Here is a 53759-nt window from a genome sequence, read left to right on the forward strand (position 1 = left end):
GGGTAGGGGGTGGGTGGGGACTCGACCGGGTTTCTCGTTGCGCGCGTCATGCAACGCGCCTGACCTTGTTGGCGTCCTCAGCGGACGCTGGCGACCGCGTCGGAACGGCCGTCGTTGATCGTCACCCAAACGCCGGAATTCTCCGTCGATTGACGCTTGAGATAGGTGTAGTCGGTGTCCGTCCAGGACAGCACCTTGGTTTCCAGATTGTCGAGAATGAACTCGCCGAGGCTGGTGCGCACGGTCAGCACCGCATGGCCGTCGCCATTCGGCTGGCGCGCAACCGTCATCAACAGGTCGCCGGCCGGCACGCCCACATCCATCAGTTCGCGGCGCTTTTCCAGCGCGTAGTCCTCGCAATCGCCATAGCCATTGTCCGGGTAGGCCCAGTATTCCTCGACACCGTAGTTTTCCATGTCGGTGCGCGGCTTGACGCGGGTATTGACCGAATTGTTGATGCTGACGATCGTCGCCCAGAGCTTGCGGGTCAGGTCGACCGGCTCTCCCTTGGGGGTCTTCTCGTTGCATTCGCCAGGAATGCGCTGGCAGAATTCATAGTGGCCAACAGGCTGCGTGGTGCGTCCGCCGGTATGCATATAGGCCGGTCCCGCGGCATATGCTGATCCCCAGGCGGAAAGCTGTATTGCCATTGCCATCAGCAACAGCTTGCCCCTCGCTTCTTTCATTATTCAGTCTCCCCGTTCGAAGGAGACATTGCCACATGTGGATTTATTCGACGCAAAAGTGCGGAGTAGATATTAAGTAAAACGCCAGTAGAATAAACATAAAATTTGAATCATTCGAGTATTGAATTGTTTGGATTGCTAGGTTGGTTTTCGGCGAGACTCGGCCTCGCGCGGACGATCTCGCCATGGCGACCTGCCTTCCGAGGACATATCGATCGCGGCACCCCGGAAATCAAAAAGCCGGCCGCGAGGGCCGGCATGACGGGCGTACTTTGCTGCCCTGATCAGGCGCGCGGCGTGTTGAATTCGGAATCGAGCGTTTCGGGGCGCTGGATGACGGCGAATTCGATGGCCACGCCATCTTCGAAATGCCGGACGATCTGGCCGCGCATCGTGCCGAGCATGACCTGGACGCCGATCGCCGGTTTGACGTCGATCTCGATCGCGGCGCCGGACAGTGACAGATCGATGATCCGGCACTGATACTGACGGCCGTCGGTGAGCTGCAGCACGCTGGTCGGGTTGCGTGGCGAGACGCGCTCGTGGCGGCGGTCTTCCGGCAGGTCGAGCTCGTGCTTGTTGGCGAGCCATGTCAACTGCGCCGCGAGCTTGTCCTTCTTGCGGTCGGACGCGATCACCGTCATTGCGAAGCCGTCCGGCAACGTGCGCGTCAAGACACCTTCGATGCGGCCGATATGGTCGATATAGGCGATGACTTTCTCGCCGGGCATGCCAATGCGGTCGGTGCGAAGCGCAACGTTGCCGGGCGACATGTCCACGACCTGGCACGGGTGCTCGGTGCGGTCCTCCAGCATGAATCGTCCGTATATCTTGACCCGGACGCGCTGAAAGTTACGCCTTTCGGCTTGGGACGGCGTGTAGTCGACCGCCGCTGACCTCATGACTGCCTACACCCCGTTTGGCATCCCGCGCGTCAATGCGAGGGACTTCGTCAGAGAAATACAACAAAGCGGGTTAACAAAGGGGAAAAACGAGCCCGCGGGACCGTGTGATCATCAACTATCTTCGCGCCCGCCGTCAAAGACGACGAGATGCCGGATGCGGCGAGCGTGGCCGAGCGCAGAGATCGTGTCGGGCGCCCCGATCTCGTCGGGAACGAGCGATGGGACGGCGATCGCCGGACGGTTGTTCAGCAGCTCTTTCTCCGGGTCGATGACGCGTATGGAATCGATCAAGGCGTCGGTGATCGGATCCGCGCCCAGCCAGAACGGCTTCTCAGCGGCGCTGATCACGCCGAGGCAGCGCGGATTTTCAATGCCACCATCGAGCGGCAAGGCGAGCAATTCGAACTTGTTGGAGCGGCCATTGCGGCTGAAGCCCTCGAAGTTGATCAGCACGACCGATTTCTGGTCGAAAACTCCGTGGATCAGCCGCGAAACCAGCCGTTGATCCTTCTCGCGCCACAGCGAGGGGAAAGAGAACCCCTTGAGTTCGCGGCCGTAGCAGGCGCAGAGCCTGGTCCCGGCCAGACGGAATACCGGCTGTCCGCGCGTGTCCCTTTCCAGGATGAACGTATCGGCCAGCAGCGACTTGATATCGGCCGGCTCGACTTCCGATCGCTTCGGAGCGGGGCGTCCGTCACGCAGGCGGTTCCAATAGTGGAACAGCGTGATCGATCCGTTTTGGTTCATACTAAAAAGCTCCGCGCATTCTGTCGTCTGATGTCCCATCGGTGAACAGAAGGGCGCCCTCCGATGACCTACATGCGTTGGGGAGCAGGAAGCGTGCCAGCGTCGTTAACACTTGTTCACGGGTCGGGGCCGTTAAGGTTAACAACTGGTTTACGTTGCGCCCTGGCAAGCCGTGTGGCACACCAAAACCACTCCAGAAGCGGTCGTTTCGCGACGATCGGCAGCACTTCAGTCAAGAGTTTTAGGGGAGCAGGGGGCTCGACCGGCCGTCCAGGGGAAACCCTGGGCGGCTTCTTTTTTGATTCGCGCCCCTGATTCGGACCGGAACGATTCGCCGTTTGCGGTTCCATCGGCGGTGATCTAGATGCTGGCCAGACCGAACCGGCCCGGACGCAACCGGCCCTGACCGAACCAGCCCGACCGAACCAGCATCGAGTGCGATTGCAGATGAGCGAACCGCAATATCCGTCCGAGCCCGAAACGGCCGAGCCCATGCCGCCACCGGCGCGTGAGCCGGTGTTCAACCTGCCGCCGATCGTGCTGGCGGTGATGGGCATCTGCGCGATCGTCTATCTGCTGCAGCAATATGCGCTGAACGACGTCCAGCAGATGACGCTGCTGTACGACGGAGCTTTTATTCCGGTCCTCTATACCGGCCAATACGGCTTCGACTGGTTCCTTTTTACCCGGCCTTTCACTTACGCCTTCATGCATGGCGGCTTTGCCCATATCGCTATCAACATGGTCTGGCTCGCCGCTTTTGGCTCGCCGCTGGCCAACCGTTTCGGCACGCTCCGGTTCGCGCTGTTCTTTGCCGTCACCGGACTGGCTTCGGTGGCGCTGTTCTGGGCGATGCATCCCTATGGAGAAGCGCCGCTGGTCGGCGCATCGGGCGCCATATCGGGCATGATGGGGGCCGCGGCGCGTTTTGGTTTCCACACCGACCGCTCGGCCGGCAAGGCGGCTTTCGCCGGCCCGGTGCTGCCGGTCGCGATCGTGCTGCGCGCGCGCGGTGTCGTCATCTTCCTCGCCATGTGGATGATCATCAATCTCGCCACCGGCCTTCTCGGATTCGCGCCGGGCATCGACGGCCAGATCGCCTGGGAGGCCCATATCGGCGGCTTTCTCGCGGGTTTCTTCGGCCTGCGCTGGTTCGACAGGGGATGGCAAGCACCAGAATGGGACACCTCCGACCGGACTTGAAATGCAACCGATCACGGCGCACCATGTTCACTCTTATGTGAAAACCGGTCAGCGCAGGAACCGGTTGGCAAAGTAGAGGAGGACGCCATGACGGTTAAGGCCATTCTCGAGCAAAAAGGCCATGACGTATTGACGCTCGGGCCGAACGAAAAACTGAGCGAAGCCATCCGAATCCTCGCCGAGCACAGGATCGGCGCGCTGGTCATCACCAATGGCGATCACAAGATCGTCGGCATCCTGTCGGAGCGCGACATCGTGCGTGTGGTTGCCAGGGAAGGCGGCGCCGCGCTCGATATCCCCGTGCGTTCGGCCATGACGCCGAAGGTGAAGATCTGCAATGAAAACCACACCGTCAACGAGGTGATGGAGATCATGACCAGGGGCCGCTTCCGCCATCTGCCGGTGGAAAAGGACGGCCTGCTGGACGGCATCGTCTCCATCGGCGACGTGGTCAAGCGCCGCATCGAGGACGTCGAGCGCGAGGCGGAGGAAATCCGGGCCTACATCGCCACCGCCTGAGCGGTGATAGGAACCGCCGGCCGAATGCCGGCCGGCGGCGCCAAGACTACCTGTTGTCGAGTTCGGAGCGGACGAATGCGAGCCCGTGCCTTGTGATGCGGTAAGGCCCGCCGCCCGCCGACCGTCGAGACGTCCAGAAAACGCCAGGCCGCGGCTTTGCGCTTGTCTCTTTTGGCGGTTTGCACTAGCGAATGACTTTCACGCCAGACGTGAAAGTCACGCCCAAACGTGAAACTCCCGTCAGAGTCACCGTAATTCGCAGGCCGCCATGTCTCTCATCGATACCCGCACGCCCGACGCCAAACGCCTGATATCAGGCGCCACCGGCGACTGGGAAATCATCATCGGGCTTGAAGTGCATGCGCAAGTGATATCGGAAGCAAAACTGTTCTCCGGCGCTTCGACCGCCTTCGGGGCTGCTCCCAACGCCAATGTCAGCCTGGTCGACGCGGCAATGCCCGGCATGCTGCCTGTCATCAACGAGGAATGCGTCAAGCAGGCGATCCGCACTGGCCTGGGGCTGAAGGCGGCGATCAACCACAAGTCGGTCTTCGACCGGAAGAACTATTTCTATCCGGACCTGCCGCAGGGCTACCAGATCTCGCAATTCAAACAGCCGATCGTCGGCGAGGGCACGGTCATCGTCTCGGTCGGTCCCGACCGCCAGGGCGAGTTCGAGGACATCGAGGTCGGCATCGAGCGCCTGCACCTGGAGCAGGATGCCGGCAAGTCGATCCACGACCAGCATCCGACCATGTCCTACGTCGACCTCAACCGCTCCGGCGTGGCGCTGATGGAGATCGTGTCGAAACCCGACCTGCGCTCCGGCGACGAGGCCAAGGCCTATGTGACCAAGCTGCGGACCATCATGCGCTATCTCGGCACTTGCGACGGCAACATGGACGAAGGTTCCCTGCGCGCCGACGTCAATGTCTCGGTGCGCCGGCCAGGTGGCGAATTCGGCACCCGCTGCGAAATCAAGAACATGAATTCGATCCGCTTTATCGGCCAGGCCATCGACTACGAGGCGCGCCGGCAGATCGCCATCCTCGAGGACGGCGGCAAGATCGACCAGGAAACGCGGCTGTTCGACGCAGTCAAGGGCGAGACGCGCTCGATGCGCTCGAAGGAAGAGGCGCACGACTATCGCTATTTCCCCGATCCCGACCTTCTGCCGCTGGAATTCGACCAGGCCTATGTCGATGCCTTGGCCAAGGAATTGCCGGAACTGCCCGATGACAAGAAAGTGCGGCTGATCTCCTCGCTCGGTCTCTCGACCTACGACGCCGCGATCCTGGTTTCGGAAAAGCCGATCGCCGATTATTTCGAGAAGGTAGCGGCCGGGCGTGACGGCAAGCTCGCCGCCAACTGGGTCATCAACGATCTGCTGGGCGCTCTCAACAAAGCCGGCAAGGACATTGAATCTGCTCCTGTTTCGCCCGACCAGCTCGGTGCGGTCATCGACCTGATCAAGGAAGGCACCATCTCCGGCAAGATCGCCAAGGACCTGTTCGAGATCGTCTGGAACGAGGGCGGCGACCCGCGCCAACTGGTCGAGAGCCGTGGCATGAAGCAGGTCACCGACACCGGAGCCATCGAGAAGGCGGTCGACGAGGTGATCGCGGCCAATCCCGACAAGGTCGAACAGGCACGCGCCAAGCCGACCATGGCCGGCTGGTTCGTCGGCCAGGTGATGAAGGCGACCGGCGGCAAGGCCAATCCGCAGGTCGTCAACGACCTCGTCAAGGCCAAGCTGGGCATCGAGTAAGCATGTTCGTCCGCACCGCCGGAGACCGCGACCTCGCAGCCGTACGGGCGTTGCTGGTCGAGACCTGGCATGCCACCTATGACGCGATTTACGGTGCCGAGCGGGTCACCGAGATCACCAATGAATGGCACTCGATCGCTTCGTTGAAGGCCAGGTTGGCAAAGCCGAACAGCGAGTTCCTCGTTGCCGATGATGGCAAGCGCATTGGCGGCATGGCGTTTGCCGAAGCCGTCGGAGACGGCGGCGTGGTCATGCTCAGGCAGCTCTATGTGCTTCCCTTGCTGCAGGATCGAGGTATCGGCGGCATGCTCCTCGACGAAATCATCGAGAGTTTTCCGGAAGCCCACCGCATTCGGCTCGAAGTGGAAGAGAAGAACGGCCGAGCCGTTGCCTTCTATCAGGCCAATGGCTTCGTCCAGGCCGGCCGCACCGAGAATTGCGGCTCCGCCGGCTCGGCCATCCCGGCGCTGATCTATGAACGGGTACTTGCCGCCTGAGCACCATGGCGGCGTGATCACCTTCGCGCGAGCGCGAGACCCGGGCTCTGTTTTCGTTTGACGGCCCTGATGTGCGGCACCAAAGCTGCAAATGCCGACCCGCGCGAAGCCGGAATAATCCGGCATGCGCAGGACGGCTTTTGGGGGGAACCATGCCAAGTCTGCCGGAACTGATGCCGACCGAGGTGTCGGACGAAACTTTTGGTGGCGTCACCTATCACATAGCGGGCGAACTGGTGCCTGTGCTTTCCGTCGACGTGACGCGGATGCCCGTCTATTTCGAGCACCACATCCTGTTGTGGAAGAATTCCACGATCTCCATCGGCCTGAAATCGCTGAAGGGTGCGCTGAAGCGCATGATGGCCGGCATGCAGATTTTCGTCACCGAGGCGTCAGGGGCGGGCGTCATCGCCTTCAGCCGCGACGGGCCGGGTCACATCGTGCCGATTCACCTGCGGCAAGGCGAGGAGATCCAGGTCCGCGAGCACCAGTTTCTCGCCGCCACTGGCAATGTCGACTACACATTCGAGCGTGTACGCGGCCTGGCGACGATGCTGTTCGGCCAGAGCGGCTTCTTCATCGACCGGTTTCGCGGCGATACCGGTGACGGCATCGTCTGGCTGCACGGCTATGGCAACGTTTTTGAAAAGACGCTCGCTCCGGGCGAAACCATAGACGTCGAGCCCGGCGGCTGGCTGTTCAAGGATGCCTCGGTCAGGATGGAAACCAAGATCGACCGGCTGTCGAGCGGCTTCTTCGGTGCCAACATGAATTTCATCGTCAACCGCTTCACCGGCCCGGGCAGGGTCGGTATCCAGTCGATGTACCTGCATATGCCAACCGAGGAGTAGGTCGGGGAGCCGCAGGCGGGACGGATGGAGGCCGGAGCAATTCCAGGAAAAGTCCGTAGCGCTTTCCCCAGGGAATTGCGTGAAAACAAAGAGTTGGAGCGGTTCGGCGATTCTATCAAACGCTGAACCGCTCCAGGATCAGCGCGAACGCAGCGGCGGCGACGGCTCGCGCATCAGCAGTTCGAGGTCCCGCTGTGCGCCTGACGCCGGCGGCGTCGCGCCTGCAAACGGCGATCGAGAGTGCAAACGCCGATCAGGCTGTGGGAACTTCCACATTGTCGATCAGCCTGGTTTTTCCCAGCCAGGCGGCGGCGAGAACGCGGCCGGCGCGGTCGTGCCGCCATGGCGTAAGTGTCAGGCTTTCGCGGGCCTCGACATAGTCGACCTTCTGGAAGCCGGCGGCGATCAGGGCGCGGCTTGCTTCGGCGATCGTTTCCTCTCGACCTGCGCCCGCTGCCAGCGCCGCTGCCGCCTTGCGCAGGACAAGGTTGAGCCGGCGGGCGATCTGGAGTTCGGCTTCATCGAGATAGGCGTTGCGCGACGACATGGCGAGGCCATGCGCGTCACGTATGGTCGGCGCGCCGATGATTTCGACGGGCAGGTCGAGGTCGTGGCAAAGCTGCCTGACGACGCAAAGCTGCTGGTAATCCTTTTCGCCAAAGATGGCGAAGTCGGGTGCAGCCTGCAGGAGAAGTTTGGCCACCACGGTGGCGACGCCGTCGAAAAAGGTGGGGCGAAAGTCCGTCTCGAGCCCGGCTGACGGGCCGCCGACCGAGATTTTCGTGGCAAAACCGGCGGGATACATCTCGCTGACGTCAGGCGTGAAGGCAAGATCGGCCTTGGCCGTCGCCAGCAAGTCGAGGTCGCGCGCCAACTGGCGCGGGTACTTGTCGAGATCCTCGCTCGGCGCGAACTGCGTCGGATTGACAAAGATCGACACCACGCAACGATCCGCTCTTTCGAGGGCGATCTTGACCAGCGAAAGATGCCCGTCATGCAATGCGCCCATGGTCGGCACCAAGGCGACGCGCAGCCCATCGCGCCGCCAGTCGCGGATCCGCGCGCGAAGCGCGGCAACGCTGTCGACGACGTCGGCCCGGCTCATGCTTCATCCCCGTCATTTGTTTTCGAGAAGACATGGGTAGGACCGGGGAAATCGCGGTCCCGCACCTCCGATGCGTAGCGCTCGGCGGCATTCGCGATCACACTGCGCAGGTTGGCATATTGCTTGACGAATTTAGGCACACGATCGACCGTCAACCCGACCATGTCGTCGGTCACCAGGATCTGGCCGTCGCAATCGCCGCTGGCGCCGATGCCGATGGTTGGAATGGCGATGCGGCGGGTGATGTCCGCGGCGACCGTCTCTATCGTTCCTTCGATGACCAGGGAAAACGCACCGGCCTTCTCAACCGCGAGCGCGTCGGCGATCAGCGTGGCCACATTCTCGTCCGTGCGGCCCTTGATCTTGTAGCCGCCATCCTTTTCCACCGATTGCGGCTGCAGGCCGATATGGCCCATGACCGGGATCTCGGCGGCCACGATCGCCGCGATCTGAGCGGCCATGTCGACGCCTCCCTCGAGTTTCACCGCCTGGCAGCCGGTCTCGCCAACGATGCGCCGCGCCGATGCCACGGCCTGCGCGGCTGAATCCTCATAGGTGCCGGCCGGCATGTCGACGACGACGCAGGCTTTGGCCGAGCCCCGCATCACGGCTTGGCCGTGCGCGATCATCATGTCCAGCGAGGCGCCCAGCGTCGTCTCATGGCCATGCAGGACCATGGCCACGCTGTCTCCGACCAGGAGCAGGTCGACATGGGGATCGAGCAGGCGGGCGATCGGGTAGGTGTAGGCGGTGAGGCACACGATCGGCATGCCGCCCTTGCGGCGGCGAATCAGGTCGGCGCCGATGCGAATGTCGGTGGTCGGCAATTGCGCGGCCAATCGTCGCCTCCTTCAGCCCCCGGCCGGACGGGATTTCCGGACGGGCGCGCAGAGCTTTAGAAAGAGCGGCAACGCTTGGCAAGCGCGCATCCGGTCACCCCCGGGGATCACAGGCTTGTGTCGGGTCCCTGGCGCGCCATTTGCGCGCTCCCCATGGCAAAACTCTTGCCTTCCCGAAAGCCTGACGCCATAAGCAGGAAACGGGCGCCGCCAGCGCGAGGGTTCTGAGATGAAGACTTTCCTGACGCAGTTTTTCACCTGGTGGAACAGCCAGACGCTGGGAACGCGCCTGCACACCTGGCGGTACGGCAAGAAGGTCGGCCAGGACGAGGTTGGCAATGTCTATTACGAAGGCGGCATCGATTCGGAAGGCCGCACGCGCCGCTGGGTCATCTACCGCAACTATTCGGAAGCTTCGGCCATTCCGCCGGGCTGGCACGGCTGGATTCACCACCGTGTCGACATTGCGCCGCCCAGTGACGACTACAAGCCGCGCGACTGGCAGAAGCCGCATCAACCCAATCTGACCGGCACGCCCGCGGCCTACCGCCCGAAGGGCTCGGTGCTCACCAATCAGCATCGCCCGCAGGTCACCGGCGACTACGACGCCTGGACGCCGGGGTCGTAACGGCGCGGGTTGTAACGGTAAGGTGCAGGCCGGTCCTTTATCGCCACAATTGGTGTTTAGCTGCTTGCTGATCAGAAAACGGCGACTAGCCTTGGCGATCGACGGAATCACCTGGGCGCGAACCACCGGTACCCCTGCATGAGCTTTTTCAACCCGATATCGACGGGCGGCCTGACGCTAGCCGCCAGCCTCGCCGTCAGCACTATCGCCTTTGCGGCTTCACCCGCACCTGCACCCCCGGCCCCGGCGCCGGCTGCGCCCGCGGGATCGGATCGGATCACCAATCCGGTCGCCGAGTTCGCCGGCATCGACAAGATCACCGGCCGCATCATCACCTTCGATGTCTATATCGACGAGACGGTGCAGTTCGGCGCCCTGCAGGTGACGCCACGCGTCTGCTATTCCCGGCCGCAGAACGAAGAGCCGAAGACCGACTCCTTCGTCGAGGTCGACGAGATCACGCTCGACCGCAAGATCCGCCGCATCTTCACTGGCTGGATGTTTGCCGAAAGCCCGGGGCTCAATGCTGTCGAACATGCCGTCTATGACGTCTGGCTGAAGGCGTGCAAGCAGAAGTCGGATGTGCCGGCGCCCGATGCCGGCAAGAGCGGTGCGACCAAGGCCGACGGGGCGAAAGCCGACGCGTCGAAGCCAGCCGCGGCCACGGTCGGTCCGGACGCGGCACAGCCCGACGACGCCGCGGAACCCGATACGACGGACACCAACAACTGATCTCTTGGAACCGCCATGGCTGGCGCGCGTTGGACAATCACCACGCGCGTGGAGGACACGCCAATGTCGGACAGCAAGCGGATCATGGCCAACAAGGCCGAGTTGCTGGAACTCGAAAAAGGTTTCTGGACCGGTGACGCCGCCTACTATGCTGCCAATGTCGATACCGAATGCCTGGTGGCGTTTCCGCAGATGGCACAGGCGATGGACAATGCCGATCTGGCCAAGACCGCAACCAAACCCAACCGCTGGCGCGACCTCGACATCGAGCTCAAGGGAATAATCGAACCCGGTAGCGATATCGTCATGCTGACTTACGAAGCGCGCGCGACGAGGGAGAATGGCGAGCCCTATGCGGCGCTGGTCAGCACCGGCTACGTCCATCGCGCCAACGGCTGGAAGATGATGTTCCATGCGCAGACGCCGCTCGAGGCTTCGCCCAAATAGGCCTTGATCCCTACGGAAAAAAGACCGCTTCACCTTTCAGCGCGTCGGCCAGCATCTTTTCGTATTTGCCGCGCGGCACGTCTACCGCGCCGAAGCGTTTCAGGTGCTCGGTGGTGAACTGCGTATCGAGGAGCGCGAAACCGCGTGCCTTCAGGCGCTCGACCAGATGCACGAGGCAGGTCTTCGACGCGTCCGTTTCTTTGGAAAACATGCTTTCCCCGAAAAACACCCGCCCGAGCGAGACCCCATAGAGCCCGCCGACCAGACGCCCCTCGCGCCATGCCTCGACCGAATGGCAGTGTCCCATCCGGTGCAGTTGCACATAGGCTTCGCGGATCGGCGCGTTGATCCATGTCGAGCGGCGCTCCTCGCGCTTTTCGGCGCAGCCGTCGATCGTCGCCTCGAAATCGAAGTCGAAACGGATATCGAACGGGTGCCTGCGGATCGTCTTCTTCAGGCTTTTGGGCGTGTGAAAGCCGTCGAGCGGAATGATGCCCCGCGTCTCCGGCCGCACCCAGAAGACCTCCGGGTCACCAGCACTCTCGGCCATCGGAAAGACGCCCGAGGCGTATGCCTTGAGCAGAAGATCGGTGGGAATGCGATAGCCTGGCGCGTAGGGACGGGTCATCGCGTCATTATAGCGGCAAGTTGGGGCTATTCGCCCTTGGCCAGATATTTTTCCAGCCAATGGATGTCGTAGTCGCCATTGGCGATGTCGGCATTGCCGACGAGATCGCGAAACAGCGGCAATGTCGTCTTGATGCCGTCGACGACGAATTCGTCAAGCGCCCGGCGCAGCCGCATCATGCATTCGACGCGATTGCGCCCATGCACGATCAGCTTGCCGATCAGGCTGTCATAGTAGGGCGGGATCTTGTAGCCGGAGTAGACACCGGAATCGACACGGATGCCGAGGCCGCCGGGCGTGTGGAAATGGGTGATGGTGCCGGGCGAGGGGGTGAAGGTGCGCGGATCCTCGGCATTGATGCGGCATTCGATGGCGTGGCCGTTGAACTTGATGTCTTCCTGCCTGACCGAAAGGCCGCCGCCGGAAGCGACGCGGATCTGCTCGTGGACCAGATCGATGCCGGTGATCGCTTCCGTCACTGGATGCTCGACCTGGAGACGCGTGTTCATCTCGATGAAATAGAACTCGCCGTTCTCGTACAGGAACTCGATGGTGCCGGCGCCCGAATAGCCGAGATCGGCAATCGCCTTGGCGCAGATGCCGCCAATGCGCGACCGTTCCTCGGCGTTGAGCGCCGGCGAATTGGCCTCTTCCCAGACTTTCTGGTGGCGCCGCTGCAGCGAGCAGTCGCGCTCGCCGAAATGCACGCCGTGGCCAAAGCCGTCGCCGAACACCTGCACCTCGATGTGGCGCGGTTTCTCCAGGTATTTCTCGATGTAGACCGCGTCGTCGCCGAAGGCCGCGCCCGCTTCCGAGCGCGCCGTCTGCAAGGCGATCTCGAGGTCGGCCTCGGTATGCGCCACCTTCATGCCGCGTCCGCCGCCGCCGGCCGAAGCCTTGATGATGACGGGATAGCCGATCTCGGACGCAATGCGCCTGGCTTCCTTCTCCTCGGTCACCGCGCCGTCGGAACCCGGCACCACCGGAATGCCGAGGCGTTTTGCCGTGCGCTTGGCCTCGATCTTGTCGCCCATGACGCGGATGTGGTCGCCGGACGGGCCGATGAAGGTGATGTTGTGTGCCGCCAGAATGTCGGCGAACTTGGCGTTCTCCGACAGGAAGCCGTAGCCCGGATGCACGGCGTCGGCGCCAGTGATCTCGCAGGCCGCGACGATCTGGTGAATGTTGAGATAGCTGTCGCGCGACGGCGGCGGACCGATGCACACGCTCTCGTCGGCGAGCCTGACATGCATGGCGTCAGCGTCGGCGGTCGAATGCACCACCACGGTCTGGATGCCGAGTTCCTTGCAGGCACGCAGCACCCGAAGCGCGATTTCGCCGCGATTGGCGATGAGGATCTTCTGGAACATCCGGTCGGCTCTACTCGATCACGACGAGCGGCATGCCGTATTCGACCGGCGTGGCGTCCTCGAACAGGATCGCCGTCACGGTGCCGGCGCGTGGCGAGGGGATCTGGTTCATTGTCTTCATCGCCTCGATGATCAGCAGCGTCTGGCCTTCCTTGACCTTCTGGCCGATCTCGATGAACGGCTTGGCGTCAGGCGACGGCGCGAGGTAGGCGGTGCCGACCATGGGCGAAGGGACGGCGTTCTTGGACACGTCGACCGCCGCCGGGGCAGCCGCGGCGACAGATTGGGCGGCCGCTGCCGGCGCATAGGTCGGTTGCGGTGCGGCGATCGCATGGACGGTGGGCGCCTGCCGCGACACCCGCACTTTCAGGTCGCCGAGTTCAACCTCGATCTCGGTCAGGTTGGTGTCGTTCAGTATGCCCGCGAGATCGCGGATCAGTTGCTGGTCAACACCGGTCTTCTTTATCGACATTTTCGAGCCTTCTGTTTGTTGGCCGGTCATAGGCGTGCGGCCAGCGCTTGCAGCGCCAGCGTGTAGCCGAGCGGCCCAAAGCCACAGATCATGCCGACAGCGACCGGCGAGACCATGGAGACGTGGCGGAACGGTTCCCGCGCGTGGATGTTGGAAAGGTGAACTTCGGCGACCGGCAGCGGCGCGATCGAGCGGATGGCGTCGTGGATGGCGATCGAGGTATGGCTATAGGCGCCTGGGTTGATGACGATGCCGGCGGCTTTGTCGCCGGCTTCCTGGATCCAGTCGACAAGATCGCCTTCATGGTTCGACTGGCGAAAATCGATCTCGATCCCAAGCGATTTGCCTGCCTGCTTGCAGTCGTCCGCGATGGCTGCGAGCGTCTTGCCGCCATAGATGCCCGGTTCGCGCTTGCCGAGCGCGTTGAGATTGGGACCGTTCAGGACGAAAATCGTTTTCAAAAAAGCCGACCTTTTCCGGCGCCAGCGTCAAGCCGGCGCGCTGGGCCTCTATACCGGGCATAGTCGTCCGCGGAAAGAGCGCAAGTGCGTTCTTTCACTGTCCACAACAGGCCGAAATGCGCCCTTGAAGAAAACCGCTTGCCGGTCAAAGCGCGGCTTTCGCCGCCTCGATCTTTTCGGCAAGCAGTTCCTGCCCGAGCGCCCCGAACACGACCTCGTTGCCGACGACGTAGGAAGGGGTTCCGGTGATCTGCAGCTTGTTGGCAAGATCGTAAGTCTTGGAGAAGGCCTGGGGGATCGACGCGTCCTTCATCTTCTCGCGCAGCGTCGCCTCGTCGGCGCCGAGCGAAAGCGCGATCTTGATCGCGGTTGCCTCGGTGGCGCGCCCCTGGCCGCCGAGCAGCGCATTGTGGAACGCGCCGTACTTCTGCGGCATCATCATGTGGAACGCCATCGAAACGACGCTGGCCTTCTGCGAATCCGGGCCGAGGATCGGGAATTCCTTGAGCACGAAGCGCAGATCCGGATCGGACTTGGTCAGCGCCCGCATGTCCTCGATGGCGCGTTTGCAGAAGCCGCAATTGTAGTCGTAGAACTCGACGATCGTAACCTTGCCGTTCGGGTTGCCGACGACCCCGTCGAAAGTGGAGTTGAAGATCTGGTCCTTGGCGTTCTTGATGACGCCGAGCGCCGCGAGCCGCTGTTCCTCCTTCTGCTTGGCTTCGAGCGCGTCCTGCACTTCGAGCAGCACTTCCGGATTCTTCAGCAGATAGTCGCGGATGATTCCCTCGACCTCGGTGCGGTCGATTTTGGTGTCGGCCACGGCCGTCTGGACGGGCTGAGCTGCCTGGACAGGCTGTGCCGTTCCGGCCTTCGCAATCTGCGGACTGCCGGCCACGAAACCGAAAGCCAGCATGGCAAGGGCGACCGCAACCCCCGTGGTGCCCAGCAGCAGTGCCTTTTTCATCGTTCTCGTTCCTTCTGCCTGTTTTCCGGTTTGTCGCAGCACGCGGCCGGAGGGTTCATGAGATTACTGGCTCTTGCCTGATGATTTGTAGTTAATGATGTCCTGGGCGCGTATCCAGCGCGGCTCGCCGCGCTTCATCTGCTGTTGCGCCCGCATGGCGAAGATCTTCGCATCCTTGTAGTCGCCGGAATAGAAGTGGCCTTCGGCGGTGGCAAGCTCGGCCCCCGGTATGTCTCCCAGCTCGCCGTACGCCTGCGCCAGATAACGATACCCCGTGGAATTTTCCTTGTCGCGCCCCAGGCCATTGTTGATCTGTACGACGGCTTTCTTGAGCGAGTCGGGCGTGCCGACCGCCATCAGCGCCTGGCCAAGCGAGACAGGCAGCAGTCCGGATCGTGCCGGATCGAGGCTGACCGCTTTGGAATAGGCGTCGGCCGCATCTCCAGGTTTGTTCGCTTTCATCAATATGTCGCCGCGCAGCTCCTGGAAGTAGGCATTCTTGGGCTGCGCCTTGATCAGGGCGTTGGTCTTGGCGAGCGCCGAGGCGAGATTGCCGTAGAGATAGGTCGACTGGGCATCGCCATAGAGCGCCGCCATGCTGCCCCGCATCTTCTGCATCAGCCGCGCCGCGGCGGCCTGGCCTTCCATGTAGACGGCAATCTTCACCCGCATCATGTCATGGCGCTGCTGCAGCGTCGGCGGGTCGAGCGTGTCGACGTTGGGGCTTTGCTTGACCAGCACTTCGAGGTTGGCGATGCGGTCCTGCGGCATGGGATGGCTGATCCGGTAGGGATCGACCTGCGCGCCCGACAGCGACAGCGCGGTCTGGAAGCGGTGGAAGGTCTTCAGCATGCCCATGCCGGACTGGCCGGTGGCGTTGAGATAGGTGATCGCCGAGCGGTCGGCCGTGATTTCCTCGGTGCGCTGATAGGCGAGGATGCTGCGCTGCGCCATCTCGCCGCCGCCAGCCGCAACGCCCATGCCGGCGCCGGCAAGGCCGCGGCTGTTTGTGGTCGCGCCGGCAACCATGGCGCCGGCGCCGAGCAAAGTGGCGATGATGGCCATGGTCTTGGCGCGTTCGAGCTGTTCGCGCAGTTTCTGTTGGTGGCCGCCGGCAATATGCCCGGCTTCGTGCGCGATGACGCCGATGATCTCGTTCGGCGTCTCAGCCGTCATCAGCGCGCCGGTGTTGATGAACAGACGGCGCCCGGTGACGAAGGCGTTGAAGCTGGAATCGTTGACCAGCACGATGTCGATGCCGTCATTCGCGAGCCCGGCCGCCCTGAAGATCGGCCGCGCATAATCGCGCACCAGAGCTTCGATCTCGGCGTCGCGTACCACTGGCACGCCCTGGGCGAAGGCGGTCGCCGAACCGGCCACCGCAACCGCGGCGGCAAGCGAAATCGTCGCGAAGACACGCGCTGTCTTGGCAATCGTCGATCTGGATCGGCTCAACATAATGTGTCCACTGGTAGACGAGCGGGCGAAAGATGAAAAGTCGGCGCCGGAAAAACTTCCTCAACTTGTGATCCTAACATCAATCGGGCATTTGTGCGGCGCATGCGTCAGGACCTGGCGCGCTCAATCCTCGGACAGGGATAAAAATGGTCGTTTCGCTCTCCCATCGCGGCAATGTCGAGCCGTTCCACGCCATGGATGTACTGGCCGAAGCGAACCGGCTGAAGGCCCAAGGCGTGCCGGTGATTTCCATGGCGGTTGGCCAGCCATCCGATCCAGCGCCCGTACGGGTTCGCGCCGCCGCGGCCAAGGCGCTGGAGCATGGACGCATAGGCTATACCGACACCTTGGGTCTTGCCTCGCTGCGCAAGGCGATCGCCGGGCATTACGCGGACCACTATGGCCTCGATGTCGACCCCGGCCGGATCGGGGTGACCACTGGATCGTCGGCGGCCTTCAATCTCGCCTTCCTGGCGATGTTCGATCCGGGCGACCGGGTCGCCATCGCCGCGCCCGGCTACCCCGCCTATCGTAACATCATGGCGGCCCTTGGCATCGACGTGGTCGAAATCGAACTCGGCGACGCGGCTTACCTGCATGCTGGCCATCTAGAGGCCGCGCATCGCGAGAAGCCGCTGAAGGGCGTGCTGTTTGCAAGTCCGGCCAATCCGACCGGCGCCGTCATACCGGCCGACGAACTGGCGATCCTGGTTACCACGGCGGAATCCCTTGGCATCGCCGTCATTTCCGATGAGATCTACCATCGGCTGGCCTATGGCGCCCCGGACACCACGGCACTCGCCTTTAGCAACAGCGTGACGGTGATCAACTCCTTTTCGAAATACTACTGCATGACCGGCTGGCGCATCGGTTGGATGGTGTTGCCGGACGAACTCGTGCGCCCCGTCGAGCGCATCGCCCAGAGCCTCTACATCTCGCCGCCGGAGCTGTCGCAGATCGCGGCGATCGAGGCCTTTGCCGCAACCGAGGAATTGGAGGCGGTGAAACGACGCTATGCCTGGAATCGCGAGCTCTTGATGAAGCGACTCCCGGAGTTGGGTTTTCCCCTGGCGGCGCCCATGGATGGCGCCTTCTATGCCTTTTGCGATGTCACCCGGCACAGCAATGACAGCATGGCCTTTGCCCGCAAGATGCTGGCCGAAGCGCATGTGGCGGCGACGCCCGGCCGCGACTTCGACACCCGGGCTGGGCACCGTACGATGCGGTTTTCCTATGCCGGCAGCCACGACGACATGGTCGAGGCGCTGGCACGCATCGAACGCTGGTTGAGGTAGCGCCATGCCGGAGCTCGAACAGGCGCTGGCGGAAGTCGCGGCGGAAATGGCTGAACGCACCGATCGCGGCGATGTCGCGACCTATATTCCCCAACTGGGCAAGGTCGACCCGAAGAAATTCGGCATCGCGGCCGTCACCAATGACGGCCGCACGCTGGTGGCCGGCGATGCCGACCAGGTTTTTTCGATCCAGAGCATCTCGAAAGTGTTCACCCTGACGCTGGCGCTCGGCAATGTCGGCGACGCGCTGTGGAAGCGGGTAGGGCGCGAGCCTTCCGGCAACCCGTTCAACTCGATTGTCCAGCTCGAGCATGAGAACGGCATTCCGCGCAATCCATTCATCAATGCCGGCGCCATCGTCATTTCCGACATCCTGCTTGCGGGTCACCAGCCGCGCGAGGCGATCGGCGAGATCCTGCGCTTCATCCAGTTCCTCTGCGACGACGAGACAATCATCATCGACCGCGAGGTCGCGGCTTCCGAACGCGCCACCGGCTACCGCAACTTCGCGCTCGCCAATTACATGAAGTCCTTCGGCAATCTCCACCATGCGCCGGAACTGGCGCTGGGCGTCTATTTCCACCATTGCGCTGTCGCCATGAGTTGCCGGCAGCTGGCGATGGCCGGCCGCTTCCTCGCCAATGGCGGCAAGAACCCGGCGACCGGGCATTCCGTGGTGTCGGCGGAGCGGGCGCGGCGCATCGGCGCCATGATGCTGACCTGTGGCCACTATGACGGCTCGGGCGATTTCGCCTTCCGCGTCGGTATTCCCGGCAAGAGCGGCGTCGGCGGCGGCATATTGGGCATCGTGCCGGGTGTCGCCTCGCTCGCCGTCTGGTCGCCCGGTCTCAACGCCAACGGCAATTCCAAGCTGGGTTCGATCGCGCTGGAAAAGCTCGCCAGGATGATGAACTGGTCGATCTTCGCACCGTAGGGATCACGACCTGCCGGACATGAAAAATCCCGCGCCGTTCGTTTCGATCGGCGCGGGATTCTTTTTGTCAGAAAATCAATTCAAGAGTTTGAAAAGCTTAGAAAAACCCTTTCCGCTGCCACCAGCCGGCACGCTTCGGCTTTTCTTCGGCCTTGGCTTCGGGCTCATCGGCCACGGTCGAGGAAACCACCGGTACGACAGGTGTATCGGCGGCTGCCGCCTTGCGGCGTGATGGCCGGGCCTTGGGTGTCTCCCCCGCGACCGCTGCCTCGTCCGATGCCGGCGTCTCGGAGGGTGCCTGCACGGCCACTTCCGCGGTCGGCTCCTCGGCGACGGCTTCGGCGGCTGCCTTCTTCGGCTTGGCTGCGCGGCGTGGCTTCTTGGGCTTCTCGGTGCTCGGCACCTCGTCGCTCACGATAGCCGCCGGTTCTTCGACGGCAGCGGCAGCCACCGGCTCGATCGCCTCGGGCTCGCTCAGGGAAGCGTCAGCTTCGGCAGGCTCGGTCGTTTCGCCTGCTGCCGCGTCCGTCTCGCCTTCACCGTCTTCGCGACGGTTGCGCTTGCCACCGCGTTTGCCGCGCCGGCGCTTCTTGCCCTGGCCGTCGTCGGATGCTTCCGCCGTTTCGACGGTCTCGCTTGCGGCGACCGCAGCCTCGTTGTCTGCCTCGGTATCGTCATGGTCCGCCGCGCCTTCCGACGCGGAGAAGCCGTCATCCGACGTGGAGAGGGCCTCGCCGTCCGTCGGGGCGCCATGCTCGCGGTCGCGATCCTTGCCGCCGCGCCGCCTGCGACGCTTGCGGCGCTTGCGGTCGCGGCCTTCGCCTTCCTCGCCGGATCTGGGCTGCTGATGCTGCGACGGCTGCGCGTGCCGTGGTTGCTCCGCCTGTACCGGTGCTTCGTCATCTTCCTCGACGACGACGATCTCGTCCTCGGGCTCTTCCGGCTCGACATAGGCCGGCAGACTGCGCACCTCGACGAAGCCTTCCGGCTTCTCGGCCAGTGCCCCGCGGAAGATCGCATAGTGCTGTGAGCCGACCGTATCGTCGGCCTCGATGGTGACGGTCAGGCCGAAGCGGCTTTCCAGTTCCACCAGCGTGCCGCGCTTGTGGTTGAGCACGTAGAGCGCGGTCGCGGCCGGCGTGCGTACCGTGATGTGGCTGCGCGAATCCTTGAGCAGGAATTCCTCGATCGCCCGTACCACCATCAGCGCCACCGACGAATCGGAGCGCACATGGCCGGTGCCGCCGCAATGCGGGCACGGCTTCATGGTCGATTCCAGCACGCTGGCGCGGATGCGCTGGCGCGACATCTCCATCAGGCCGAAATGCGAAATGCGGCCGACCTGAATGCGGGCGCGGTCGTTCTTGAGGTGATCCTTCAGTCGCTTCTCGACGGAGCGGTTGTTGCGGTTCTCCTCCATGTCGATGAAGTCGATGACGATCAGGCCGGCAAGGTCGCGTAGCCGGAGCTGGCGGGCGACTTCCTCGGCCGCTTCCAGATTGGTGTGGAGCGCGGTGTCCTCGATCGAGTGCTCCTTGGTGGAGCGTCCCGAATTGACGTCGATGGCGACCAGCGCTTCGGTCTGGTTGATGATGATGTAGCCGCCGCTCTTCAGCGTCACTTGCGGCTGCAGCATGCGGTCGAGCTGCGCCTCGATGCCGTTGCGCACGAAGATCGGCGTCGTGTCGCGGAACGGCTGAACCACCTTGGCGTGGCTCGGCATCAGCATGCGCATGAAGTCCTTGGCTTCGCGGTAGCCCTCTTCGCCGGAAACCAGAATCTCGTCGATATCCTTGTTGTAGAGATCGCGCACCGAGCGCTTGATCAGGCTGCCTTCTTCATAGACGAGGGCAGGGGCCGTGGACTGGAGCGTGAGATTGCGCACGTTCTCCCACAGTCGCATCAGGTATTCGTAGTCGCGCTTGATCTCGGCCTTGGTGCGGCTCTCGCCGGCGGTGCGCAGGATGACCCCCATGCCTTGCGGCACTTCGAGATCGGCAACGACTTCCTTGAGGCGCTTGCGGTCGACCGCGCTGGTGATCTTGCGCGAAATACCGCCGCCGCGCGCCGTGTTCGGCATCAACACCGAATAGCGGCCGGCAAGCGACAGGTAGGTGGTGAGCGCCGCGCCCTTGTTGCCACGCTCTTCCTTGACGACCTGCACCAGCAGGATCTGCCGGCGCTTGATTACTTCCTGGATCTTGTACTGGCGGCGCACCGGCTTGCGGCGGTTGCGCACTTCCTCGAGTGCATCCTCGGCGCCGACGGATTCGATCTCATGATCGTCGGGATGGGAAGAGGATACTTCCTCGAGCATCCCGCGATCATTGTCGCTGGAAGTGGCTTCGCTGCCCTGTTCCGGGTGCGGAACAGGTTCGGAAATCACATCGGCTTCGACGGAGGCGGCGATCGACTTGGGGTCGCCGTCGCTGGTCTCGCTTTCGTCCTGTACGAAAGAGCCCCCGTCATCTTCGGATGCACCGTCCTGTTCGGATGCACCGGCGTGCTCCGAGGCATCCGCCGCGTGTTCCGTGATCCCGGAAACGTCGGGCATGTCCTCGGCGACGGCATCCGCGCCATTGTCGCTGTGTTCGTCTGCCTCGCCAGCGGTTTCGTTTGCCTCGCCGGTATCGGCTGTGCCGGGATCGCGCCTGTTTTCACCACGGTCGCGGGTCTTTCCGCCGCGCCGGCGACTGCGCCGTCCACGGTCCCGGCTCTGGCGATCGTCGCCTTCGCCGTCCTCGTTCTCTTCGTCCTCGGCCTCCTGTGCTTCCGCGCGCAGCAGTGCCTGACGGTCGGCGACCGGAATCTGGTAGTAGTCGGGGTGTATTTCACTGAAGGCGAGAAAACCGTGACGGTTACCGCCATATTCGACAAAGGCTGCCTGAAGGGAAGGTTCGACGCGCGTTACGCGGGCGAGGTAGATATTTCCTTTGAGCTGCTTCTTGTCCTGGGATTCAAAGTCGAATTCTTCGATACGGTTACCGCGTACGACGACAACGCGTGTTTCCTCCGGGTGGGAGGCGTCTATCAGCATTTTGTTGGGCATTATTTCGTTTCCCCCCGGCAGCCGTCAGCCGCAGCTGGCGGGGCAAAGCCCGCTGCTGTGTGTCTGGATGAGAGTGGGTGCCGGATAATTGAACGTCCGCCGGACGCTGCCCGCGTGTCATGGCGGTGCCGCCCGCAGCCATATTGGCGCGGTTTGATGCGGACCTTTCCATGATTGCGCTTGAAGCCATCGTCACCAGCAGAACCTTTTGAACCAAAGCCCGGAAACCGGACCAGCTTGTTTGCTCATACAGAGCCGGCGCGGGAACAAACCCGGCCGTTTTCCTCACGCAGGCGATTCCCCCGCCACGGGAGCACACCTGCGAAATTCGTCGCAATCACCTGAAGCCTTTTCGCCTGAAGCGAAAGGAGCCGCCTTTCATCTGACCCTGTAGCAGGAAGCTGCGGAGGAGGGCGGTTCCAGGATTGCAGTGATCCACCATCGCTTTTATGATTTGGCGGGTTGGAAGGCAACCCCGATTTCCGATGCCGGCAAAAAGCAGTTCCGTTGCGTAAGCCTGGGTTCCGATCCTGCATGAAAAGGCTTGGTTAACCTTCTCTGGATACCAATCGTTAATCGAGTTCGCGGCCTAACCGGCACTTCGACGAAACGAGCCGGCGCCTGGCGCCAAACCGGGAGCGACTGGAAGAGAGATGGGACTGGCGGACTTCACAGACAAGGGATGTCGTGTTGGCGGCCAGATCCTCGGTGCCTTCTGTCTCGTGCTGCTGGTGGTGTTTTCGTTCGCCTTTTCCACTATTGCCGATGCCGCCGACGCGCCGCTCGTGGCGAAGGGCTACAAAATGGCCGGCGATGCCACCAAGATGCGCATCGTCATGGATTTCGATCGCGAGCCTGACATCAAATGGTTCCTGCTGCGCGGGCCCAACCGCCTTGTCATCGATCTTGCGAACACCCGATTTGCCGTCGATGCCAAGGATTTGAAGCCGCGTGGCCTTGTCAAGGGCGTGCGGCTCGGCGAACTCGGCGAGGGCGTCTCGCGACTGATCCTGACCGGCAAGGGGCCGTTCGCCGTCGACAAGCTCGATGTGCTCAAGAACGAGGACGGAAGCGGCTACCGCATTGCCATCGACATGTCGGCGGCGTCCGAACGTGAGTTTGACGCCGCCCTTGCCAATCAGGCACTGAGCACCGGTTCCACGGTTTCGACCGACAAGGGCGGCCGGGTCGGCACGGGACCAGTCTCCAATCCGGGCCACCGATTCACCGTCGTCATCGACCCCGGCCATGGCGGCATAGATGGCGGCGCCGAGGGCCTGCACGGTACTATCGAGAAGAACGTCACGCTGGCCTTTGCCACGGAGTTGCGCGACAAGCTCGCGGCCATCGGCAAATACGATGTCTTCATGACCCGTGATACCGATGAATATCTGCGCCTGGACGACCGCGTCCGCATTGCCCGCCAGCATGAGGCCGATCTGCTGATTTCCATTCATGCCGACACGATCAGCGTCAAGGGCATCCGCGGCGCCACTGTCTATACGGTCTCCGACAAGGCTTCCGACCCGGAAGCGCAGGCGCTTGCCGACCGTGAAAACCTGTCCGACCAGTTCGCCGGCATGGTCATCAAGGACGACAACAAGGAAGTGACCGATATCCTGATCGACCTGATCCGCCGCGAGACGCACACTTTCTCGATGAGTTTTGCCCACACATTGGTCGGTCAGCTCTCGACCAGCGTCGGCCTTATCAACAATCCGCAGCGTTCGGCCGGATTCAAAGTGCTGAAGGCCCCGGACGTGCCGTCCGTGCTGGTCGAGCTCGGCTATCTCTCGAACGCCAAGGACGAGGCGCAACTGCTCGACGCCGAGTGGCGCGGCAAGGCAGCGCAAAGCATCGCCAACGCCGTCGCATTGTTCGCTTCCGCGCGCGCCGGGATCGGAACCGGAGGTTGACCTCTGTCGCGGCGCCTGCAACCAGAGGCGGCGTTGCGGGATGACAACACCCGGCACTTTTATTTCCGGCTTGTGGCCGTGAAACGCGGCCCTGCCGTATTTTGTCCACATGGTGGCGACATGGGTTTTCGATTGCGGATTGGGACCGGCTCGAAAGCTTGCGTGGAAGGCGGCTTCGTTTAGGAAATTCCCGAACCAAGGACTGGAGCGGGTATGATTCGTCTCATTGGCTATTTTTTCGGCATCGGAACGACGCTGGCCCTTCTGGCCGCGGCGGGCGTTGCCCTCTACATCGGCCATATAGCAAAGGATCTGCCCGACTACGAAGTGTTGGCCAAGTACGAGCCGCCGGTGACCACCCGTATTCATGCCTCGGATGGCTCGCTGATGGCGGAGTATGCACGAGAACGGCGCCTGTATTTGCCAATCCAGGCCATCCCGGATCGCGTCAAGGCCGCCTTTCTGTCCGCGGAGGACAAGAATTTCTACAGCCACCCTGGTGTCGACATAACGGGGTTGGGCAGAGCGGTGATGACTTATGTTTCGGGTGGCCCCATGCAGGGCGGCTCGACGATCACCCAACAGGTTGCCAAGAACTTCCTGCTCACCAACGAGCGCTCCCTGGAACGCAAGGTCAAGGAAGCCATCCTTTCGTTCCGCATCGAACAGGCCTATTCCAAGGATCGTATCCTCGAGCTCTATCTCAATGAGATTTTCTTCGGCTTCAATGCCTATGGTGTCGCCGGCGCCGCGCTGACCTACTTCGATAAATCGGTGAACGAGCTGACCGTGGCCGAGGCCGCTTATCTGGCATCGCTCCCGAAAGGTCCGGCCAACTACAATCCCTTCAAGCACGCCGACCGGGCAATTGAACGGCGAAACTGGGTGATCGGCCAGATGGTCGAAAACGGTTATGTGACGCCCGAAGAGGGCGCGAAGGCGAAAGCCGAGCCGCTTGGCGTTGCTCCGCGCCGCACCGGCTCCTATCTTTTCGCCGGCGAGTACTTCACGGAAGAGGTTCGTCGGCAGATCATCGCCCGCTATGGCGAGAACGCGCTCTACGAGGGCGGGCTGTCGATCCGCACCACCCTCGACCCGAAGGTCCAGCTCATTGCCCGCAAGGCGATGCAGAATGGATTGATGAAATACGATACTTTGCGCGGCTATCGCGGGCCGGTGAAGACGATCGACGTCACCGGCGACTGGGGTGTGCCGTTGGGCGCCGTCAAGGGATTGGAAGACGTTCCCGAGTGGTCGCTGGCCGTCGTGCTCGACAGTTCGGCGTCCGGGCTGTCGATCGGCCTGCAGCCCGCACGCCAGGCGTCGGGCGATATCGTGAAGGAACGCGTCGAAGGCACCGTCAGCAAGGAAGACATGGGCTTTGCCATGCGCCATGTGGTCGACGGCAAGACAGTCAAGGCCAAGTCGCCGGCCGACGTGCTGAAGCCGGGCGACGTCATCTTCGTCCAGAAGAACGAAGGTTCCGACAATGCCTACAGCCTGCGCCAGGTTCCCGAGGTGGAAGGCGGCCTGATCGCGATGGATCCGCACACCGGCCGCGTGCTGGCCATGGTCGGCGGTTTTTCTTATTCGCAGTCGGAATTCAACCGCGCCACGCAGGCAATGCGCCAGCCGGGCTCCTCGTTCAAGCCGATCGTCTATTCGGCCGCGCTCGACAATGGCTATACTCCGGCCTCGGTGATCATGGACGGACCGATTACCATCCAGAGCGGCAACACCACATGGACGCCGAAGAACTATGACGGCACGGTCGCCGGCCCGGCAACACTGCGTTCCGGCATCGAGAAGTCGCGCAACCTGATGACGGTGCGGCTTGCCAATGACATGGGCATGAAGCTGGTCGTCGAATATGCCGAGCGCTTCGGCGTCTATGATCATCTGGCACCATATCTGCCGATGGCGCTGGGTTCGGGCGAGACGACCGTCATGCGCATGGTTTCGGCCTATTCGATCATGGCCAATGGCGGCAAGTCGATCAAGCCGTCGCTGATCGATCGCATCCAGGACCGCTACGGCAAGACGGTGTTCAAGCAGGACGAGCGTGGCTGCGAAGGCTGCAACGCGTCTGAATGGAAGAATCAGCCGGAGCCGGAACTTGTCGACAATTCCGAGCAGGTGCTCGATCCGATGACCGCCTACCAGATCACCTCGATGATGGAAGGCGTCGTCCAGCGCGGCACCGGTGCCACCGTCGGCGAGCTTGGCCGCCATATCGCCGGCAAGACCGGCACCACCAACGACGAGAAGGACGCCTGGTTCATCGGCTACACGCCGAACCTCGTGGTTGGTCTCTACATGGGTTACGACACGCCGCGCGGCCTTGGTCATGGCGCCACCGGCGGCGGTCTTGCCGCCCCGATCTTCAAGGATTTCATGCGCGTGGCGCTGGACGGCACGCCCAATGTCGACTTCAAGGTGCCTGACGGCATGAACCTGATCGCCATCAACCGCAAGACCGGCATGCGCGCCACCTCGGGCGATCCAGGCACCATCATCGAGGCCTTCAAGCCGGGCACCGGCCCCGCCGACAGCTACTGGGTAATCGGCATGGGCGCCGATGGCTCCAATGCCTCCGGCGGCGCGTTGTCGCCGCAGGCCAACCAGGCCATCCAGGACGGCGGCGGCGGCCTTTACTGACGGTTCACACGTCCAAATGGGCCAGCCTCGAACTGGTCCATTTCGCTTTACACTTGGCGGCACCGTCCCTATGTATCGCGCCGACCGAAGCGTCATTTCAGCAACAGGACAAAATACCAGGCCATGCGCGCGGAAACGCAGAATATTGTCGACGAGATCAGGCAGGCGATAACCCTGCTGAGGAGGCATCTTTGACTGGGATCAGGCCATAAAGCGGCTTGAATACCTGAACGTGCGGGCCGAGGACGCCAGCCTCTGGAACGAACCGCTGGAAGCGCAGAAGCTGATGCGCGAACGCCAGGGCCTCGAGGAAGGCATCGCGGCGGTCAAGGGCCTGACCCAGGCGCTGGAAGACAATATCGGCCTGATCGAGCTGGGCGAGGAAGAGGGCGACGAAGGCGTCATCGCCGAAGCCGAAGCCGCGATCCGCTCGATGCAGGGCGAGGCCAAGGCCCGCCAGGTCGAGACGCTGCTCTCGGGCGAGGCCGATGCCAACGACACCTATCTCGAAATCCACGCCGGCGCCGGCGGTACCGAAAGCCAGGACTGGGCCTCGATGCTGTTGCGCATGTACACGCGCTGGGCCGAGCGCCGCCGCTTCAAGGTCGAGGTGCTGGAAGTGCATGACGGCGAAGAGGCCGGCATCAAGTCCGCAACCTTGCTGATCAAGGGCCATAATGCCTATGGCTGGATGAAGACCGAATCCGGTGTCCATCGCCTGGTGCGCATCTCACCCTATGACAGCAATGCGCGCCGCCATACGTCGTTCTCCAGCGTCTGGGTCTATCCTGTCGTCGACGACAGGATAGAGATCGACGTCTCCGAATCGGACGTGCGCATCGACACCTATCGTTCGTCCGGCTCGGGCGGCCAGCACGTCAACACCACCGATTCGGCCGTGCGCATCACCCATATCGCCACCGGTATCGCGGTCGCCTGCCAGGCCGAACGCTCGCAGCACAAGAACAAGGCCAAGGCCTGGGAAATGCTGCGCTCGCGACTCTACGAGGAAGAGCTGAAGAAGCGCGAAGCGGTCGCCAACGCCACGGAGGCGTCGAAGAGCGATATCGGCTGGGGTCACCAGATCCGCTCCTACGTGCTGCAGCCCTATCAGCTGGTGAAGGATCTGCGCACCGGCGTCGAAAGCACCAGCCCGTCGAGCGTGCTCGACGGCGACCTCGACGATTTCATGGAGGCCTCGCTGTCACAACGCATCGAGGGCGGCGCGGGCGAAGTGGTGGCCGACCTGGATTAGGCTGCTTGTGCGGTCATCGCAAGGCTTCTGATTCGGCGTGTTGCTCTCGTGCGGGACGGGGTCTTTTCCTGTCCCCAAAACGGGAGCGTCGCATGTTTGTCGCTCGTCCGGCGGCCCCACATCTTCGTGGGCTGCGGGGCGACCGGTTCTCCATTGCTGACGATCTGCGACCATGTCACCGGCAATCAAGAGCATGTGATCGCGCGCATCTGCGATCGGCCGGCTGGAACCACTCCGGACCAATCCCGTTGTTTGCATGCCCCGCCTTCCGGGAACGAACCTGGTCTGAATCTCGTCAGGGGTAGCAGTATGTATGTCATGCGCGTGCGCCCCATGGTCTGGGCGCCGCGGCTTCTTGCGCCGACCAAGGAATCAGCCCAGCATCCAAACGCTGGGAGACAAAAAGCATTTATGGCCGGACGCGGCATATCTGCGACTGACGATCCGGCCACTGGGAAGACACGTTCCGGGAACGGGCAGGCGAAATGCTTGACGCTCGAAAGGAACGTCCCATGTCTGCTGCCACGCCCAGATCGGCCCGAGCCGTTCAACCGGTCGGCCGGCTTATGTTTTCCCTGTTCGCCATCGGCGTGATCGCGATGTTCGCGCCAGCTGCTTTTGCTCATGACGCCAAGCCGACGGCGGCAAAGCCGCAGGGTTGGAGCTATCCATTCGCCTGCTGCGCCAACTATGACTGTCGTGCCGCGCATACCGGCGAGGTGCTGGAGAAACCCGAGGGCTACGTGATCGCCGGCACCGGCGAGGTGGTTCCGATGACGGACAAGCGCGTCAAGGACAGTCCTGACGGCGAGTTTCACTGGTGCGCTCATCAGGCCGGTCTCGATGCCGGCAAGACGATATGCCTGTTCGTGCCGCCGCGTTCTTTTTGATGCTGCGCGGCTAACGCCCGTCGGTACACGCGTCTGCTGACGGACGGTTGTCAGGATCGCTTCTTTATGCTGCCTTGCCGCTTGGGCGCAGGACAATGGAGAGGTGATGTTCATGGCCATCAAGGGAAGCTGCCACTGCAAGGCGACGATATTCGAGGTGTCGGAGGCGCCGCGGACGGTGACACAATGCACCTGTTCGTTCTGTTCGAAACGCGGCTCGCTTTGGGCCTACTATACCCCATCGCAGTTCAAACTCGTCACGCCGCTGAAGAACGTTTCCTTCTATCAATGGGGCTCGAAGACCGTAAAGCATGGTTTTTGCGCAAGCTGCGGCTGCGGCACCTTCACCGAAACACCGGACTGGTCGACCGGCGAGCCGGATTTCGACAATCCGAAGATCAGCGTCAACTCGCGGCTGTTCGATGACTTCGATCTCGACAAGGTCGAAGTGGTGATCATTGACGGCAAGAATCTCTGGTAGCCCGTCAAGGATGCTTCGTTGCGCAACAGAGCCCGGGAAAAGCCGCGACGCCCACTTTTCTCGTTCCGTTTTTCGCCGCATTTCATGGTACAAGTCGCGGTAAGGGCTGATTTGACGCCGTCGTAAGGCGTGACTTGGAGAGGGACCATCCTATGAAAAAGACCGTGCTCGTCGCGATGGCGACGGCTCTGCTCGTGACCGCGTGCACCACCACCGATCCATATACGGGCGACCAGAAGATTTCCAACACGGCCGCGGGCGCGGGTCTTGGCGCCCTGGCAGGCGCCAGCCTTGGTCTGCTTGCTGGCGGCAATGATCGTCGCAACGCGCTGATCGGCGCCGGCATCGGCGCGCTGGCCGGGGGCGCCATCGGTGCAACCATGGACCAGAACGAGGCTGAACTGCGCCGGCAGCTCCAGGGCACCGGCGTCAGCGTCACCCGCAGCGGTGATCAGATCATCCTCAACATGCCGTCCGACATCACCTTCAACACCGACCAGGACGCGGTGAAGCCCGGCTTCTACCAGGTGCTGAATTCGGTGGCGCTGGTGCTGAAGAAGTTCAAGCAGACCACGGTCGACGTTTTCGGCCATACCGATTCGACCGGTGGCGACCAGCACAATTTCGATCTGTCGCAGCGCCGTGCGCTGGCGGTCGCGAACTATCTGTCCGGCCAGGGCGTCGATCAACGCCGCTTCGCCGTCACCGGATTTGGCAAGACAAGGCCCGTCGCGTCGAATGCCACGGCCGAGGGCCGGGCCCAGAACCGACGCGTCGAGATCCAGCTTTCGCCGCTCACCTGAGCAGAATCGCGTCTCAAGCGATGCGAGAAACGGCCCCAAATGGGGCCGTTTTTCATCCAGCCGTGTATTGGCGCTCGGTTTCGTGACAGCAGTCAAAGAAAATTAGCAATATCTAATAAATTCTTTTCCGCGGCCGTGGAAAGGATTAGCATCGACGCTGTTCCAGAGAGGATGGGGCGGTTTAATCGGCCGCGCAATCAACATCGTTGCCGCCTCGGTCTTGCACGGCCAGATCATGAAATCTGGGAGGAATGCATGACAAGAACAGCCAGTCTTGGGCGCTGCGGCGTCCTCGCTTTGACAAGCGTTGTAGGCGCATGGTTAGGCCTCGCCACGGCTCATGCCGAGGACGCCAACAAGGCCGACATCGACGCGTTGAAGAAATCGCTCGCCAAATATCAGGATTACACCGCCGCCGTCCGCGATCTCTATCTGTCGACGGTCGGCTGCGTCTACTACAGCGGAGAAAAGATACCCGGCTCCATGGTTTATCCGAAGGGCGCCATGGGCATCCATTTCGTCAACGTCCCAAGTGTCGGCCAGAAACTAGATCCGATGCATCCCAATGTATTGATCTACGAGCCGACCAAGAAAGGCCTGAAATTGGTCGGCGTGGAGTGGCTGGTGCCGCTGACCCCGGACATCAAGGAACCACCCAAGCTGTTTGGTCAAACCTTCATGGGCCCGATGGAGGGGCACTATCCGCTCATCCCGAAGGAGTTCGTCCACTATGATCTTCACGCCTGGCTCGAGGACAATCCGAACGGCATGTTCAGCCCGACGAACCCGAAGGTGAAATGCGACAAGGCCGAGTTTCCGATGCTGGAGAAGCCGACCAAGATGATGCCCGGGCCGATGTGACCTGGAGCGGACCAGCGTCCAATGGAATTGCTGAACCGCCCCATTTTTCGTTCCCAGGCAATTCCGGGACGCTATGCGCTTTTCCTTGAATTGCTCTTGGCTACAGGGCGAAAAAGGAGGCAAGCCGGGTAGCCGGCTTGCTGGCTGGAATCAGACCTTGGCGACGATGCGCATGAAGGCCGGCATGTCGTCGCCGAAGCCGACTGTGGTGTCGTTGTCTTCCTGATGATGGCGGGCAGGGCGGTTATTGCTGCGCTGCGGCCTGGTATCACCGCGCTCAGGTGCGCGCGGCTCATTGCGGTCGGACGATTTGCGCTCCGTGTTTTCCGAACGGATTGCATCCTTGCGCGCGCGCCGTTCGACAATATCGGCCGTCTCGGCCACATCGGGCTGCGGTTGAGCAACCGCGGTCGTGACATCTTCCTCGCTGTGCCTGCCGCGACGCTCGCCGCCCTTCTTGCGCCCGCCCCTGTCGTTGCGGTCCTCATCCTTGCGGCCGGCACGGCGCGGCGCGCCTTTGCCGCGGCGCGGAGCATCGTCCTCGCCTTCGCTGGCAACCACCGTCGACAGGTCGCCGTCATGCCACTCGATCTTGGCGCCGATCAGCCGCTCGATGGCGTCGATATACTTGGTGTCGGACTTGGTCGCGATGGTGAAGGACTTGCCCGAGCGCCCGGCGCGGCCGGTGCGGCCGATGCGGTGGACATAGTCCTCGGCGTGGATCGGCACGTCGTAGTTGAAGACATGGCTGACATCGGGAATGTCGAGGCCGCGCGCGGCGACATCCGAGGCGACGAGATAGCGCAGCTTGCCGTCGCGGAAATTGGCCAGCATCTGCATGCGCGCGCGCTGGTCCATGTCGCCATGCAGCGCACCGGCGTCGAAATCATATTTCAGCAGCGAGCGGAACAGCTCCGAAACCTCGATCTTGCGGTTGCAGAAGATGATCGCGTTCTTCAGCTCCGCGTCCTCGGCCTTGATCAGGTTACGCAGCGTTTCGCGCTTGTCCCAAGGCTTCGAGCCCGATTTGACCAGCCGCTGGGTGATGTTGGTGGCCGCCGACGCGGCCTTGGAGACCTCGACGCGGACCGGCGCATGCAGGAATTTTTCCGTCAGCTTGGTGATCTCCGGCGGCATCGTCGCCGAGAAGAACAGCGTCTGCCGGGTGAACGGGATCATCTCGCAGATACGCTCGATATCGGGAATGAAACCCATGTCGAGCATGCGGTCGGCCTCGTCGATGACCAGGATCTCGACGCCGTTGAGCAGCAATTTGCCGCGCTCGCGGTGGTCGAGCAGGCGGCCTGGCGTCGCGATCAGCACATCGGCGCCGCGCTCCAGTTTCTTGTCCTGCTCGTCGAACGACACGCCGCCGATCAGCAATGCGATGTTGAGCTTGTGGTTCTTGCCGTATTTGACGAAGTTTTCTTCGACCTGCGCGGCAAGCTCACGCGTCGGCTCCAGGATCAGCGTGCGCGGCATGCGGGCGCGGGCGCGGCCCTTTTCCAGCCGGGTCAGCATCGGCAGCACGAAGGAGGCGGTCTTGCCGGTGCCGGTCTGGGCAATGCCCAGCACGTCCTTGCCGAGCAAGGCGTGCGGGATCGCACCAGCCTGGATCGGGGTCGGCTGGGTGTAGCCGGCATCGGTGACTGCGGAAAGCACCTTCGGCGACAGGCCAAGGTCCGAAAAGGTCAACGCTTCTTGAGCGATCGTCGTGTCTGAGGACAAGTGTTGCTGTCTTTGGCTGGTTCGGGGAAGCGCAACGTCATTCGTCGCGGCAAGCGCCACGCGCCTGCAAGATTGGTATTGCGATTAGGCGCAAGCCCGCGATTTGTCAACAGAAACGGGCAGGATTGGTGCGATTGTGAAGTTGTAACCTTAATCGCGATGCTTAATCCGACCGCTTGTCTCCGTGCCGGCTCAGTAACGGAACTGTTCGGCCAGGATGCGTTCGTTCCAGGAGTGGTTGGGATCGAACAGCAAAGTCGCGGTGGCGGTCGGCGATTCCCGCACCGTGACCGATGTCACCGCCTTGACCTCCGTGTGGTCGGCGGCGGCGTTCACCGGCCGCTTTTCCGGCTCCAGAATGTCGAAGCGCACGGTCGCCTTGTTGGAGAGCAATGCGCCGCGCCAGCGTCGCGGACGAAACGGGCTGACCGGCGTGAGAGCCAGAAGCGGCGCATCGAGCGGCAGGATGGGTCCGTGCGCGGAAAGATTGTACGCGGTCGATCCGGCCGGCGTCGCGATCATGACGCCGTCGCAGTTCAGTTCCTCGATCCGTATCTGATCATCGACGCTGATGCGGATCTTGGCCGTCTGATAGGATTGGCGCCACAGCGCAACTTCGTTGATCGCCAGCGCCGTGACGTGATCGCCATCCGAGGTGGTTGCCAGCATCTCCAGCGGGCGGATCGTCTCGGCGACCGCGGCCGCGATGCGCTCGGTGAGCCCTCCGGACCGGTACTCATTCATCAGAAAGCCGATGGTGCCACGGTTCATGCCGTAGACTTTCTTTCCGGTGCCCATCGTGTCGCGCAAGGTCTGCAGCAGGAAGCCGTCGCCTCCCAGCGCCACCACGACGGTCGCCTCGGCGACCGAACGTTGGCCATAGCGCGCCGACAGGCTTTCAACAGCCGCCTTGGCGTCTGTTGTCTCGGACGAGACGAAGGCGATGCTGTTGGCGGCTGTGCTCATGGCTTCCCGATCGCGACCGATTGGCGCCGGCAGGTTCTGGCCGCGCCAGCGCCGGGGTAGCATGGGGTGGGCGGGTCTGCAAAGAGAGCCTCCGCCAGTTCACGAAGTGACGTGCGGCAGTGCCGCCACATGGGCCGGTCGCGGTTGATGTCGTGGCGCGATCGAATGTGATGGTTAAGGCCACGCTTAAGGTCTCGTAAAGCCGGATCGATCATGTTAGCCGGCATGGGTGGCGTGGGGCGCCCGCAGCACTACCTTCTCCTTCGGGACGCAAAGGACGTTGCGGCACGTTAGATTTGTGCGCACGATCCCGCGGATCCTGATGCCCGGGGACATGCGCCAGCTAGACGAGGCCGACATATTGCCGGTAGCACGCCTGATCATCGTCTTTGTCATGTTGGGAAGTTTCGCGCTTGTCTTCGCCGAACTGGTGCGCCAGTCGGAACAAATGAGCGCCAGGCCGGTCCCCACCGCGTCACGCTGCGGTGATGCCGCCGGGATGCCTTGCCCGCAAAGGGCGCTGTAGGCCGCCCAGACACGCTGACCGGACCAATATTCGCCGAACTCGGCAGGCACCAGCCGTGATCCGGAGGTGACCGATCACCGGCTGGCGCAAGACAAGTTGGATCGTTGCAATTGCGGCATATACAAAAGCACTGATAGAAGCGCTTTGGATCTGACATTGGATTCCGTTTCCCTCGTCTCTGGGAATCGAGCCGCGCGCCGGTTGACCGGCCGAATCTGGGTGGTGGGGAATGCTGCGTAGCGTATTGGTTTCCGGGGGCTGCGGCTTCATCGGATCGCATCTTGTCGATCGCCTGCTGCGGCGCGACGACCTGGAAACGCTTGTCGTCGTCGACAATCTGTGGACCGGATTGCGCGACAACATAGCCCATGTCTCGGATCCACGCTTCAGCCTGCGGATTGGCGATGCCGAAAGCTTCGCGGCGAGTGGGCATTTCGATGAGATCATCCATCTGGCGTCACCGGCTTCGCCCGTATGGTACATGCGCGAACCGGTCCGCACGATCAAAGCCAATATAGGCGGCGCGCTCAATCTCCTGTCGCTGCTGCGGCCCGGCGGCCGCTTCTGTTTTGCCTCGACCTCGGAAGTCTATGGCGATCCCCTGGTGTCGCCGCAGCCGGAGAGCTACCGGGGATCCGTCGACTGCACCGGGCCACGGGCGTCCTACGACGAGGGCAAGCGCTGCACCGAAGCGCTGCTGTTCGAACAGCAGCGCGTCAGCGGGCTCGATGTCCGCGTCGTCAGGCTGTTCAACACATATGGGCCGCGAACGCGCATCGATGATGGCCGCGCCGTTTCGAATTTTGTCAGCCAGGCCCTGACGACCGGAATCCTGACGGTTTACGGCGACGGTTCCCAGTCACGCAGCTGGGGTTATATCGACGATATTGTCGATGGGTTGGAGCGCTTCTTCTGGCGCGACAGCATCTCGCACCGTGGTCCCCTGAACATCGGCAACAACCGCGAAATCTCGGTTCTCGACACCGCGAAATTCGTCTGCTCGCTTGTTCCCGGCAGTCGTATCGAACACCATGCGCCTGTCCCGCAGGATCCCACGAACCGGTGCCCGGACCTAACACTGGCAAGGCAGGTTCTTCCCGGCTGGGAAGCCACGACCGGTTACCAGGAGGGGATCCGGCGTACTTTCGAATGGTTCAGGCAACAGATTGCCGACGGCGGCAAATTGGCGGCGACGGCCTGAGAACCAGAGATTTGCGGCTTCAGACCCGGTCCGTCATGGCGACCGCGAAACAGAATCGAGCCGACCGGCGAAATAGGGCTCGAGCACGGTTTCGAAGGCCTTTAGGGCGGCACCGATCGCCTGGTGCATGTCGAGGTAGCGGTAGGTCCCCAACCGTCCCCCGAGATGCAGGTTTTTCTCCGCACTCGCCCGGTCGAGATAACGGCGATAGACGGCCTGATCCTTGCGCGTGTCGATCGGATAATAAGGCTCGTCGGCGCGGCCGGCAAAACGGGAATACTCGCGGCCGATGAGCGTTTTGTCGCTCCCGTGCTGGCGCTCCGGGTTGAAATGCCGGAATTCGACGACGCGGGTATAAGGCACGGCTTCGTCCGCGTAGTTCATGATCGCCGTACCCTGGTGGTCCGGCATGTTCATGACCTCCAGATCGATATCGATGGTTCGCCAGCCGAGTTCGCCCTCGCTATAATCGAAATAGCGGTCGATCGGGCCGGTGTAGACGACCGGCAGGCCCTTCGGCAGCAAGGGCTTGATATCGAAGAAGTCGATGCCAAGCCGTGTTTCGATAAGCTCGTGCGCGAGCATCCTTTCGAATATCGCCGTATAGCCATCCACGGGTTGCCCCTGGAAGCGGTCGTTGAAATAACCGTCCTCGAACGTGTAACGGACGGGCAGGCGCGCGATGATCTGCGCCGGCAGTTCGCGCGGGTCCGTCTGCCATTGCTTGGCGGTGTAGCCCTTGATGAAGGCCTCGTAGAGGTGGCGGCCGACGAGGGAGATCGCCTTCTCCTCGAGATTGGCCGGTTGGCGGTCGCCCAGTTCCGCAGCCTGCTCGGCGATCATGCCACGCGCCTCGTCGGGGCTCAGCCGCTTGCCGAAGAACTGGCAGATCGTGGCAAGGTTGATCGGCAGCGGATAGACCTTGTCGCGATAAGTTGAGAACGCACGATGGCGATAGGCCGTGAAACCGGTGAAGGCGCGCAGATAATTCCAGACCTCCTCGTTGGATGTATGGAACAGATGCGGCCCGTAGCGATGGATCTCGACGCCGGTGACCGGATCTTGTTCGGTGTAGGCATTGCCGCCGATATGCCGGCGCCGGTCGATCACCAGCACGCGCCGGCCAAGCTGCGTAGCGATGCGCTCGGCGAGTGTCGCACCGTAAAAGCCTGCGCCGACGATGAGGATGTCGGCCTTGGCCAGCAGGTTCCTGTCCATTCGCCTATCCGAATCCTTAGGGCTTGAGAATTATCTGGGACAGGTCGACCGACTTGGAATATTGCCTGCGCAGCAGGCGCCATAACAATTTCATCAATCGGTTCACCTGGCGAAAAGCTTTCCTGTCCAAGAGATAGTCGGCCACCATACGCAGGCCGATCATGGGTTTCGATCGCCAGCGCCTGCCTTTGCGATCGACGGCCTCATAGGACAATGGAAAGAACTCGCCAAATCCATATTGCGACGCCAGTTGGCGATATTCGTCATGAGGCGTTCTGCCTGACTTGAGCATCGCTGTCGCCAGATGAACTCCCACCGGCCGCGTATGACGAACGGGCAAGGCGTCGAAAACAGCCGATCTTCCCAGATTTTGCGCGGCAAGCCTCGTCCATAGGGAATCGAGGCCAAAACCGCTCATGGATTCTTTGAAAAGGGGCAGCATCTTGGCCGCGACGTCGGCTCTCAGGCAGGGAGCCATGATCTCGATCTTATCGACCAGGCGAAATTCGAAGCTCTTGCAGCGAAGAAATGGTAGGTGAGAAAAATAGCTGTCCAGCGTCAGTGCCGGCTGGGCAATGTGCAGATCCAGTCGGCGCATTTTGGCGAACATTGCTTCGATAGTCGTCCGGTCAGCCTCCAGATCATCGTCGGGGAACCAGATATACTGGTAACGATCGAGCAGGTCCGGCCGCTGGCTGAACAGAGCATGGATGCCATCCCATTTGCCGCCTTTGTAGTCGACCCTGTTTTCATACGGCTGCCGAAATGACGACGGATCAGTTCCATAGTAACTGACAATCAGGTCGAATTCGCATTCGGACACATCCGCTCCCCATCCGCGATGGAGAGAATTGTCTCCAGCCCTGACGATGACGAGATTGCGGCGGGTACTCGTCAAGGACTTGGTTTCGGCGTCCATTCATGGGTCCAAAGCTGTTATGGTGAGCCCCTACACCAAACCCGAATGAAAGCGAAGAGCCAAACATCCGAAGAAAATGATCGTCCAGCATTGATGTCTTGTACTGTGCTTGCGACACACCGCGAATCTAGATTCGCCTCTCGATCGATTCTAAGCTCGATGCGGAACCATTGCAGGCGGGACTCTCATGAAGCTGATTGTTGTGACCCCGGCCGGCCGCGAGAAATATCTTCGCCTGCTGAGCCATCATGTACTGAGAAGTCCCGAGGTGGACGAATGGCATCTGTGGGACAATTGCCGCAATGAAGCAGACCGCGCCTATCTCCAGAAATTGGCAGCCAGCGATCCTCGCTGCAAGATCAAGACGCTCCCGAGCGCCGACGGCAGCTTAGAGATCATCGGCAGGTTTTTCCGCTTCTGTGACGACGCCGACGCTCTCTATCTGCGCCTCGATGACGACGTGGTGTTTCTGGAGGAGGGTTTTTTTCCCAGATTTAAGGAGCGGGCGATGGCGGAACAAGGCTCGGCCCTCTGGTATGCGCCGCTCATCATCAACAACGCGGTCTGCAGCACCCTGATCAAGAATTTTTCCAGGGTGCTGATCGATGGGCCACTCACCTGTCAGGCGATGTGTCCGTATTCCTGGGCGCACGCAAGCTTTCCAATGGCGCTTCATCCGGTCTTCATCGAGGCCGTTCGGACGAACCGGCTTAGTGATTTCCGCGTCCCCGATCGGGAAGTCAGGTTGGGGCGCTTCTCGATCAACGCGATCGGTTTTTTCGGGTCGGAAGTGCTGGACATCGGCGATCTCTTTTTTCCGCCGGGAAATGACGAAGAGGAATGGCTGTCCGTGACGTTGCCGGCGAAGCTCGATCGTCCAGGCAAGGTTTTCGGCGATCTGGTCGCCGCCCATTTCAGCTTCTTCACACAGGAGCAGCGCCTGCTGCAAACCACCATCCTTGACGACTATTACGCGCTCGCCGGGCTGCCCGCTCCCGCTTACGAGAAGCCGGTTGTCAAAGCGAGATTGAAGGACCGATTGAGGCCATGGCGGAAGCGGAAGGACCCCGCGCCTAAATATAGGGTTTCCCTTCCAGCCGACAGGCATGACGCCTGAAGGCTGAAGCCTTCTCTTCGCTTTTTCACCCAGGTCGAAAACGTCAGGCAATTGCCGGGCAACACCAAGCCTGTCGAAAAGATATTGACTGTATAGTTAGTTATAATCTAGCTTCGAAAGCGAACACCGAGTTGGTCAGCTGGCGTCAGCCAGTGAATGGCCGCGATGAGGGGAATTTTCCTGACCGCCATTCGGCCCGTTGCTGGGGCGGAAGGCTCAGGCTTGTTCATCGGCAGGAATGGACCTGAGGCGGCGACGCCGCCGGTCCCAACAATGGGAGCAACTCGCATGAACTGGAAACTGACCGCTGCGGCCATCGGGCTGTCGCTGTTCGCCGCAACAGGCGTCGCCCGCGCCGATGGCGAACTCAACATCTACACCTGGGGCAACTATACCAGCCCAGATCTCATCAAGAAGTTCGAGGAGACCTACAAGATCAAGGTCACCGTGACCGACTACGACTCCAACGACACCGCATTGGCCAAGGTCCGCCAGGGCGCTTCCGGCTATGATATCGTCGTGCCTTCCGCCAGCGTCGTGCCGATCTGGATCAGCGAAGGCCTGCTACTGGAAACCGATCCCAACACGATGGAGAATTTCAAGAATGTCGATCCCAGATGGGTCGACGTTCCCTTCGATCCGGGCCGCAAATACACCGTTCCCTGGCAGTGGGGCACGACAGGCATTTCGGTGAACAAGTCAGTTTATTCAGGCGACCCGAACACGTCCGCGCTGTTCCTCGACCCACCGCCCGAGCTTGTCGGCAAGATCAATGTCGTCCCCGAAATGGGGGACATCATGTTCCTCGCAATCGCTTATGAAGGCGGAAAATACTGCACCAACGACATGCAGGTGCTGAAGAAGGTCCGTGACAAGCTGGTCGAGGCAAAGGCGAAATGGCTTTCGCTCGACTACGCGGCGGTCGACGGCCTGGGCAGGGGTGACATCGCCGCCGGCGTCGACTGGAATGGCATATCGCTGCGCGAGCGGCTGCAGAACGACAAGATCGTCTACGGCTATCCGAAGGAAGGTTTTCCGATCTGGATGGACAATGTCGCCGTTCTCAAGGACGCCAAGAACGTCGACAATGCCAAGCTCTTCCAGAACTTCATAATGGACCCGAAGAACGCCGCGATGATCTCGGCTTTCGCTCGCTATTCGAACGGGATCAAGGGCTCGGAAGCCTTCATGCCCGACGATATGAAGAACGCACCCGAGGTGAATATCCCGGCCGAATTCGCCGCCAAGGGCCAGTTCATGCCGGCCTGCCCACCGGATGTGCAGGCGCTCTACACGAAGATCTGGACCGACCTCCAGAAGTAGCGCCACCAGCCGAACCCGACAAAAAAGCCACCGGGCCGCGATGCGCGGTCCGGTCACCCATCATGCCAAGTGCGATCTCGTGATCGCGGGAGATTTTCGATGTCCGATCTCGACCTTTGCTACATGCCGGCAAGCGAGGCGCTGCGGCTGTTCAAGGCGAAGAAACTCTCGCCCGTTGAACTGATGCGGGCCACCATCCGTCGCGCCGAGGCTACCAAATCGGCGATCAACTGCTTCACCTTCACGCATTTCGAGGAGGCGATGAAGCTGGCCGCTAAGGCGGAGGCGAAGTATGCCAAGGGCGCCAGGACCGGCGCGCTCGAAGGGCTGCCGATCGGCATCAAGGACGAGAGCTACATCAAGGGCAAGCCGACGTCGCATGGCTCGCTGCTGTCCAGGGATGCCATAAGCGGCCACACCTCGACGATGAACGAGCGCATCATCAAGGCCGGCGGCATCGTCCATGCGCGCACGGCCACGCCCGAGTTCAGCTGCGCCGGTTATACCTGGTCTAAGCGGTGGGGCGTCACCCGCAACCCTTGGAACCGCGACTTCACACCGGGTGGCTCGTCGGGAGGTTCGGCGGCAACGCTGGCGTCGGGCACATCGTCGATCGCTACCGGCTCCGACATTGGCGGATCGATCCGTATTCCGGCGTCGGCCTGCGGTCTCGTCGGCTACAAGCCGCCTTATGGGCGCAACCCGGACGAGCCACCCTTCAACCTGGATTTCTATTGCCATACCGGGCCGCTGGCGCGGAACGTCCGGGATGCGATCCTGCTGCAGAATGTCATGGCGGGGCCGAGCCCGCTCGACATCGCCACGCTTCGCCCGAAGCTGCGCCTGCCGCTCGATTACAAGCCAATCAAGGGCTGGAAAATTGCGTTTTCGATGGACCTGGGCTTTTTCGAGGTCGATGCCGACGTCCGCAGCAACATGCTTGCCGCGTGCGATATGTTCCGCTCGCTTGGGGCGACGGTCGAGGAAGTCGATCTTGGCTGGGACGACGGAGTACTCAAGGCAGGAATGGCCTATCTGGAGCATCTCTTCGGCGCTTCGCTATCGCAATTGCTCGCCGAGCACGGCAGCGACATGACCAGTTATGCCAGGCGGTTTGCCGAGGACGGGCAAAAGTCCAAGGCAACCGACTTCGTCGCGACGCTGGATGTGGCGGCACGGATGTATCAGACGCTGGGTCCGCTGCTGGAAACCTACCATGTGATGATCTGCCCGACGAATGCGCTTCCCGCGGTGCCGGCGGAGTTCGATCAGACCACCGGAACCGTCGAGATCAACGGGAGAGTGGTGAACCCTTCGCTGGGCTGGGTGATGACGACGCCGTTCAACATGCTGAGCCGCTGTCCGGTGCTTTCCATGCCTTCGGGGCGGGCGGCGAGCGGTGTGCCGACGGGCTTCCAGATCGTCGGGCGCACCTATAGCGACGCCGATGTCTTCCGGGCGGCGATGGCCTATGAAACGGCGCAGGGGCAATGGTACACAGACGCCGGAACGCGCCCATCGCTTTGACAGGCGGTGCAAGGGAAGTGGATGAAGATGGTGCAACGCAAGGCAACGGCAAAAGGCACGGCCGAGAGGGCCAAGGGCAGGGCTTCGGCCAATGACGCCGCGCCCAAGGACCGTCGCCGGGAACGCGGCGAAGCCAGCGTCCAGCGCATCATCGACGCCACTGTCGAGCTCATTGCTGAGGAGGGGCTGGCGAGCGTCACCATGCAGCGCATCGCCGAGCATGTCGGCTCGTCCAACGCCCTGGTGGTTTTCCACTTTCGCAGCAAGGAGAATCTGTTCCGGGCCGTCCTGCAGTATCTCAGCAATCAATATGACGAGCTGTGGGTGACACTGGTGCGGGCGCCCGGGCAGTCAGCAGTGGAGAGGCTATTGGGCGCGGTCGGTTGCGCGCAGCGCTTCGCCAGGCAGCATCCCAAATGGGTGTCGGTGTTCGTTGCGTTCTCCAGCGACCGCAAGAGCATGCAGATCTACAATGAAATTGGTCTGCCCAGCGATCTCGCCTACACCGCCGAAGCGCGCGAATTGCTGGTCGAGATCTCGCGCAGCGGCGGTTACGCCGGCGTCGACATAGATACGCTATCCGAGAGCCTGAATTACCTCGTTCACGGAGCGTGGTACTGGGATCACCTCAACCCGGCTGGCCGCGACACCGACGTGCTGCGCAAGACCATGCTGCTGCTGCTGCACCAGGCCTTTCCACGGCATTTTGACTTGATGCGCTAGCCGTTTCTCAGGGGCTCTGCCGAAGATGGCACCCGGCCTGCCGCTTCCGTGCGAGATACTCGTCGATCAACTGATGATAGCGCACCTTGCCGAAGCTCGGGAAATGGCCGCCATGTACGACCGAGACGTCGAGATCGCGCATGGCGAGCAGCGTCGCCATGTAGTCTGGTATATCCGAGTGATAGACATCATCGATCAGCGGGCCGTCATAGATGATGTCTCCGGACAGCAGGATGCCGGTCTTCTTCTCGTAAAGCGCGATGCCGCCGGGCGAGTGGCCTGGCGTGTGGACGACCTCGAAGGCGCGGTCGCCGAGATCGATGATGTCGCCATGCGCGAGCAGATGGTCGGCCGGCGCGGGCTGGATTCGGTAGCGCGCTGTTTCCCAGCCTTTCGGCTGGCGATCGAACATCTCGTCGGTCGCATAGGTGCCGGCGGCGGTCCATTCGTTGCGCGGATCGGCGAGGATTGCCGCTTCGGCCGAATGCACGCAGCGATCGGGGAATTCATGGTGGCAGCCGATGTGATCGAAATGCGTGTGGCTGGCGACGCAGGCCAGCTTGCGCTCGCTCACCAGAGGCACATGCATGCGCAGGCTGAAATGGCCGAGACCAGTGTCGAACAGCAGATCGCGGTCGCGGCCGCGCACATGCCACATATTGCAGCGGAAGAACGGCTTGATCCAGGGCTCGTGGATCAGCGTGATGCCGTCCGCCATGCGGATCGTCTCGTACCAGTCCGGTGCGTCGATGACCGCGAGCATGCCCATGTTCAATCCGTCAGCAGGATGAACTGGTCGGTATCGCACGAAACGGCCACGGTGTCGCCCGGCCGGACAGTGGCGGTAGCGGGCAACTTGGCGATGAATTGCAGGGAGGGCTCTTCGACGGACGTCGCAAGCACGCGTTTGAAACTGCCCTGGAAGACGACGTCGCTCACTTCCGCCTCGCCGAGCTTCGTGCCACCCGAGGCCGTGCCCAGCACAAGGTGCTCGGGCCGTATGGCCAATGCGGCCGCCGACCCCAACGGCAACGCATTGGGCAGCAACACCGATCCGACCGGCGTCGCAAGGGTGCTCGTCCTGTCCCCGGCCTCCACGACCGTGCCGGCGAGAATCGTGCTCTCGCCCATGAAGGTTGCGGAAAAGCGCGTCGCCGGCCTGGCGTAGACGCGCTCGGGCGGCCCTTCGTCCTCGATGCGGCCATCATTCATCACCACGCAATGGTCGGCCAGCGCCATCGCTTCTTCCTGATCGTGGGTGACATGAATGAAGGCGGTGCCGACGCGCTTCTGGATCGCCTTCAATTCGTCCTGCATCTGACGGCGCAGTTTCAGGTCCAGCGCACCGAGCGGCTCGTCGAGCAAAAGCACGGCCGGCTCGATGACCAGCGCGCGTGCCAGCGCCACGCGCTGGCGCTGGCCGCCGGAAAGCTGGTGCGGCTTCTTGTCGAAGGCGGCGGCCAGCCCCACCAGTGCCAGTGCTTCGCGTGCCTTTGCCGCCCGCGGTGCGCCGTCTACACCCTGCATGCGCAAGCCGAAGCCGACATTGCCCCCGACGCTCATATGCGGGAACAGCGCATAATCCTGGAACACCGTCGTCGTCGGGCGCTTGGCCGGCGGCACCGAGGTGCAGTCCTGGCCGCGAATGAGAACCTTGCCTTCGCTGGGGTTGACGAACCCGCCCAGAATGGAGAGCAGCGTCGTCTTGCCGGAACCGGATGGTCCAAGCAGGATCGTATAGCTGCCGGCCTCTATCGTCAGCGAGACATTCTTCAGCACGGGATGCTGGCCGAAGCGGTGCGAGACGTCGCGGATATCGACCAGGGGCGCGTTCATGCCGGTTTTCTCCGCAGCAAGGTCAGTTCGAAGAACACCACCAGCACGATCGAGACGGCAAAGACCAGCGATCCGACGGCGTTGGTCTTCGGGTTGAGGCCGGAGCGCAGCAGGTTCCAGATTTCCACCGGCAGCGTGGTGTCGAAGCGGGTGAGCAGGAAGGAGATCACGAACTCGTCCCAGGAGAAGGTCATCGACAGGAAGAAGCCGGCGAAAATGGCCGGTGCCATCACCGGCACGCTGATCAAAAGCAGCACCTTCCATTCCGGCGCGCCGAGGTCGCGCGCGGCGCGCTCGATGTTGATCTGGTGGTCGCCCATCTGGCTGTAGATGATGGCAAAGCAGAGCGGCAGGTTGATCACCACATGGCCGATACCTGCGGCAAGCAGCGATTTCGGCACCCCGGCCCAGTTGAACAACACCAGCAATCCCATGCCGATGATGAGATAGCTGACGGTGAGCGGCAAGGTGATAAGCCCGCGCAGCAGGCCAGAGCCGGGCAGCACGAAGCGCGCGAAACCCCAGGCCGAGAGGAAGCCGAGCGTGACGGCGGCAGCCGAGGAAAGCACCGCGACCAGCAGCGAATTGACCAGCGCCGACGTCAGTCGCACGTCCGAGAGAACCGCCTCGTACCAGCGCAGCGACGGGCCGGTGAAGGGCGGAATCGGGAAGGAGGTCGACTGCAGCGAGAACAGCACCAGCACGACGACCGGCAGGAAGATGAAGCCGTAGACGGCAAGCGCGTAGATCCAGGAAGCGATGCGGACAATCCTGCGCATGGTCAGGCCCGCTCGATCTTCAGCCAGCGGGCGCAGGCGAGATAGGCGATGGTCACGACCGCCATCAGGATGATCGACAGCGCCGAGGCCAGCGGAAAATCGCCGCGCCGGCCGATCTGCATCATCACCAGCTGCGGCATCAAAAGCTCGTTGTTGCCGCCGAGGATCTGCGGCGTGATGTAGTCGCCGATGCACAGCACGAAGGTCAGGAAAGCGCCCACCATGATACCGGGCAAGGTCAGCGGCAGGATGACATGCAGGAAGGTGCGCACCGGCCCGGCGCCGAGATCGGCGGCCGCCTTGCGGTAGCTAGGGCTGAGCTGCTTCAGATTGGCGAAGATGGTCAGCGTCAAAAGCATGACGAAGAAATGCACGAAGCCGGTGACGGTAGCCAAGCGCGTATTGGCGAGCTGCAGCGGTTCGCTGATCAGGCCGGCGCCGGTTAGCGCGCGGTTGATGACGCCGTTCTGCGCCAGCGCCAGCAGCCAGGAGTAGGAGCGAACGACGTAGGAGGTCCAGAACGGCAGCACAGCCAGCATCAGTGCCAGCCGCTGCCAGCGCTCCGGCACTTGTTCGGCCAGGATCCACGCGAAGGGATAGGCGAGCAGAACGGAGACCACGGTGACGATTGCCGTGACCTGCAGCGAGTTCAACATCGCCTGCCAGTAGGAGGGATTGCTGAAGAACTGGCTATAGTTGGCAAGCGTGAAGCCGCCGCCCTCATGCGCCGTGAGGCTCGAAAACCCCATGGCGACGAACGGCAGCACGAAGAAAGCAAGCGTCCAGCCGAGTGCCGGCGTGACCATCGTCCAGGGCAGGGCGCGGCCCGCCCGGGGCAGGGCGCGCCCCACCCGGGGTGGGGCACGCCCACTGTTTCCCGCAGAGTTCATGGGCAACGGTCGCTCACTTCGCCTGCAGCATTTCCGTCCACATATCCTGCATCTTCTTGTCGAGGTCGGCATTCGGCGCCGGGTAGGCCTGTGCACGGGCGAGGAAGCCGGGCTGCTCGTCGAAGCGCAAAACCTTCTTCTGGTCGTCGGTCAGTGCGGCCTTGGTGTTGGACGGCATGCCCCAGTAGCAGGACGAGGTGGCAAGGCGCGCCTGGCCTTCCGGGCTCATGATGTATTGGATGAATTTCAGCGCCATGTCCTTGTTCTTGGAGTCCTTGAACATAGCCAGCGACTGCGACCACAGCACCGCACCCTCTTTGGGAATGGAGAAGTCCAACGCCGGGTTTTCCTTCGCCAGCCCCGCCGTCACCCATTCGCCGCCGCCGACCAGGATGTCGACCTCGCCGGTGGCGAGCGCCGTCTGGCTGGCGGTGACTTCACCGACCAGCTTGGCGTTGGCTTTCATCTTGAGCAACTCTTCCTTGAGCGCGGGCAGGTCGGCTTCGGTGAGTTCAGCCGTCTTCTTGCCGATGGCAAGTGCTGCCATGCCGATGACCGGGAGGTAGTAATCGTAGATGGCGACCTTGCCCTTGTATTTGTCGCCGGTGAGCGACGCCAGGGACTGCATGTCGGCCGGATCGACCTTGGTCTTGTTGAAGCCGATCGTGTTGTAGCCGAACTTTTCGGTGATGCCGTAGCGCTTGCCGCCGACAATGGTCGACCCGTCCATCTTCACCTGCGGGAAGAGGTCGGCAAAGGGCAGCTTGTCTTCCGGCAACGGCTCGAACAGGCCTTTTTCGACGCCGCGCGGCACGTCGATGCTGTCGATCACCATCACGTCCCAGTCGCCCGGCTGCGACTGCTCGATGATGGCGAGCCCGGCACCGGTGCCTTCGAACTCCTTGACGTTGACCTTCACGTTGTTGGCCTCCTCGAAGGGCTGCAGCAGCGCCGGGTCGGAATGATCGCACCAGATCAGCGCGTTGAGATCGGCGGCCTCGGCGAGGCTGCCTGCCGCAAGCAGCACTGCGGTGGCGGCACACGCGGCGTGCAGCCGGCGCTTCAGGACGGAAAGCGGATTCCCGGATTTGACGGACATCGAGTGTTCTCCCTTGCCTTTGTGGCTTCTTGCAAAAAATTGAACCAATTCTAAAATTGAGTCAATTCGATTTTTGTGGCAAGAGGCTGATATGAGCGGATTGCGGGCAAGGCAGAAGGCGGACCGGCACAGGCGCATCATCGAGGCTGCCGCGGCACTTTTCCGCGAGGCCGGCTATGAGGGCGCCAAGATCGAGGCGATCGCCGCGCAGGCAGAAGTGTCGATCGGCACCATCTACAATTACTATGAGAATAAGGGCGATATCCTCGGCGCCATCGTCTCGCTGGAGGTCAACGAGGTGCTCAACGCCGGGCGCGGCGTGGTCGCCAGGCCGCCGGCCAATGTCGGCGATGCGCTGGATACGCTGATCGGCATCTATATCGAGCACTCGTTGCATTACCTCAGCAAGGAGATGTGGCGGCAGGCGATGGCGATCTCGACGCAACTGCCCGACAGCCCATTCGGCCAGGCCTACACTGGCCTCGACCGCTCGCTCACCGAACAGATCCGCGCGCTGATCGCCCGGCTGCAGGAAATTGGCCTGGTGCGGCAGGATATCGACGGCACGGCGCTCGGCGAACTGATCTTCAACAACATGAACATGATGTTCATCGAATTCGTGAAACGCGACGAGGCGAGGATACCGGAGTTGAGGGCGGCGATACGGAGGCAGAACAGGATTTTGGTTGCGGCGATCGGGGTGTGAAGGAGTCAGGATCAGGGCAGGAGAAGGCGTCGCTTCGGCATCAGACATCGTCTTACGCAAAGCTCAGCACTTGAGTTGAGTTTGAAATCTGGTACAACTTAAAGGGGCATAAAAAGGGGGAGGGGTAAATGGGGGCGTTTTCCATCTGGCATTGGGCGATCGTGCTGCTGTTGATCGGCGTGCCTGTTTTCTTTGCTGTTCGATCAGCCGCGAAGCCGTCACAGAATCCTGAGGCACTTGTGGGCTTCGGCGGCTGGCTGATGCTGCTGGCCATCGGTCAGGCATTGTCACCGCTGCGCACGCTCGCCGAGTTCGCCAATTCCGCCGACGGCTACCGGCAACTCATGACCCTCCCAAACGGCTCTCTGGCTGTATATGGCGAGGTTGCTCTCAATCTCGCATTTCTGGCGATAAATACAACAGGGATCGCAAGCCACTGAAGCAGAAACAATTGCGGGAATCGATGGCTTCGCCGCAGCATTGAAACCAGCACAACCAGTTGAAACGCCTGGATACGATCTGGATTTCGTCAATTCTAGGCGTCCCGGTGAACCAGGTGCTCGCAGGCGATGCGCTGGTGGCACCCCTGGCGTCTTTTGTGGGGGCCGGCATCTGGGCTGCTTATGTCTACAAGTCCGTGAGGGTGAGGAATACGTTCACCAGGACGAACGTGTCGGCCCAAATCGCGAGCGCTTCGTAGAGGGCGCTCGTAATCGCTCTACACCGGGTTTCGGAGGACACTCCTGCGCCCACGGCCTTGGGGTGGCCTGCGTCTAAGCTTTGCGGTGGCCTGCGTCTTAAGGTTTGGGGTGGCCAGCATGTACGGGCTTGGGGTGGCCTGCCACCCGGAGCTCGAAGAGCGAAGGGTGGTGCCCCCGGACGGAATCGAACCGCCGACCTTCGGTTTACAAAACCGCTGCTCTACCAGCTGAGCTACAAGGGCACGGCGCTTCGGTTAGCATATTTCTTGCGCCAGTAAAGACAAAACTCCATTTTTGGCCCCGTCGTGGTGGATGACGCCATGGTCCGTGCTGAAATCCGCAAACGCGCTTCCTACATGAGGACGAGGTGCAATCGCTTCGGACTGGAGTGTCGCATGATGAGGCTTGTCATCATTCTCCCTATCGTCATCGTGGCGTGGATGCTGCTGGTGAAGCTCATCAGTGACGTGAAGAAGGCCAATGTCGACTGGACGGGCGTCACCACCATCATCGGCTTCATCGCGCTCGCCTTCTGGCTTCGCCATATCACCGGCATGGGCTGAGCCCGTGATGAGTAGTCAGTAGTGGTCATGGCGCGAACCGATATGGCCTGCCCGTTACACACCAACCGTGTTTCAAAAAAATCTCCGGATCTGTCGAACCTTTTGCCGGGCCGCGCCGACTGATCTTCAGAGGCGAATGGTCGCCTCGATCAGAGATCCAGGAGATCATCATGTTCAAGCGCAGTTTCGTTTCCGCCCTCGTCGCCATCTTCGTTGCAACCGGCGCGCTCGCCGGCACCGTACAGTCTTCGTCGGCTCATGGCATGCATCACCATCATGATCATTACGACTACCTCGACTACCAGGATTATCCGGACTACCCGGATTACTGGTGGGTCTACGGCCATCACCATCACCATCACCACCACCACCACATCATCGTCTACTGAACGCGGCCTGGCCGCGTGATTGAAGAAACCAGTTCCAGGAAAGGGCGGCTTCGGCCGCCCTTTTTGCTTTTGCATTGACGCGGCCTCCCTGTCGTCGTCACGGACGATGACCTGATTGGCGAAAGGTACCTGAAGCGCACGAGTCTGGTTGATCAACACCGGCGAGGGCGCCGAGCCTTTCAGGCTGCGGTTATCTGCTTCTTCGAAAATTCTTCGAAAAAAATCAAAGCCCCTTCGAACCTTTTTCGATGCCGCGGCGACAGATGATCAAGAGGCGGATGGATCGCCTCGGTCAACGAAGCAAGGAGATCGTCATGTTCAAGCGCACACTCGTTTCCGGCCTTATCGCCTCCACCGTCGCCGCCACCGCTTTGGTCGGCACCGTCCAGCCCTCGGCGGCCCATTCGCATCACCACGACCTCGGCATCGGGATCGCCGCCGGCGTTGGCGGTTTCGTCCTCGGCAGCCTTCTCTCCCAGCAGCAGCCGCGTACGGTCTATGTCGATGAAGATGGTGGTTCCTGGCACGTCCGTCGCTGCTTCGAGCGTTACGCGAGCTACGATCCGGACTCCGACACCTATATCGGCCATGACGGCTACAGCCACTACTGCCGGCTCTGAGGGAACCAGCGACAGGAAGGTGGACCAACAGGAAAGAGGGGTTGCGAGGCAGCCCCTCTTCCTCGTTTGAAGACCGCCCGTCTAGAGGTGCGTCCTCGGGCCGGTATCGAGGATCGGCAAACCGGCCGCGCGGCAGGAGCCGCCAATCTGAAGCCGGGCAGCCTCCGTATCTTCGCCCATCGCGACCAGTTCAAAGCTGCTTGCGGCTTCCGGGTAGACCTTGGCGATGAATGGCTTGTCGCCGCCATGGGCGCCGGCCAAGGTCTTGGCGCTGACGGTGCCGCAGGCCACGATCTCCTGGCGGCCATCAAGCGTTCGCTCGCCGGCGAGCATGGTTCCGAACCTGGCGGAGGCCGGATCCGGCAGGTGCTGGCGGATACCGGTCGTGATGATCTCCTCCAGCGCGAGTGAGATCGGAATTGGATTGACCCGTTGGCCGCCGGCATCGGGTCGCGGCGTCCCCGCCACGCATCCGCAAAGCGAAACGACAAGCAGAAGCTGAACCATTGTCCTCATTCGCGCCCTTTCGCATGCATTCGGGCGCCCAGGCAAGACAGCCAAATCCTATGCGGCGTGCGCCATGTCGGACTGGCGATGGTGGTCGATTTCTTCGACATGGCGGCTACAAGCATCTAGGCAGGCTCTTCGTGATCAACTGAGCGCCACGCCGCCTATCATCCTGGTCACCTCGGCTGCGGCATCGCGCACCAGCGGGCCGATCTCCGCCAGTCGGTCGGGCGTGACCCGTACCGTCGGCCCGGACACGGAAACGCCGCCGATCGGTTCGCCATACTCGTTGAAGATGGCGGCGGCGACACAACGCATGCCGGGGTGGCGCTCCTCGTCGTCGACCGACCAGCCGCGATGCTTGGTGGCCGCCAGATCGTGGGCGAGGGCGGAGATGTCGGAAAGGGTCCTGTCCGTATAGCGCTGCAGGCCCGCCTTGCGCAGGATGGCTCCGACGCGCTCCGGTTCGAGATGCGCCAGCACCGCCTTGCCGATGCCCGAGGCATGGAAGGGACTGCGCGTGCCCGGCCGGAAGAAGGCGCGGATTGCCTGGTGCGTCTCGACCTGGCTGACGAAGACCACGCAGTCGTCCTCGGCGACGCCGAGATTGGCAGTCTCGCCGGTCTTCTCCATCAGGTCCTGCATGACAATGCGGGCACGGTCGACCAGCTTGCGGCGGCGCAGGAACGCCGCGCCCATGCGGTAGGTCTCGACGCCGATCGACCAGAGCTGGTCAGACGTATCGAACTCGACCATGCCGTGGTTTTCGAGGGTCGTCAGCATGCGGTAGGCGGTGGAGGCGGCGAGCCCGCTTTGCGCCGATATCTCGCTCAGCGACAGGCCGCTGCCGTCCGCGACAATGGCCAGAATGCGCAAGGCCCGGTCGAGCGACTGTACCGAGGAAGCTTCGGCCGGACCATTGAAGGCACGCGGGCGCCCACGTTGCCGTTTTTCGGTCGTTTCCATGGTCGGCATTCTCGGCCGGTTTTCCCAAAAAGCAATGAAAAAGTTTTCCATGAAATTCCGGGCGCAAATACTGGAAAAGGGAAAATCAAATAAATTCAGGCGGTAGCGTTTGTTTTCTAAAAATGAAAAAATATTCTGAAAAAATTGAAAAATCACCGAGTCGATGACATCCTTAGCCATCCAACAATCATCTCGTGGAGGCTGGAAATGGCCAGGATGCGCGCTGTCGATGCCGCTGTTCTCGTTCTCGAAAAGGAAGGCATTTCCTGCGCCTTCGGCGTGCCGGGCGCGGCGATCAATCCCCTGTATTCGGCGATGAAGGCGAGGGGCACCATCCGCCATGTCCTTGCCCGCCACGTCGAGGGCGCCTCGCATATGGCGGAAGGCTATACCCGCGCGAAATCAGGCAATATCGGTCTCTGCATCGGCACTTCGGGGCCGGCCGGCACCGACATGATCACCGGGCTCTATTCGGCCGCGGCCGATTCCATCCCGATCCTGTGCATCACCGGCCAGGCGCCGCGTGCGCGCCTCAACAAGGAGGATTTCCAGGCCGTCGACATCGCCGCCATCGCTGCGCCCGTCGCCAAATGGGCGGTGACGGTCATGGAGCCCTATCTGGTGCCGATGGCGCTGCAGAAGGCGTTCCATCTGATGCGGTCGTCGCGGCCGGGTCCGGTGCTGATCGACCTGCCGGTCGACGTCCAGTTGGCCGAGATCGAGTTCGACATCGATGCCTACGAGCCGCTGGCGCCGTTCAAGCCGGCAATGACACACGCCCAGGCGGAAAAGGCGCTGACGATGCTCAACGCGGCCGAGAAGCCGCTGATCGTCGCCGGCGGCGGCATCATCAACGCCGACGCATCCGACCTGCTGATCGAATTTGCCGAGATCACGGGCGTTCCGGTCATCCCGACGCTGATGGGCTGGGGCGCAATCCCCGACGACCACCGGCTGATGGCCGGCATGTGCGGGCTGCAGACCTCGCACCGCTACGGCAATGCCACCATGTTGGAAGCCGATTTCGTCTTCGGCATCGGCAACCGCTGGGCCAACCGTCACACCGGCTCGGTCGACGTCTATACCAAGGGCAAGAAATTCATCCATGTCGACATCGAGCCCACTCAAATAGGCCGTGTCTTCGCGCCCGATCTCGGAGTCGTCTCCGATGCCGGCGCTGCGCTGGAGATGCTGCTCGACGTCGCCACCGAGTGGAAGACGGCGGGCAAGCTGCGCGACTGGTCGGGCTGGGCCAAGGAATGCCAGGGCCGCAAGAAGACGATGAAGCGCAAGACCCATTTCGAACAGGTGCCGCTGAAGCCGCAGCGTGTCTACGAGGAGATGAACAAGGCGTTTGGCCGCGACGTCACCTATGTCACCACGATCGGCCTGTCGCAGATCGCCGGGGCGCAGTTCCTGCATGTCTACAAGCCGCGCAACTGGATCAATTGCGGCCAGGCCGGCCCGCTTGGCTGGACCTTGCCGGCGGCACTCGGCGTGCGCGCTGCCGATCCCGACCGCACCATCGTGGCGCTGTCGGGCGACTATGATTTTCAATTCATGATCGAGGAACTGGCGGTCGGCGCCCAGCACAAGCTGCCCTACATCCACGTCGTGGTGAACAACGCCTATCTCGGCCTGATCCGCCAGGCCCAGCGCGGTTTCTCGATGGATTACGAGGTCAGCCTCGCCTTCGAGAACATCAACCGTACCGGCGATCCGGAGGCTGGTTACGGCGTCGACCATGTCGCCGTCGCCGAGGCGATGGGCTGCAAGGCGGTCAGGGTGCGCAAGCCGGAGGAGTTCGCCGGCGCCTTCAAGCAAGCGGAGCGGTTGATGAAGGAACATCAGGTTCCGGTCGTGCTCGAATTCATTCTCGAACGGGTCACGAACATCTCGATGGGCACCGAGATCGACAAGATCACTGAATTCGAGGACCTTGCCGAACGTCAGGAAGACGCTCCGACCGCCATCGTGATGCTCGACTAATTTTGTTCGAGCATCGGGTCCGATGCTCCAGGGAGAAAAAGAATGCCACGTTTTTCAGCCAATCTGTCGATGCTCTTTGGCGAGCATGATTTCCTCGATCGCTTCGATGCCGCCGCCCGCGCCGGCTTCAAAGGTGTCGAATATATCGGCCCTTATGATCACGCGCCCGAGGTAGTGGCCGCGAGGCTGAAGAAGAATGGCCTGACGCAAGTGCTGTTCAACCTTCCCGCGGGCGACTGGGCCAAGGGCGAGCGCGGCATCGCCGTGCTGCCGGATCGCGTGCCGGAATTCCGCCAGGGCATTGCCAAGGCGATCACCTATGCGCAGGCGCTTGGCTGCCAGCAGGTCAACTGCCTGGCCGGGATCGCGCCGCAGGACATTGCACGGGACACGCTTGAAAATGTCTTTGCCGAAAATCTCGCCTTCGCTGCGGAGAAGCTGGAGCAGGCCGGCATCAACCTGCTGATCGAACCGATCAACACGCGCGATATTCCCGGGTTCTTCCTGAACTATTCCGACCAGGCGCTGGCGCTGATCGACCGTGTCGGCTCGAAGAACCTGTTCCTGCAATACGACATCTATCACATGCAGATCATGGAGGGGGATCTCGCCCGTAAAATCGAGGCAAACCTCGGCCGCATCGCGCATATCCAGCTTGCGGACAATCCCGGCCGTCACGAGCCGGGGACGGGCGAGATCAACTATCCCTTCCTCTACGACCATATCGATCGGATTGGTTATTCCGGCTGGGTGGGGGCGGAATACAAGCCGAAGGCGGGGACGGAAGCCGGACTGGGGTGGTTCAGGGAACTGACCGGGCAGGGAAGCGCGGCGGCGTAGCGGCTGGGAAATTGTCAACGTCGGCGCTGCCCCTCACCCTTACCCTCTCCCCGTTAAGAACGGGGAGAGGGGATCGTCAGCGTTGAAGCGCGTCCCTTCTCCCCGTCACTATACGGGGAGAAGGTGCCGGTGTCCGAACCGGATAGATAGGTAACAGAATGGACCGATAGCATGGGTGACAGTTTTCTTGTCCGCCGGGAG

General features: G+C 62.0%; 53 protein-coding genes and 1 tRNA gene. 30 read left to right on the forward strand and 24 right to left on the reverse strand.

Annotated features, from left to right (window positions below):
- Window positions 1-77 precede the first annotated feature (77 nt).
- The 3 genes from FJW08_RS29060 to FJW08_RS29070 all read right to left on the reverse strand — a co-directional run bounded on the left by FJW08_RS29060 (window position 78) and on the right by FJW08_RS29070 (window position 2338).
- Window positions 78-686: a transglutaminase-like cysteine peptidase gene (locus FJW08_RS29060; RefSeq protein WP_140813316.1), complete on the reverse strand. Its 609-nt coding sequence runs from the start codon at window positions 684-686 to the stop codon at window positions 78-80.
- A 284-nt stretch (window positions 687-970) separates the two neighbouring features.
- Window positions 971-1588: a PilZ domain-containing protein gene (locus tag FJW08_RS29065; RefSeq protein WP_140760086.1), complete on the reverse strand. Its 618-nt coding sequence runs from the start codon at window positions 1586-1588 to the stop codon at window positions 971-973.
- Between the two features lie 114 nt (window positions 1589-1702).
- Complete coding sequence (locus FJW08_RS29070; RefSeq protein ID WP_140813317.1) at window positions 1703-2338, reverse strand: PAS domain-containing protein; 636 nt, start codon at window positions 2336-2338, stop codon at window positions 1703-1705.
- 447 nt (window positions 2339-2785) lie between these two features.
- On the opposite strand from FJW08_RS29070, the gene FJW08_RS29075 reads away from it, so the two are divergent.
- From FJW08_RS29075 to FJW08_RS29100, 5 genes are all read left to right on the forward strand, one after another.
- Window positions 2786-3541, forward strand: a complete 756-nt coding sequence (locus tag FJW08_RS29075; protein ID WP_140760090.1) for a rhomboid family intramembrane serine protease — start codon at window positions 2786-2788, stop codon at window positions 3539-3541.
- 87 nt (window positions 3542-3628) lie between these two features.
- The gene (locus FJW08_RS29080) at window positions 3629-4060 is read left to right on the forward strand and encodes a CBS domain-containing protein (protein WP_140760092.1); all 432 of its coding nucleotides are present in this window, start codon (window positions 3629-3631) and stop codon (window positions 4058-4060) included.
- Between the two features lie 268 nt (window positions 4061-4328).
- The gene (gatB, locus tag FJW08_RS29090) at window positions 4329-5828 is read left to right on the forward strand and encodes an Asp-tRNA(Asn)/Glu-tRNA(Gln) amidotransferase subunit GatB (RefSeq protein WP_140813318.1); all 1500 of its coding nucleotides are present in this window, start codon (window positions 4329-4331) and stop codon (window positions 5826-5828) included.
- Window positions 5829-5830: 2 nt separating this feature from the next.
- Window positions 5831-6325 (forward strand): GNAT family N-acetyltransferase, encoded by a 495-nt coding sequence (locus FJW08_RS29095; RefSeq protein ID WP_140813319.1) that lies wholly within the window; start codon window positions 5831-5833, stop codon window positions 6323-6325.
- Between the two features lie 152 nt (window positions 6326-6477).
- Window positions 6478-7176 carry an AIM24 family protein gene (locus FJW08_RS29100; protein WP_140813320.1) on the forward strand — a complete coding sequence of 233 codons (699 nt, stop codon included), beginning with the start codon at window positions 6478-6480 and terminating at the stop codon, window positions 7174-7176.
- Between the two features lie 253 nt (window positions 7177-7429).
- On the opposite strand, the gene panC is transcribed toward FJW08_RS29100, so the two are convergent.
- Window positions 7430-8281 (reverse strand): pantoate--beta-alanine ligase, encoded by an 852-nt coding sequence (gene panC / locus FJW08_RS29105; protein ID WP_140813321.1) that lies wholly within the window; start codon window positions 8279-8281, stop codon window positions 7430-7432.
- Window positions 8278-9120 carry a 3-methyl-2-oxobutanoate hydroxymethyltransferase gene (gene panB, locus FJW08_RS29110; protein ID WP_140813322.1) on the reverse strand — a complete coding sequence of 281 codons (843 nt, stop codon included), beginning with the start codon at window positions 9118-9120 and terminating at the stop codon, window positions 8278-8280. The genes panC and panB overlap by 4 nt, the downstream gene beginning before the upstream one ends.
- 229 nt (window positions 9121-9349) lie before the next feature.
- Here panB and FJW08_RS29115 point away from each other — a divergent pair, with 229 nt between their 5' ends.
- The 3 genes from FJW08_RS29115 to FJW08_RS29125 all read left to right on the forward strand — a co-directional run bounded on the left by FJW08_RS29115 (window position 9350) and on the right by FJW08_RS29125 (window position 10927).
- Window positions 9350-9748 (forward strand): NADH:ubiquinone oxidoreductase subunit NDUFA12, encoded by a 399-nt coding sequence (locus FJW08_RS29115; RefSeq protein ID WP_140813323.1) that lies wholly within the window; start codon window positions 9350-9352, stop codon window positions 9746-9748.
- A 138-nt stretch (window positions 9749-9886) separates the two neighbouring features.
- Window positions 9887-10480, forward strand: coding sequence for a DUF2155 domain-containing protein (locus tag FJW08_RS29120; RefSeq protein ID WP_140813324.1), 594 nt, complete (start codon window positions 9887-9889; stop codon window positions 10478-10480).
- Between the two features lie 63 nt (window positions 10481-10543).
- Window positions 10544-10927 carry a hypothetical protein gene (locus FJW08_RS29125; protein WP_140813356.1) on the forward strand — a complete coding sequence of 128 codons (384 nt, stop codon included), beginning with the start codon at window positions 10544-10546 and terminating at the stop codon, window positions 10925-10927.
- A gap of 10 nt (window positions 10928-10937) precedes the next feature.
- On the opposite strand, the gene aat is transcribed toward FJW08_RS29125, so the two are convergent.
- The 6 genes from aat to FJW08_RS29155 all read right to left on the reverse strand — a co-directional run bounded on the left by aat (window position 10938) and on the right by FJW08_RS29155 (window position 16283).
- Window positions 10938-11555: a leucyl/phenylalanyl-tRNA--protein transferase gene (gene aat / locus FJW08_RS29130; RefSeq protein ID WP_140813325.1), complete on the reverse strand. Its 618-nt coding sequence runs from the start codon at window positions 11553-11555 to the stop codon at window positions 10938-10940.
- A gap of 26 nt (window positions 11556-11581) precedes the next feature.
- Entirely contained in the window at window positions 11582-12925 is a 1344-nt protein-coding gene (gene accC / locus FJW08_RS29135) for an acetyl-CoA carboxylase biotin carboxylase subunit (protein ID WP_140813326.1), read from the reverse strand.
- 10 nt (window positions 12926-12935) lie between these two features.
- The gene (gene accB, locus FJW08_RS29140; RefSeq protein WP_140760115.1) at window positions 12936-13397 is read right to left on the reverse strand and encodes an acetyl-CoA carboxylase biotin carboxyl carrier protein; all 462 of its coding nucleotides are present in this window, start codon (window positions 13395-13397) and stop codon (window positions 12936-12938) included.
- Between the two features lie 26 nt (window positions 13398-13423).
- A complete protein-coding gene (aroQ, locus tag FJW08_RS29145) occupies window positions 13424-13858 on the reverse strand; it encodes a type II 3-dehydroquinate dehydratase (protein ID WP_140813327.1) in 435 nt (144 codons plus the stop codon).
- 145 nt (window positions 13859-14003) lie between these two features.
- Window positions 14004-14825 (reverse strand): DsbA family protein, encoded by an 822-nt coding sequence (locus FJW08_RS29150; RefSeq protein ID WP_140813328.1) that lies wholly within the window; start codon window positions 14823-14825, stop codon window positions 14004-14006.
- 63 nt (window positions 14826-14888) lie between these two features.
- Window positions 14889-16283 (reverse strand): M48 family metalloprotease, encoded by a 1395-nt coding sequence (locus FJW08_RS29155; RefSeq protein WP_140813329.1) that lies wholly within the window; start codon window positions 16281-16283, stop codon window positions 14889-14891.
- A gap of 146 nt (window positions 16284-16429) precedes the next feature.
- On the opposite strand from FJW08_RS29155, the gene FJW08_RS29160 reads away from it, so the two are divergent.
- Both FJW08_RS29160 and FJW08_RS29165 read left to right on the forward strand, forming a co-directional pair.
- A complete protein-coding gene (locus FJW08_RS29160; protein WP_140813330.1) occupies window positions 16430-17578 on the forward strand; it encodes an aminotransferase class I/II-fold pyridoxal phosphate-dependent enzyme in 1149 nt (382 codons plus the stop codon).
- 4 nt (window positions 17579-17582) lie between these two features.
- Window positions 17583-18512: a glutaminase gene (locus FJW08_RS29165; protein WP_140813331.1), complete on the forward strand. Its 930-nt coding sequence runs from the start codon at window positions 17583-17585 to the stop codon at window positions 18510-18512.
- Window positions 18513-18609: 97 nt separating this feature from the next.
- Here FJW08_RS29165 and FJW08_RS29170 read toward each other — a convergent pair whose 3' ends face one another.
- Window positions 18610-21561 (reverse strand): ribonuclease E/G, encoded by a 2952-nt coding sequence (locus tag FJW08_RS29170; RefSeq protein WP_140813332.1) that lies wholly within the window; start codon window positions 21559-21561, stop codon window positions 18610-18612.
- A 653-nt stretch (window positions 21562-22214) separates the two neighbouring features.
- Here FJW08_RS29170 and FJW08_RS29175 point away from each other — a divergent pair.
- The 7 genes from FJW08_RS29175 (at window position 22215) to FJW08_RS29205 (ending at window position 30425) form a co-directional block, all read left to right on the forward strand.
- Window positions 22215-23477, forward strand: a complete 1263-nt coding sequence (locus FJW08_RS29175) for an N-acetylmuramoyl-L-alanine amidase (RefSeq protein ID WP_140760128.1) — start codon at window positions 22215-22217, stop codon at window positions 23475-23477.
- Between the two features lie 213 nt (window positions 23478-23690).
- Window positions 23691-26135: a penicillin-binding protein 1A gene (locus tag FJW08_RS29180; RefSeq protein ID WP_140813333.1), complete on the forward strand. Its 2445-nt coding sequence runs from the start codon at window positions 23691-23693 to the stop codon at window positions 26133-26135.
- A gap of 123 nt (window positions 26136-26258) precedes the next feature.
- A protein-coding gene (prfB, locus tag FJW08_RS29185; RefSeq protein WP_140760132.1) for a peptide chain release factor 2 occupies window positions 26259-27390 on the forward strand; the annotation gives its coding sequence in 2 pieces (ribosomal slippage) (window positions 26259-26324 and window positions 26326-27390; 1131 coding nt in all).
- 512 nt (window positions 27391-27902) lie between these two features.
- Window positions 27903-28280, forward strand: coding sequence for a hypothetical protein (locus FJW08_RS29190; RefSeq protein WP_140760134.1), 378 nt, complete (start codon window positions 27903-27905; stop codon window positions 28278-28280).
- 112 nt (window positions 28281-28392) lie between these two features.
- Window positions 28393-28761, forward strand: coding sequence for a GFA family protein (locus FJW08_RS29195; protein ID WP_140760136.1), 369 nt, complete (start codon window positions 28393-28395; stop codon window positions 28759-28761).
- Between the two features lie 152 nt (window positions 28762-28913).
- Window positions 28914-29564 (forward strand): OmpA family protein, encoded by a 651-nt coding sequence (locus FJW08_RS29200; protein ID WP_140760139.1) that lies wholly within the window; start codon window positions 28914-28916, stop codon window positions 29562-29564.
- A 255-nt stretch (window positions 29565-29819) separates the two neighbouring features.
- Window positions 29820-30425, forward strand: a complete 606-nt coding sequence (locus FJW08_RS29205) for a hypothetical protein (RefSeq protein WP_140813334.1) — start codon at window positions 29820-29822, stop codon at window positions 30423-30425.
- A 150-nt stretch (window positions 30426-30575) separates the two neighbouring features.
- Here FJW08_RS29205 and FJW08_RS29210 read toward each other — a convergent pair whose 3' ends face one another.
- Both FJW08_RS29210 and FJW08_RS29215 read right to left on the reverse strand, forming a co-directional pair.
- Window positions 30576-32153, reverse strand: coding sequence for a DEAD/DEAH box helicase (locus tag FJW08_RS29210; RefSeq protein ID WP_181178674.1), 1578 nt, complete (start codon window positions 32151-32153; stop codon window positions 30576-30578).
- Window positions 32154-32345: 192 nt separating this feature from the next.
- Window positions 32346-33119, reverse strand: a complete 774-nt coding sequence (locus FJW08_RS29215; RefSeq protein ID WP_140813335.1) for an NAD kinase — start codon at window positions 33117-33119, stop codon at window positions 32346-32348.
- 334 nt (window positions 33120-33453) lie between these two features.
- Here FJW08_RS29215 and FJW08_RS29220 point away from each other — a divergent pair, with 334 nt between their 5' ends.
- Together FJW08_RS29220 and FJW08_RS29225 are read left to right on the forward strand one after the other, a co-directional pair.
- Complete coding sequence (locus FJW08_RS29220; RefSeq protein WP_027146867.1) at window positions 33454-33645, forward strand: hypothetical protein; 192 nt, start codon at window positions 33454-33456, stop codon at window positions 33643-33645.
- A 232-nt stretch (window positions 33646-33877) separates the two neighbouring features.
- Entirely contained in the window at window positions 33878-34846 is a 969-nt protein-coding gene (locus FJW08_RS29225) for an NAD-dependent epimerase/dehydratase family protein (RefSeq protein WP_210241228.1), read from the forward strand.
- A gap of 33 nt (window positions 34847-34879) precedes the next feature.
- Here the strand turns inward: FJW08_RS29225 and glf are convergent, their stop codons facing one another.
- Both glf and FJW08_RS29235 read right to left on the reverse strand, forming a co-directional pair.
- On the reverse strand, window positions 34880-36064 hold the full coding sequence (gene glf / locus FJW08_RS29230; protein WP_140813338.1) for a UDP-galactopyranose mutase: 1185 nt from the start codon (window positions 36062-36064) through the stop codon (window positions 34880-34882).
- Window positions 36065-36080: 16 nt separating this feature from the next.
- The gene (locus FJW08_RS29235) at window positions 36081-36983 is read right to left on the reverse strand and encodes a hypothetical protein (protein WP_140813339.1); all 903 of its coding nucleotides are present in this window, start codon (window positions 36981-36983) and stop codon (window positions 36081-36083) included.
- 187 nt (window positions 36984-37170) lie between these two features.
- Here FJW08_RS29235 and FJW08_RS29240 point away from each other — a divergent pair, with 187 nt between their 5' ends.
- The 4 genes from FJW08_RS29240 to FJW08_RS29255 all read left to right on the forward strand — a co-directional run bounded on the left by FJW08_RS29240 (window position 37171) and on the right by FJW08_RS29255 (window position 41673).
- Window positions 37171-38100 carry a hypothetical protein gene (locus FJW08_RS29240; RefSeq protein WP_140813340.1) on the forward strand — a complete coding sequence of 310 codons (930 nt, stop codon included), beginning with the start codon at window positions 37171-37173 and terminating at the stop codon, window positions 38098-38100.
- Window positions 38101-38388: 288 nt separating this feature from the next.
- On the forward strand, window positions 38389-39423 hold the full coding sequence (locus FJW08_RS29245) for an extracellular solute-binding protein (protein WP_140813341.1): 1035 nt from the start codon (window positions 38389-38391) through the stop codon (window positions 39421-39423).
- Between the two features lie 99 nt (window positions 39424-39522).
- Window positions 39523-40950 (forward strand): amidase, encoded by a 1428-nt coding sequence (locus FJW08_RS29250; RefSeq protein ID WP_140813342.1) that lies wholly within the window; start codon window positions 39523-39525, stop codon window positions 40948-40950.
- 21 nt (window positions 40951-40971) lie between these two features.
- Complete coding sequence (locus FJW08_RS29255) at window positions 40972-41673, forward strand: TetR/AcrR family transcriptional regulator (protein WP_246682652.1); 702 nt, start codon at window positions 40972-40974, stop codon at window positions 41671-41673.
- A gap of 7 nt (window positions 41674-41680) precedes the next feature.
- Here the strand turns inward: FJW08_RS29255 and FJW08_RS29260 are convergent, their stop codons facing one another.
- The 5 genes from FJW08_RS29260 to FJW08_RS29280 are packed head-to-tail and all read right to left on the reverse strand — an operon-like array spanning window position 41681 to window position 46277.
- Window positions 41681-42442, reverse strand: a complete 762-nt coding sequence (locus tag FJW08_RS29260) for an MBL fold metallo-hydrolase (RefSeq protein WP_140813343.1) — start codon at window positions 42440-42442, stop codon at window positions 41681-41683.
- 2 nt (window positions 42443-42444) lie between these two features.
- Window positions 42445-43509 carry an ABC transporter ATP-binding protein gene (locus tag FJW08_RS29265; RefSeq protein WP_140813344.1) on the reverse strand — a complete coding sequence of 355 codons (1065 nt, stop codon included), beginning with the start codon at window positions 43507-43509 and terminating at the stop codon, window positions 42445-42447.
- Entirely contained in the window at window positions 43506-44288 is a 783-nt protein-coding gene (locus tag FJW08_RS29270) for an ABC transporter permease (protein WP_140813345.1), read from the reverse strand. The genes FJW08_RS29265 and FJW08_RS29270 overlap by 4 nt, the downstream gene beginning before the upstream one ends.
- Window positions 44289-44290: 2 nt before the next feature.
- A complete protein-coding gene (locus FJW08_RS29275; RefSeq protein WP_140813346.1) occupies window positions 44291-45178 on the reverse strand; it encodes an ABC transporter permease in 888 nt (295 codons plus the stop codon).
- 13 nt (window positions 45179-45191) lie between these two features.
- Window positions 45192-46277 carry a spermidine/putrescine ABC transporter substrate-binding protein gene (locus tag FJW08_RS29280; protein ID WP_140813347.1) on the reverse strand — a complete coding sequence of 362 codons (1086 nt, stop codon included), beginning with the start codon at window positions 46275-46277 and terminating at the stop codon, window positions 45192-45194.
- A 91-nt stretch (window positions 46278-46368) separates the two neighbouring features.
- Here FJW08_RS29280 and FJW08_RS29285 point away from each other — a divergent pair, with 91 nt between their 5' ends.
- Window positions 46369-46983: a TetR/AcrR family transcriptional regulator gene (locus FJW08_RS29285; protein ID WP_140813348.1), complete on the forward strand. Its 615-nt coding sequence runs from the start codon at window positions 46369-46371 to the stop codon at window positions 46981-46983.
- Window positions 46984-47111: 128 nt separating this feature from the next.
- Window positions 47112-47423, forward strand: coding sequence for a hypothetical protein (locus FJW08_RS32590; protein WP_181183088.1), 312 nt, complete (start codon window positions 47112-47114; stop codon window positions 47421-47423).
- Window positions 47424-47850: 427 nt separating this feature from the next.
- On the opposite strand, the gene FJW08_RS29295 is transcribed toward FJW08_RS32590, so the two are convergent.
- A tRNA-Thr gene (locus FJW08_RS29295) sits at window positions 47851-47926 on the reverse strand.
- A 153-nt stretch (window positions 47927-48079) separates the two neighbouring features.
- Here FJW08_RS29295 and FJW08_RS29300 point away from each other — a divergent pair.
- From FJW08_RS29300 to FJW08_RS29310, 3 genes are all read left to right on the forward strand, one after another.
- Window positions 48080-48247 (forward strand): hypothetical protein, encoded by a 168-nt coding sequence (locus FJW08_RS29300; protein WP_140813349.1) that lies wholly within the window; start codon window positions 48080-48082, stop codon window positions 48245-48247.
- A 170-nt stretch (window positions 48248-48417) separates the two neighbouring features.
- On the forward strand, window positions 48418-48636 hold the full coding sequence (locus FJW08_RS29305) for a hypothetical protein (RefSeq protein WP_140813350.1): 219 nt from the start codon (window positions 48418-48420) through the stop codon (window positions 48634-48636).
- Between the two features lie 314 nt (window positions 48637-48950).
- Complete coding sequence (locus FJW08_RS29310) at window positions 48951-49256, forward strand: BA14K family protein (protein ID WP_140813351.1); 306 nt, start codon at window positions 48951-48953, stop codon at window positions 49254-49256.
- Window positions 49257-49337: 81 nt separating this feature from the next.
- On the opposite strand, the gene FJW08_RS29315 is transcribed toward FJW08_RS29310, so the two are convergent.
- Together FJW08_RS29315 and bhcR are read right to left on the reverse strand one after the other, a co-directional pair.
- Window positions 49338-49763 (reverse strand): hypothetical protein, encoded by a 426-nt coding sequence (locus tag FJW08_RS29315; protein WP_246682653.1) that lies wholly within the window; start codon window positions 49761-49763, stop codon window positions 49338-49340.
- Window positions 49764-49907: 144 nt separating this feature from the next.
- Window positions 49908-50729 (reverse strand): HTH-type transcriptional regulator BhcR, encoded by an 822-nt coding sequence (bhcR, locus tag FJW08_RS29320; protein ID WP_140813353.1) that lies wholly within the window; start codon window positions 50727-50729, stop codon window positions 49908-49910.
- A gap of 207 nt (window positions 50730-50936) precedes the next feature.
- Here bhcR and gcl point away from each other — a divergent pair, with 207 nt between their 5' ends.
- Both gcl and otnI read left to right on the forward strand, forming a co-directional pair.
- Entirely contained in the window at window positions 50937-52718 is a 1782-nt protein-coding gene (gene gcl, locus FJW08_RS29325) for a glyoxylate carboligase (RefSeq protein WP_140813354.1), read from the forward strand.
- Between the two features lie 42 nt (window positions 52719-52760).
- Window positions 52761-53558: a 2-oxo-tetronate isomerase gene (gene otnI / locus FJW08_RS29330; RefSeq protein ID WP_140813355.1), complete on the forward strand. Its 798-nt coding sequence runs from the start codon at window positions 52761-52763 to the stop codon at window positions 53556-53558.
- Window positions 53559-53759: the final 201 nt, after the last annotated feature.

The sequence above is a fragment of the Mesorhizobium sp. B3-2-1 genome (assembly GCF_006439515.1).
GTDB lineage: Bacteria > Pseudomonadota > Alphaproteobacteria > Rhizobiales > Rhizobiaceae > Mesorhizobium.

Bases quoted from the DNA above. Each gene is read 5' to 3' on its own strand.
- FJW08_RS29060 (WP_140813316.1), bottom strand. From the start codon at position 686: ATGAAAGAAGCGAGGGGCAAGCTGTTGCTGATGGCAATGGCAATACAG.
- FJW08_RS29065 (WP_140760086.1), bottom strand. From the start codon at position 1,588: ATGAGGTCAGCGGCGGTCGACTACACGCCGTCCCAAGCCGAAAGGCGT.
- FJW08_RS29070 (WP_140813317.1), bottom strand. From the start codon at position 2,338: ATGAACCAAAACGGATCGATCACGCTGTTCCACTATTGGAACCGCCTG.
- FJW08_RS29075 (WP_140760090.1), top strand. From the start codon at position 2,786: ATGAGCGAACCGCAATATCCGTCCGAGCCCGAAACGGCCGAGCCCATG.
- FJW08_RS29080 (WP_140760092.1), top strand. From the start codon at position 3,629: ATGACGGTTAAGGCCATTCTCGAGCAAAAAGGCCATGACGTATTGACG.
- gatB (WP_140813318.1), top strand. From the start codon at position 4,329: ATGTCTCTCATCGATACCCGCACGCCCGACGCCAAACGCCTGATATCA.
- FJW08_RS29095 (WP_140813319.1), top strand. From the start codon at position 5,831: ATGTTCGTCCGCACCGCCGGAGACCGCGACCTCGCAGCCGTACGGGCG.
- FJW08_RS29100 (WP_140813320.1), top strand. From the start codon at position 6,478: ATGCCAAGTCTGCCGGAACTGATGCCGACCGAGGTGTCGGACGAAACT.
- panC (WP_140813321.1), bottom strand. From the start codon at position 8,281: ATGAGCCGGGCCGACGTCGTCGACAGCGTTGCCGCGCTTCGCGCGCGG.
- FJW08_RS29115 (WP_140813323.1), top strand. From the start codon at position 9,350: ATGAAGACTTTCCTGACGCAGTTTTTCACCTGGTGGAACAGCCAGACG.
- FJW08_RS29120 (WP_140813324.1), top strand. From the start codon at position 9,887: ATGAGCTTTTTCAACCCGATATCGACGGGCGGCCTGACGCTAGCCGCC.
- FJW08_RS29125 (WP_140813356.1), top strand. From the start codon at position 10,544: ATGTCGGACAGCAAGCGGATCATGGCCAACAAGGCCGAGTTGCTGGAA.
- aat (WP_140813325.1), bottom strand. From the start codon at position 11,555: ATGACCCGTCCCTACGCGCCAGGCTATCGCATTCCCACCGATCTTCTG.
- accC (WP_140813326.1), bottom strand. From the start codon at position 12,925: ATGTTCCAGAAGATCCTCATCGCCAATCGCGGCGAAATCGCGCTTCGG.
- accB (WP_140760115.1), bottom strand. From the start codon at position 13,397: ATGTCGATAAAGAAGACCGGTGTTGACCAGCAACTGATCCGCGATCTC.
- FJW08_RS29150 (WP_140813328.1), bottom strand. From the start codon at position 14,825: ATGAAAAAGGCACTGCTGCTGGGCACCACGGGGGTTGCGGTCGCCCTT.
- FJW08_RS29155 (WP_140813329.1), bottom strand. From the start codon at position 16,283: ATGTTGAGCCGATCCAGATCGACGATTGCCAAGACAGCGCGTGTCTTC.
- FJW08_RS29160 (WP_140813330.1), top strand. From the start codon at position 16,430: ATGGTCGTTTCGCTCTCCCATCGCGGCAATGTCGAGCCGTTCCACGCC.
- FJW08_RS29165 (WP_140813331.1), top strand. From the start codon at position 17,583: ATGCCGGAGCTCGAACAGGCGCTGGCGGAAGTCGCGGCGGAAATGGCT.
- FJW08_RS29170 (WP_140813332.1), bottom strand. From the start codon at position 21,561: ATGCCCAACAAAATGCTGATAGACGCCTCCCACCCGGAGGAAACACGC.
- FJW08_RS29175 (WP_140760128.1), top strand. From the start codon at position 22,215: ATGGGACTGGCGGACTTCACAGACAAGGGATGTCGTGTTGGCGGCCAG.
- FJW08_RS29180 (WP_140813333.1), top strand. From the start codon at position 23,691: ATGATTCGTCTCATTGGCTATTTTTTCGGCATCGGAACGACGCTGGCC.
- FJW08_RS29190 (WP_140760134.1), top strand. From the start codon at position 27,903: ATGTCTGCTGCCACGCCCAGATCGGCCCGAGCCGTTCAACCGGTCGGC.
- FJW08_RS29195 (WP_140760136.1), top strand. From the start codon at position 28,393: ATGGCCATCAAGGGAAGCTGCCACTGCAAGGCGACGATATTCGAGGTG.
- FJW08_RS29200 (WP_140760139.1), top strand. From the start codon at position 28,914: ATGAAAAAGACCGTGCTCGTCGCGATGGCGACGGCTCTGCTCGTGACC.
- FJW08_RS29205 (WP_140813334.1), top strand. From the start codon at position 29,820: ATGACAAGAACAGCCAGTCTTGGGCGCTGCGGCGTCCTCGCTTTGACA.
- FJW08_RS29215 (WP_140813335.1), bottom strand. From the start codon at position 33,119: ATGAGCACAGCCGCCAACAGCATCGCCTTCGTCTCGTCCGAGACAACA.
- FJW08_RS29220 (WP_027146867.1), top strand. From the start codon at position 33,454: ATGCGCCAGCTAGACGAGGCCGACATATTGCCGGTAGCACGCCTGATC.
- glf (WP_140813338.1), bottom strand. From the start codon at position 36,064: ATGGACAGGAACCTGCTGGCCAAGGCCGACATCCTCATCGTCGGCGCA.
- FJW08_RS29235 (WP_140813339.1), bottom strand. From the start codon at position 36,983: ATGGACGCCGAAACCAAGTCCTTGACGAGTACCCGCCGCAATCTCGTC.
- FJW08_RS29240 (WP_140813340.1), top strand. From the start codon at position 37,171: ATGAAGCTGATTGTTGTGACCCCGGCCGGCCGCGAGAAATATCTTCGC.
- FJW08_RS29245 (WP_140813341.1), top strand. From the start codon at position 38,389: ATGAACTGGAAACTGACCGCTGCGGCCATCGGGCTGTCGCTGTTCGCC.
- FJW08_RS29250 (WP_140813342.1), top strand. From the start codon at position 39,523: ATGTCCGATCTCGACCTTTGCTACATGCCGGCAAGCGAGGCGCTGCGG.
- FJW08_RS29255 (WP_246682652.1), top strand. From the start codon at position 40,972: ATGAAGATGGTGCAACGCAAGGCAACGGCAAAAGGCACGGCCGAGAGG.
- FJW08_RS29260 (WP_140813343.1), bottom strand. From the start codon at position 42,442: ATGGGCATGCTCGCGGTCATCGACGCACCGGACTGGTACGAGACGATC.
- FJW08_RS29265 (WP_140813344.1), bottom strand. From the start codon at position 43,509: ATGAACGCGCCCCTGGTCGATATCCGCGACGTCTCGCACCGCTTCGGC.
- FJW08_RS29270 (WP_140813345.1), bottom strand. From the start codon at position 44,288: ATGCGCAGGATTGTCCGCATCGCTTCCTGGATCTACGCGCTTGCCGTC.
- FJW08_RS29275 (WP_140813346.1), bottom strand. From the start codon at position 45,178: ATGAACTCTGCGGGAAACAGTGGGCGTGCCCCACCCCGGGTGGGGCGC.
- FJW08_RS29280 (WP_140813347.1), bottom strand. From the start codon at position 46,277: ATGTCCGTCAAATCCGGGAATCCGCTTTCCGTCCTGAAGCGCCGGCTG.
- FJW08_RS29285 (WP_140813348.1), top strand. From the start codon at position 46,369: ATGAGCGGATTGCGGGCAAGGCAGAAGGCGGACCGGCACAGGCGCATC.
- FJW08_RS32590 (WP_181183088.1), top strand. From the start codon at position 47,112: ATGGGGGCGTTTTCCATCTGGCATTGGGCGATCGTGCTGCTGTTGATC.
- FJW08_RS29300 (WP_140813349.1), top strand. From the start codon at position 48,080: ATGATGAGGCTTGTCATCATTCTCCCTATCGTCATCGTGGCGTGGATG.
- FJW08_RS29305 (WP_140813350.1), top strand. From the start codon at position 48,418: ATGTTCAAGCGCAGTTTCGTTTCCGCCCTCGTCGCCATCTTCGTTGCA.
- FJW08_RS29310 (WP_140813351.1), top strand. From the start codon at position 48,951: ATGTTCAAGCGCACACTCGTTTCCGGCCTTATCGCCTCCACCGTCGCC.
- FJW08_RS29315 (WP_246682653.1), bottom strand. From the start codon at position 49,763: ATGGTTCAGCTTCTGCTTGTCGTTTCGCTTTGCGGATGCGTGGCGGGG.
- bhcR (WP_140813353.1), bottom strand. From the start codon at position 50,729: ATGGAAACGACCGAAAAACGGCAACGTGGGCGCCCGCGTGCCTTCAAT.
- gcl (WP_140813354.1), top strand. From the start codon at position 50,937: ATGGCCAGGATGCGCGCTGTCGATGCCGCTGTTCTCGTTCTCGAAAAG.
- otnI (WP_140813355.1), top strand. From the start codon at position 52,761: ATGCCACGTTTTTCAGCCAATCTGTCGATGCTCTTTGGCGAGCATGAT.